A 57,671-nucleotide genomic window follows, 5' to 3' on the forward strand; every position below is an offset into this window, starting at 1 on the left:
ACACGGAGGAAACAGTGCACACGATCGGCAAGCTGCTCGCCGGGACCGTTCTGGCCGGCGTCGTGGCCACGGGGGTTGCTATCGCACCGGCCGCCTCGGCATCCGCCGCCACCACCACCACCGCCACCGCCTCGGCCGCCCAGGCCCAGGCCGGCTCCAGCTGGGACCGCTTCGAACGCGGCGACGGCCGGTTCGACTACCGGTGGGGCAAGAGCGGCGGCCGCTACTGGCTCGACTTCAAGATCTGGGACCGCGACCACGACGACCGCGACTACAGCTTCTTCGACGTCTACTACAAGGACCGCGGCAAGTGGTTCTTCCACAAGCGCTACAGCACCAAGAGCTTCCTGTCCAAGCACATCGTCTTCGGCAAGCACGTCGACGACTTCCGCGTCCGCGGCGGCTACGGCCACAACGGCGACTTCGGCTGGAGCGGCTGGCACCACCGCTAACCGTCGATCCGAAAGCCCGGACCGGAATGGTCCGAGCCTAAGGAGGCCGAAGAAAGTCAAACGGCCAACCAGGCGAAGCCGTAAAGAAAAGAAGAGCTTGTCACCCGAGCGAAGCGAGGGGGGAGCGCGAGGGGCAAAGCCCTTCGCAAGATCCGGAGCGAAGCGACGCACGGACGCGAAGCGGCCAGGGGGAGCGCGAGGGGGCGAAGCCCTCTCGTATCGGGGGGCTCGGGGGGTCGTCCCCCCGTGTAAACGACGAAGGAGACCGTGGGGCAGATGGCCAAAGGCCATCAACCACAGGTCTCCTACTCTCCGTGTGGGGCTACCAGGACTTGAACCTGGGACCTCTTCCTTATCAGGGAAGCGCTCTAACCGTCTGAGCTATAGCCCCTCGTCAGCCAGCTAGTTTGTGGCGACGGGGTAAAGCTTACCGTGTTCCGCGGTGTGGTCGCACCGCGGAATCACGACTACGACTATTCGGCTTCGGAGAAGGTCACTTCGACGCCGCCCACGAGGTCGGCGCTCAGGTTGTAGATCACGGCCCCGAGAGTGGACAGCGCCGTGATCAGCACCACGTTCACCGCGCCGAGCAGGGCGGTGTAGCCCAGGATGCGCACCGGCTCGAACCAGCTGGCGATGTCGAACGAGGCCGCGGCCCCGCCCTCGCCCTGGGTGAGCTGGTTGACCGCCTGGACGAACGCGTCGAACACGCCCATGGCCGACAGCACCCCGTAGAGCACCGCCACGGCCACGAACAGCACGACGAAGCAGACCAGGGAGACCACGAAGCTGAACTTCATGGCCGACCACGGCTCGACCCGGCGCAGCACCAGATGGGCCTTGCGGGGCGCCCGTCCGGAGGAGTCCTTCGGGGCGGAGGTGGAGATGACGGGCCGTTCGGCCGTCACGGGCTCCACCGGCGAGGGGCGGGACGCGGTCACGATCGGCTCGGGGGCCGAGACCGGCGTGGGCAGGCGGGGCGCCTTGTAGGCGGCCGTCGGCTCGTCGCCGGCCGGGTGCTTCTGGTCGCCGTTGGGCGACTGGGGCCGCGACCACGGCTTGTTGTCGTTGCCCGTGGGGCGGATGCGGACGGTGGAGTCGTCGGTCTTGGGCTCGTCTTTGGGAAGGTCACGGCCGGTCTGGGGCGCCTTGGGCGTCTCCCGCTTGGGAGCCTGGGCAGGCCCCTGCGCCGGAGCCGGGCCCGCGACCTTGGGGGTCTCGGCCGTGTCGTTGTTCTTCTCGTCGTCGATCCGGGCGGATACCCCGTCGCGCATCGACGACGAGGCAGCCGAGGTAGACGCGGGTTTCTTGGCCGCCCCGGTGTTCTTCGTCTTTCCCGAGTTGGTCATTGCTCGTCTCCTGCCCCGTTCTCAGTCTCCACCGCTTCGGCAGTCTCCAACGCTTCGGCGTTCCGGGCTAGGGCCACCACGCTGTCGCCTTCCGCGAGATTCATCAGTCTGACCCCCATCGTCTGGCGGCCGGACTGCTTGATCTCGGCGGCGCTGGTCCTGATCACTCCGCCGGCTGAGGTGATCGCGAAGACTTCGTCTTCGGGTCCCACCATGACCGCTCCGACCAGCTTGCCACGGGCACTGACTATTTTCGCCGTCAGTACGCCCTTTCCACCCCGGCCTTGCAGCGGATAGTGCTCAACCGGTGTGCGCTTCGCATACCCGCCCTCGGTGGCGATAAGCACATCGTCACCATGGCTCATGACATTCATGGCGAGAAGTTCATCTCCGTCGACGAACCGCATACCGATCACGCCGCTGGTGGCCCGGCCCATGGGGCGCAGGGCCTCGTCGGAGGCGGTGAAGCGGATGGCCTGGGCGTTCCGGGAGACCAGCAGGAGGTCGTCCTCCTCGGAGACCAGCCGGGCCGCGATGACCTCGTCGTCGTCCCGGAGGTTGATGGCGATCAGGCCGCCGGACCTCGGGGAGTCGTACTCGGAGAGCCTGGTCTTCTTCACCAGGCCGCTGCGGGTGGCCAGGACGAGGTAGGGCGAGACCTCGTAGTCGCGGAGGTCGAGGACCTCCATGACCCGCTCGTCGGGCTGCATCGCCAGCAGGTTGGCGAGGTGCTGGCCGCGGGCGTCGCGGCCCGAGTCGGGCAGCTCGTAGGCCTTGACCCGGTAGACGCGGCCCTTGTTGGTGAAGAACAGGAGCCAGTGGTGGGTTGTCGTGACGAAGAAGTGCTCGACGATGTCGTCCTGGCGGAGCTGGGCGCCGCGGACGCCCTTGCCGCCGCGCTTCTGCGCCCGGTAGAGGTCGGTGTTGGTGCGCTTGGCGTAGCCGCCGCGGGTGATCGTGACGACCATCTCGTCTTCGGCGATCAGGTCCTCGATGGACATGTCGCCCTCGTACGCGATGATCTCGGTCTTGCGCTCGTCGCCGTAGCGGCTGACGATCTCGCCGAGTTCCTCGCCGACGATCTGGCGCTGCCGCACCGGGCTGGCCAGGATCTCGTTGTACTCGTTGATCTGGACCATCAGGTTCTCGTACTCGTCCTGGATCTGCTGGCGCTCCAGGGCGGCGAGCTTGCGGAGCTGCATGTCCAGGATGGCCTGGGCCTGCGTCTCGTCGATCTCCAGGAGGTCCATGAGGCCCTGCTGGGCGGCCGAGGCCGACGCCGACTGGCGGATCAGGGCGATCACGTCGTCGAGGCGGTCGAGGGCCTTGAGCAGGCCGCGCAGGATGTGGGCCCGCTCCTCGGCCTTGCGCAGCAGGTAGCGGGTCCGGCGGACCACGACCTCGATCTGGTGGCCGATGTAGAACTTGACGAACTGGTCGAGGCGCAGCGTGCGCGGCACGCCGTCGACCAGGGCGAGCATGTTGGCGCCGAACGTGGTCTGCAGCTGGGTGTGCTTGTAGAGGTTGTTCAGCACGACCTTGGCGACCGCGTCGCGCTTGAGCACGACCACGAGGCGCTGGCCGACCCGCGACGACGACTCGTCGCGCACGTCGGCGATGCCGTTGATCTTGCCTTCCTTGACCAGCTCGGCGATCGACAGCGCCAGGTTGTCGGGGTTGACCTGGTAGGGCAGCTCGGTGATCACCAGGCACTGGCGGCCCTTGTTGTCCTCCTCGACCTCGACGACCGCGCGCATCGTGATCGAGCCGCGGCCCGTCCGGTAGGCGTCGTCGATGCCCCGCTTGCCGACGATGAGCGCGCCGGTCGGGAAGTCGGGGCCCTTGACCCGGGCGATCAGCCCTTCGAGGAGCTCTTCGTCAGTGGCCTCGTAGTTCTCCAGCGCCCACCTGACGGCCTCGCCGATCTCCCGCAGGTTGTGGGGCGGGATGTTGGTGGCCATGCCGACCGCGATGCCGGCGGCGCCGTTGACCAGCAGGTTCGGGAACCGCGACGGCAGGACGACGGGCTCCTGCGACCGCCCGTCGTAGTTGGGCTGGAAGTCGACGGTCTCCTTGTCGATGTCGCGCAGCAGCTCCATCGCGATGGGCGCGAGCTTGCACTCGGTGTAGCGCATCGCGGCGGGCATGTCGTTGCCGGGCGACCCGAAGTTGCCCTGGCCGTCGACCAGCGGGTAGCGCAGCGACCACGGCTGGGCCAGGCGGACCAGGGTGTCGTAGATCGAGCTGTCGCCGTGGGGGTGGTAGGAACCCATGACGTCACCGACGACACGGGAGCACTTGAAGTAGCCGCGGTCGGGGCGGTAGCCGCCGTCGAACATGGCGTAGAGCACCCGGCGGTGCACCGGCTTGAGACCGTCGCGCACGTCGGGGAGGGCACGCGAGACGATGACCGACATCGCGTAGTCCATGTAACTGCGCTGCATCTCGGACTGGATGTCCACCGGTTCGATGCGGTCAGCCGGCGGCGGGCCCGGAGGCAGGTTAACTTCCGTCACGTCAATCCTTCACAGGGTGGGGTTCGGCTGCCGCGGTCTAGACGTCGAGGAAGCGCACGTCGCGCGCGTTCCTGATGATGAACTCCCGCCGGGGGGCGACGTCCTCGCCCATGAGGACGCTGAACATCTCGTCGGCCTGGGCGGCGTCGTCGAGGGTGACCTGGAGCAGGATGCGCGTCTCCGGGTTCATCGTGGTCTCCCACAGCTGGTTGGCGTTCATCTCGCCGAGACCCTTGAACCGCTGGATGCCGTCGTGGGCGCGCGGGTCGCGCTTGCCGCGGGCGATGCCCTCTTCGATGATCGCGTCGCGCTCGCGGTCGGAGTAGGCGTAGGACGCGTCCTCGCCCTTCCGGTCCCACTTGATCTTGTAGAGCGGCGGCTGCGAGAGGTAGACGTGACCTGCCTCGATCAGCGGGCGCATGAACCGGAACAGCAGGGTCAGCAGCAGCGTGGTGATGTGCTGACCGTCGACGTCAGCGTCGGCCATCAGGATCAGCTTGTGGTAGCGGAGCTTCGAGATGTCGAACTCGTCGTGTACGCCGGTGCCGAGCGCCGTGATGAGCGACTGGACCTCGGTGTTCTTCAGCACGCGGTCGATGCGCGCCTTCTCGACGTTCAGGATCTTGCCGCGGATGGGCAGGATCGCCTGGAACCGCGAGTCGCGGCCGCCCTTGGCCGAGCCGCCGGCCGAGTTGCCCTCGACGATGAACAGCTCACACTTCTCGGGCTCGCTCCACTGGCAGTCGGCCAGCTTGCCCGGCAGCCCCGAGCCGCTTTCGAGCAGCGACTTGCGGCGGGTCAGGTCACGGGCCTGACGTGCGGCGATGCGGGCGCGGGAGGCCTGGAGCGACTTGCTGATGATCTCCTTGGCCTCGCCCGGGTTGCGCTCGAACCAGTCGCGCAGGTGGTCGTTGCAGGTCTTCTGGACGAACGACTTGGCCTCGGTGTTGCCCAGCTTGGTCTTGGTCTGGCCCTCGAACTGCGGTTCGGCCAGCTTGACCGAGATGATCGCGGTCAGGCCCTCGCGGACGTCGTCGCCGGTGAGGTTGTCGTCCTTGCCCTCCTTGAGGAACTTCTGCTCCCGGGCGTAGCGGTTGACGATGCTCGTCAGCGCGGCGCGGAAGCCCTCCTCGTGAGTGCCGCCCTCGGCGGTGTTGATCGTGTTGGCGAAGGTGTAGACGGACTCGGAGTAGGAGGCGTTCCACTGCATGGCGATCTCGACCGAGATGCCCTCGCCGTGCTCCTCGAAGTCGATGACCGAGTTGTGCACCGACTCCTTCTTGGAGTTCAGGTGGGTGACGAAGTCGGACAGGCCGCCCTCGTAGTGGTAGGTGATCTCGGTCGGCTCGTCTTCGCTGCCGTGGTCGGGGCGTTCGTCCCTGATGACGATCGTGAGGCCCTTGTTGAGGAAGGCCATCTCCTGGAAGCGACGCGAGAGCGTCTCGAAGTTCCAGGTGGTCGTCTCGAAGATGTCGCCGTCGGCCCAGAAGGTGATCGAGGTGCCGGTCTCCTCGGTGGGCTCGCCCTGGATCAGGTCGGTGACGGGCTTGGAGCCGACGTACGACTGACGCCACTCGAAGCCGTCGCGCTTGATCACGGCCTCCAGCCTGGACGACAGCGCGTTGACGACCGAGAGGCCCACGCCGTGGAGACCGCCGGAGACGGCGTAGGACTTGCCGTCGAACTTGCCGCCGGCGTGGAGGACGGTGAGCACGACCTCAAGAGTCGGCTTCTTCTCTGTGGGGTGCTCGGCGACCGGGATGCCCCGGCCGTTGTCCACGACCCGCACGCCGTTGTCGGCGAGCAGGGTGACCTCGATGGTGTCGCAGTATCCGGCCAGGGCCTCGTCGACGGAGTTGTCCACAACCTCGTACACAAGGTGGTGGAGACCACGCTCTCCGGTCGAGCCGATGTACATACCCGGGCGCTTGCGAACCGCCTCAAGACCTTCGAGAACGGTGATTGAGCCTGCGTCGTAGGACAAGTGCGAAATCCTCCTGCCGCGGACACGCGGCAGGAAACATAGGATGGCTGCCTGCCGTGCCCGTCACCGTCGTGAGTGCCCCGATGCGTTCACCCTGGGGAATCGGCTCGCCACGGCCGGGGTGACACGCAAACGGACGTGTCCTTAAGTCCACTTTGATTCTACCGGCTCTCGGAGCCTCAGGTGGCATTGACGGGGGCTGTGATGCCCTCTAATACGATGATCTTGGTTTTGGTGTGACACCCCAGACCCCGGGGTTCAATGCGCCAGACGCGATTTCGGGCCGGTGCAAGACTTTTCCACAACAGACTTGCGGATCTTGTGGAACCTCGCGTCAGCCGAAAGTGTCACCCGGTCCTCGACTCCCCTTCACCCGGATGTGGCCCGCCTGTCGCGGCGGCGCGAGGTTCGGCCCGCGGACCTTCACCGCGGTCACCGTTCCGTCCCCGAGTTCCTCGTTCAGCCTTCTGACCAGGGTCGGAGCGAGCAAGCGCACCTGCGTCGCCCAGGCCGTCGAGTCGGCCGAGACGATGACCTCGCCGTCCTCGAACGCCTCCGGACGGGTGTGCAGGCCGAGCTCGGCCCCGACGATCTCCCGCCAGCGCCCGAAAACCCCGCCGATCGCGACCGGCTCCTCCCACCCCCGGGAGGCCAGCAGGTCCTGGATCGCCGCCCCGAAGAGCATCGGATCGCCGGAGTCGCGCTTGGGGCCGCCCTTCTTCTTCCGGGGTTCGGTACGGGGAAGCTGACCGCGCCGCTGGGCGTCGGCTTTGGCCTGGGCCAGTTTTTCCCGGGCGAGGGCGGCGCCTTTGGCGTTGGACGCCTGCTGCTCCGGGGAGGGCCTGTCAACAGCCTGTGGATAACCGGGCACCTGTGCGTCACCGCGGCTGTGTGGATTCCCCAGGTGTTGTGGATTCACCGGTGCCTGTGGATGGTCGGGCAACCGTCGATCTCCGCGCCCGTGTGGATCAGGGGATTGCCGGCGCCCCCGCTGGCCGCCCCGTTCCTGTGGATGGCCCGGCGACTGCGGGTCCGCATCCTGTGGATATCCACGCCCTTGTGGATTGTCGCGTCCCTGTGGATGGTCACCCGACACGGGTCACGCTCCCCTCGGTGACGTCGAAGCGGGCGCCGCTCAGTTCCCTCGGCACGTCCTCCGCCACCGCCGCCGTGATCAGAACCTGCTCCGCCGGGGCGACGATCTCGGCCAGCCGCCGGCGACGCTGGGCGTCGAGTTCGGCGAACACGTCGTCGAGGATCAGCACCGGATCGCCCCCTTCCGCACGCAGCAGGTCGTAGGCGGCCAGCCGCAGCGCCAGCGCGAACGACCACGACTCCCCGTGGCTGGCGTAGCCGCGCGCCGGCAGCTCCCCGAGCCGCAGCAGCAGATCGTCGCGGTGCGGCCCCACGAGGGTGACCCCCCGTTCGATCTCCTGCGCGCGCGCCTCGGCCAGTGCCTGTCCCAACCGTACGGCGAGTTCCGCGCGGTCCGTCCCCAGGTCGGCGTCGTCTGTGGAAAACCACCGGTAGTCGATCTGCGCGGGCACGGAGCCGGGCGCCAGCTCCGCGTACGCCTTGGCCACCAGCGGCCGCAGGTTTTCCACAAGGTCCAGCCGGGCCGCGAGCAACTCGGCGCCGTGGCGGACCAGGTGGGCGTCCCAGACCTCGAGTGTGGACAACACGTCCCCGGCCCCGGCCGAGGCGAACGCCGCGTCGTCCATCTGCCGCCGGGGGCTTCGGCGGCGGGTCTGGGAGGCCGTCCGGAGCAGGGCGTTGCGCTGTTTGAGCGCGCGGTCGTAGTCGGCCCGGACGCCGGCGAACCGGGGGTGGCGGGCCACGAGGAGGTCGTCCATGAACTTGCGGCGTTCGGACGGGTCGCCCTTCGACAGGGCCAGGTCCTCGGGGGCGAACAGCACGGTCCGCAACACGCCGAGGGCGTCTCTGGCCCGGGACACCGGCGCGCGGTTGACGCGGGCACGGTTGGCCTTGCCCGGGTTTATCTCCAGTTCGACCAGCGCCCGTCTCTGGTCGCGCTCGATCACGGCGCGGATGACGGCCCGGGGGGCGCCGTGGCGTACCAGAGGCGCGTCGGTCGCCACCCGGTGGGAGGCGTGGGAGGCGACGTAACCGATCGCCTCGACCAGGTTGGTCTTGCCCTGCCCGTTGGGCCCGACGAAGGCGGTCACCCCGGGTTCGAGCGCCAGCTCGGCGGTGGGGTAGGACCGGAAGTCCGTCAGCGACAGGTGGGCGGTGAACATGCCGGTAACGGTAACGGGCTCCCGCCGTGGAGCGGGAGCCCGGCCGAGATCAGGAGCCGTTGGCCTCGGGCATGGTGCTGTCGGCCGCGCCCGGGGCGTCGGCGCCCTTCTCGTAGGAGCCCTCGGCGGCCGTGACGGCGTGGCCGCCGAACTGGTTGCGCAGCGCCGCGACCATCTTCATCGCCGGGGAGTCTTCCTGGCGGGAGGCGAAGCGGGCGTAGAGCGCGGCCGTGATGACCGGCAGCGGCACGGCGTGGTCGACCGCCGCCTGGACGGTCCAGCGGCCTTCTCCGGAGTCCTGGGCGTAGCCCTTGAGGTCTTCCAGGCCGGGGTCTTCGTCGAGCGCCCGGGTGAGCAGGTCGAGCAGCCAGGACCGGATGACCGTGCCGTGACGCCAGCTCTTGAACGCTCCGGGGACGTCGGTGACGATGTCGGTGGCCTCGAGCAGCTCCCAGCCCTCGGCGAAGGCCTGCATCATGCCGTATTCGATGCCGTTGTGGACCATCTTCGCGAAGTGGCCGGCGCCGATCGACCCGGCGTGGACGAAGCCGTCCTCGCCCTCGGGCTTGAGCGTGTCGAAGATCGGCTTGAGATGGGCGATGTCTTCGGGGAGCCCCCCGGCCATCAGGGCGTAGCCGTTCTGCAGACCCCACACGCCGCCGGAGACGCCGACGTCGACGAACTTGACGCCCTTCTCGGCGAGCTCCTTGCCGTGCTTCTGGTCGTCGACGTAGTGGGAGTTGCCGCCGTCGATGACGATGTCACCGGCGGAGAGCGCGTCGCCCAGCGACGCGATGGTCGCCCGGGTGGGCTCACCGGCCGGGACCATCACCCAGACGGCGCGCGGCGCCTCCAGACGGTCGACGAGCTCCTTCAGGCTGCCGACGTCGCTGACGTCGGGGTCGCGGTCGTAACCGACGACCTCATGACCACCGCGGCGCAGCCGCTCGGCCATGTTGCCGCCCATCTTGCCCAGGCCGATCATGCCGATCTGCATGAGAGCACCCCCTCAGGGTTCGTCTACGGTCACGCCGACTCGCCTACCCGACCCGAGGGTTGATCATACGGATTCGGTCAGCTTGAGAGCCGAATGGGCATGATCAGGTAGCGGTAGTCGGGTATGCCCCCATCTTCCACAGGTTTTCCACCGGTGAGGATGGCGGGTTTCGTCGAGGTGGTGAACTGCAGGCGAGCAACGTCGGAATCGATCGCGCCGAGGCCTTCGAGCAGGAACTGGTGGTTGAAGGCGATGTTGATCTCACCGCCGTCGAAGTCGACGGGCAGGACTTCCACAGCCTGTGCCTCGTCGCCGCTGCCCGCTTCGAGCACGACCTCGTCGCCCCGGAAGGCCAGCCGGACCGGGGTGTTGCGCTCGGCGACCAGGGCCACACGCTTGACGGCTTCGACGAAGGAGCTGGTGACCAGCTCGGCGCGGGCCGAGAACTCGGTCGGCAGGAGCGAGCGGTATTTCGGGAACTCGGGGTCGAGCAGCCGCGTGGTGGTGCGCCGGCCCCCGCTGCTGAAGCCGATCATGCCCTCGCCGGTGCCGCCCACGGAGCTCAGGGCGATCTCGACCTCGGCGCCGGTGACCAGCGACTTGGCGGTGTCGGCGAGCGTGCGGCCCGGGATCATCGCGATGGCCTGGAAGTCGGGCTGGTCGGGCTGCCACTTGAGCTCGCGGACGGCCAGCCGGTAGCGGTCGGTCGCGGCCAGCGTGACCGTGTCGCCGTCGATCTCCATCCGGACGCCGGTCAGCATCGGCAGGGTGTCGTCCTTGCCGGCGGCGGTGGCCACCTGGGCGACGGCCGAGGCGAAGACGTCGCTGCCGACCCGGCCCGCGGCCGGCGGCATGGCCGGGAGCGAGGGATAGTCCTCCACCGGCATCGTCAGCAGGGTGAACCGGGCGGTGCCACAGGTCACGACCGCCTTGGCGCCTTCCACCACGAAATCCACAGGCTGTGCGGGAAGGGCGCGGGTGATCTCGGCGAGCAGGCGGCCCGAGACCAGCACCACGCCGGACTCGCCGGTCTGCAGGTCGAGGGTCACCTCGGCGGAGACCTCGTAGTCGAACCCCGAGAGCTTGAGCTGCTGGTCGTCGGTGACCTCGAGGCGCATGCCGGCGAGGACGGGCACCGACGGCCGGGCGGGGAGGCTGCGTGCCGTCCACGCGACGGCTTCGGCGAGCACGTCTCGGTCGACCCGGAACATCACGTGGATCAGCCTCCTGTGGTGGGTAGGGACGGCGTCGGGCGGTGATGGCTGGGGGGCGGCGACGCGGTGACGCGAGGTGTGACTGCCCATCTTCGTCGCTTGCCGGGAGGTGTCAACTCCAGGATTTTTTGCTCCGCGCCGAGCCCGAAGGTTGCTCTTGACTTTCCTCTAGGTAGAGATATCAGCCGTCTTAATAGGCGCTGTGGAAATGTGGAAGAACCCCTATAACTGCAGGTCAGGGGCCGATTTTCTGTCCACAGGACCTGTGGACAGCCTGGGGATTACGCACCGCGTGCTGGGGATAACTTTTAGTTACCCACAGGCCGTCCACAGGTTTGCACCCAGTTATCCACCGGTTACCCACAGCTTATCCACAGGTTCTCCACATGAGACACGCCCGACACGGAGTGTGTTTTTTCCACTACCCACAGGTCATCCACAGCGTGTCCACAGGTTATCCACCGCTGGAGGGGGGCTTATCCCCAGGTTTTCCACAGGCTTGTCCACAGCCCGGTGTGGCCTGTTGATCTATGAGTTTCCAGCGAGCGCGGAATTACACCTGTGTTCCGTGATCCACAGAGTTATCCACAGGCTGTGAATCAAGAGGTGCGCGCGCGCTGCTTGATCCGGGTCGTCAGCTCGTTGACCTGGTTGTACATCGAGCGCCGCTCGGCCATCAGGGAGCGGATCTTCCGCTCGCTGTGCATAACAGTGGTGTGGTCACGGCCGCCGAACTGGGCGCCGATCTTCGGCAGCGAGAGGTCGGTGAGCTCCCGGGCCAGGTACATGGCGATCTGACGGGCCACCACGAGGGCCCGCGAGCGCGATCCGCCGCACAGGTCGTCGAGTGAGACGCCGAAGTACTCCGCGGTCGTGGACATGATGAGCGCGATCGTGATCTCGGTGCTGGAGCTGTCCTCGGTGATGAGGTCCTTCAGCACGATCTCGGTCAGCCCGATGTCGACCGACTGCCGGTTGAGCGACGCGAAGGCCGTCACCCTTATTAGTGCGCCTTCGAGTTCACGGATGTTGGTGGCGATCCGGCTGGCGATGTACTCCAGCACGTCGGGCGGCGCGGCCAGGCCCTCCTGGATCGCCTTCTTCCGGAGGATCGCGATGCGGGTCTCGAGCTCGGGCGGCTGCACGTCGGTGATCAACCCCCACTCGAAGCGGTTGCGGAGCCGGTCCTCCAGCGTGACGAGCTGCTTCGGCGCCCGGTCGCTGGAGATCACGATCTGCTTGCTGCTGTTGTGGAGGGTGTTGAAGGTGTGGAAGAACTCCTCCTGCGTCTGCTCCTTGCCTTCAAGGAACTGGATGTCGTCCACGAGGAGGATGTCCACAGCCCGGAAGCGCGCCCGGAACCCGTCGGCCTTGTGGTCGCGGATGCTGTTGATGAAGTCGTTGGTGAACTCCTCGGAGCTCACGTACCGGACCCGCGCACCTTCATAAAGGCTCTGCGCGTAGTGACCGATCGCATGGAGAAGGTGCGTCTTCCCCAGCCCCGAGTCCCCATAGATGAAGAGTGGGTTGTACGCCTTCGCCGGCGCCTCGGCCACCGCGACCGCCGCCGCGTGGGCGAACCGGTTGCTCGCGCCGATGACGAACGTCTCAAAGGTGTACTTGGCGTTCAGCCGCGCGGGCTCACCCGGCTTGCCCCCGGACGGACGAGGAGGAGCCTTGTCGTTCTTCTCCTCACCCTGTGGATATTGCGTGTACGGCTGCTCGGCAGGCGGCGGCGCACCTGGGACTCCCTGTGGGCGACCCTGTGGAAAATCGGCCTGCTGCTCTGTGGACTCCTGACGAAACCCCTGGCCGAAGCCCTGCGGAGATTGCACAGGCTGTTGAAAGCCATGATCCCCAGCCTGGGGAAAACTTCCGGAACCGGTGTTCTGGGGATAACCGCCGGGTGTCCCGCCCTGGGGAAAACCACCCGACGGGCTGCTCTGGGGAAACCCGGGCGTCCCGGTCTGGGGAAAAGCCGGACCGCCACTCTGGGGAAAACCACCCGGGCGGCCGTAGTTCTGCTGCTTCGGCTCCGCCTGCGTCGCCGTCGGGTCGACCATCACGGCGATCCGGACCGGCCGGCCGAACTCCTGCGACAGCGCCTGCATGATGAGCGGCCGCAGCCGCACCTCGATGACCTCTTTGGCGAAGTCGTTGGGGGCGGCCAGCAGGATCGTGTCGTTGATCAGCCCTGACGGCTGCGTCATCTGCAGAAACGCCCGCTGCTGACCCGAAACTCCCTGATCGAGGAGTGTGGTGAGCGCTCTCGCCCACAACTGGTTGAGGTCGACGCCGTCCACCGTTCGACACTCCTCCCTGACGCGGTCCCCATTGATCGCTCGCCGCGTGTCGTTATCCACACCCGCCCTGCCCGGTCTGGTCCCGGTGGCGCCGGCCCCCGCTGCGAGTTTCCACAGAAGATCCACAGGAGATCCACAGGTGCTCTGGGTGTGGAGGGAAGGCCTGGACGCCTGACAGTAGCGGTGTGCGCGACCTGCGTTCAAGACGTTGTCCACAGCCTACTGGCACCCGTTGCCCACAGGATGTGGATGACCAAGGGCCGTGTGGATAACTCCACAGCCTGTGGAAAACTAGGGGTGCCGGTTTGACCATTCGGGCGTGTACCCCGTAACGTGACCCGGTCGGCTTTCTCGGGACGGCTCTTTCGCATGCCCTGTGCCCGGTGGGCCGTAAACTTTGGTCTAATCGCCCTAACGACAGGGCACATCTAGCCTGGAGCCCATCGTGAGCAAGCGTACTTTCCAGCCGAACAACCGCCGCCGCGCGAAGACCCACGGTTTCCGGCTCCGCATGCGCACCCGCGCCGGCCGCGCCATCCTGGCCGCCCGCCGCCGCAAGGGCCGTCACGACCTCACCGTCTGACCGGCACTTCGTAGCAGCCCCGCCCGCCGTCACCTCTGACGGCGGGCTACTTGTTAAGGAAGTAACCGGTGCTCCCGCCCGCTTCCCGCATGCGCAAAGGCGAGGAGTTCGCCGAGGCGATCCGGCGCGGGCGACGCGCCGGAAGGCCCTCCCTGGTCGTCCACTTCACCACTGTGGAGGCCGACGAGACCCCGATCGTGGGGTTCGTCGTCAGTAAGGCCGTGGGTGACGCGGTGACCAGGAACAGGGTCAAACGGAGACTCAGACACCTGATGCGGGCACGTCTGCACCTCCTTCCGAGAGGTAGCCTGCTGGTGGTACGCGCCAACCCACCGGCCGCGTCCGCGCGCAGCGAGCACCTGGCCGCCGATCTCGATGTCGCGCTCCAGCGACTGATCCGGCGGCCGCGGGATGGACGGTCATGACAACCGAGCAGCCCCAGCCGGTCACGCCGGTCTCGACGGCTGCCCGCGTATTGATCGTCCCGATCAGGTTCTACCGGGCGTTCGTCAGTCCCCTCCTGGGGCCTCGATGCCGCTTCTATCCCTCTTGCAGCGCGTACGGTCTCGAGGCGATCGCCGTGCACGGGGCGCTGCGCGGGGTGTGGTTGACCATCCGTCGCATCGGCCGATGCCATCCCTTCCACCCCGGCGGGTTCGATCCCGTGCCCCCTCGACCCCACGACAAGCAAGGGAGCTAGCTCGGTGGAGCTGTCCTGGCTGAACTGGCTGTATACGGCCATCGCCTGGGTGATCACCCATATCCACAACTTCTACAGCCTCGTCCTCAGCCCCGACAACGGGCTGAACTGGGCGCTGACCATCATCACGCTGACCGTGCTGATGCGAATCCTGATCTTCCCGCTCTTCCTGAAGCAGATGCGCTCCTCGAAGAAGATGCAGGAACTCGCGCCCAAGGTTCAGGATCTGCGCAAGCGTTACAAGAACGACAAGCAGCGCATGAACCAAGAGGTCATGCGCGTCTACCAGGAAGCGGGCGCGAACCCGCTGGGCGGCTGTCTGCCGGTCATCGCGCAGTTCCCGATCTTCATCTCGATGTTCACGGTGCTGAACGCGATGGCCCACGGCCAGCCCCGCTTCGGCATGACTCAGGAACTCGTCGACAGCGCCCGCGCCGCCCACATCTTCGGCGCCCCGCTCCCGGCCACGTTCTTCACCAGCGGCGCCGACATCGAGAAGTACGGCGCCGACCCGGTCGTCGCCAAGATCGTCCTGGTCATCTTCGTGGCGATCTCGTCGCTGACGACGTTCCTGACCGTCCGGCAGAGCGTGACCCGCTCGATGGCGCAGATGCCGGACAACCCCATGGCGCAGCAGCAGAAGATCCTGATGTACATCTCGCCGCTGTTCGCCGTGTTCTCCCTGAACTTCCCGCTGGGCCTGATCCTCTACTGGGTCACCACCAACGTGTGGACCCTCGGCCAGCAGCACTGGTTCTACAGCCGCAACCCGATGCCGCAGTTCGACGCCAAGGGCAACCTGATCCCCGTCGAGGTCAAGCCGGGATTCTTCGCGCGCTTCCGCAAGACCCCGCCCGCGCCCGAGAAGCCGGCGGAGCCAGAGCCTAAGATCGTCCGTCAGCAGCCGACGCGGCAACCACGTAGCAAGCGGACCGGCAGCAAGAAGTCGTGAGAGGGAGTTCCCACGTGACCGAAGCCGAGGAGACCGCCAAGGCGGCTCCGAGCGTCGCCGCCCTGGAGCAGGAGGGCGAGATCGCCGCCGACTATGTCGAGGGGCTGCTCGACATAGCCGACCTCGACGGCGACATCGACATGGACGTCGAGGGCGACCGCGCACTCGTCTCCGTGATCGGCCTCAAGGGCGGCGACCTGGTCGGCCCAGGAGGTGAGGTCCTGGAGGCACTCCAGGAACTGACCCGCCTGGCCGTCCACCGGCAGACCGGCGAACGTTCGCGGCTCATGCTCGACGTCTCCGGATACCGCGAGCGCCGCCGCGCGGAACTCACCAAGATCGGCATGGCCGCCGTCGACGAGGTCAAGGCGTCGGGCGAGCCGAAGGCCCTCAAGCCGATGACGCCGTTCGAGCGTAAGGTCATCCACGACGCCGTCGCCGCCGCCGGCCTGCGCAGCGAGTCAGAGGGGGAGGAGCCCCGGCGTTTCGTCGTGGTCCTGCCCGCCTGACACTCCAGCCTGTGGAAACCGCCGCCCGTCCCGGGTCGGCGGTTTTCTTTGTCTGTACGGCTTACGCCTGGGCTTTTGGCCAGCCGCGCACTGTTGTCCACAGGACACACACCGGAGTATCCACAGGTTTATCCACAGGCTTCATGGTCGTCGTCCACCGCCCGATACCCTACGAGGGATGACCGAAGAAATGAGCAACCAGCAGCCTCCCGAAGCCGCCAACGCGGTGTTCGCGGGCGAGGCCTTGGCCCAGGCGGAAACCTATGCCTCCCTGCTGGCCGGGCCGGGGGTGGTGCGTGGGCTGCTCGGCCCTCGGGAAGTCCCCCGGATCTGGGATCGCCACCTGTTGAACTGCGCCGTGATCGCCGAAGCGGTGCCGCCCGACGTGAAACTCGTCGACATCGGCTCGGGCGCGGGCCTGCCGGGCATCGTCCTGGCGATCGTCCGCCCCGACGTGACGGTGACCCTCCTCGAACCGTTGCTCAGACGCACCGTTTTCCTCGAAGAGTGCGTGGAGACCCTCAAGTTGCAGAACGTCGAGGTGCTCCGCGGCCGCGCCGAGGAACTGAAGGGCAAACGCACCTTCGACGTCGCCACCGCCAGGGCCGTCGCCCCTCTCGATCGCCTGCTCACCTGGTCGCTCCCTCTGCTCCGCGAGGGCGGAGAACTGCTGGCGATGAAGGGTGAACGAGCTGCCGAAGAATTGGCGGGCGCCGACGCCCGATTGTCCGCTCACGGGGCAAAGACGGCCGAGCTTGTCACGGTCGGGCGCGGTAAAGTCGATCCGCCTGCAACTCTGGTCCGCGTCATCGCCGGCGCCGGTTCACGAGCTGCACAGCGCCGACGTAAGAGGTGATCGACGTCGGGCCGGGAACGATCGAACGACCTGTTGAATCAACCCGGGACGACCCGAAAGACTCGCGGCGACGCGACGAGCGCGGCCTGATGGGGGTGGGGCCGCACTCCCGCTCCGAACCACCGGCCACGGCCGGTCGAAAGGACGACCAAGGTGTCCCAGCCCCCACTAAGCCCCGGTGATTCCCCGCTGGTTCGAGAGGCACTGAGTTCTGTGGTTTCACGTGAAACAGCCGCGCCCGGCAAGCCGGCCGCCGACGGCCCCGTCGGATACTCCGCTCGCCGCGACGGCGACTGGCCACGCCCGCCCAAGACCCGAGTGATCTGCATTTGCAACCAGAAGGGCGGAGTGGGCAAGACGACCAGCGCCGTCAACCTGGCCGCGGCCCTCTCGATGCACGGTCTGCGGGTCCTCGTGGTCGACCTCGACCCGCAGGGCAACGCCTCGACGGCTTTGGCCACCGAACACCGAGCCGGGACACCTTCCATTTATCAGGTCCTCGTGGAAGACCTCCCGATGGAGTCGATCGTGACCCAGGTCCCGGACATGCCGGGCCTGTTCTGCGCTCCCGCCACTCTCGACCTGGCCGGCGCGGAGATCGAACTGGTGCCGATGGTGGGCCGCGAGACCCGGTTGAGGCGCGCGTTCGCGGCGTACGAATCGGCGCAGATGGACTACATCCTGATCGACTGCCCGCCCTCGCTCGGCCTGCTGACGGTCAACGCCCTGGCCGCGGCACAGGAAGTCTTGATCCCCATCCAGTGCGAGTACTACGCCCTGGAAGGCCTGACCCAGCTCTTGCAGAACGTCGAACTGGTCCGCGTCCACCTGAACCAGACCCTCAACGTGTCGACCATCCTGCTGACGATGTACGACGGCCGCACCCGCCTGGCTTCCCAAGTGGCCGAGGAGGTCCGCTCCCACTTCGGCGCCACCGTGGTCGACGCGGTGATCCCCCGGAGCGTCCGGGTGTCCGAGGCGCCCAGTTATGGACAGTCGGTCATGACCTACGACCCGGGTTCGAGCGGTGCGATGGCCTACATGGACGCGGCACGAGAGATCGCCTACCGCGGTGCCGCTGTCGCGGAAGCGTGAACCTGTAGCCTCTTACAATCGTGCGCGGCGTTTGAGAGACGACGCGGCGTTTCGGTACGACGGGCTGACGGAGATCAGCCATGCGGCGTTTCGGTGCGGGTGAGGAGCAAGGGTGAGTCAGCAGCGTCGGGGGCTCGGCAAGGGTCTGGGAGCCCTCATCCCCACCGGCCCCATCGTCGACCCGTCGGTCGTCGGCGTGCCGGCCCCCAGCCCACCGGGTGACCGGGACCTGATCCCGGTAGCCGGGGCCTACTTCCACGAGATCGCCCTCACCCAGATCATCCCGAACCGCCGCCAGCCCCGAACCGTCTTCGACGACGACCGCATCCGCGAGCTGGCCGACTCGATCCTGGAAGTCGGCCTCCTCCAGCCGATCGTCGTCCGCGCCGCCGGCGTCGACGAAGACGGCAAAGACCAGTTCGAATTGATCATGGGCGAACGCCGCCTGCGCGCCAGCCGCCTGGCCGCGCTGGAGCGCATCCCCGCGATCGTCCGCAGCACCGGCGACGACGAGATGCTGCGAGAGGCCCTGATCGAGAACCTCCAGCGAGAGCAGCTCAACTCCCTGGAAGAAGGCGCCGCCTACCGCCAGCTCCTCGACGACTTCGGCGCCACCCACGAGCAACTGGCCAAGAAGATCGGCCGCTCCCGCTCCCACATCACCAACACCCTGCGCCTGCTCAATCTGCCGCCGAACGTCCAGCGCCGCCTGGCGGCCGGCTCGATCACCCCCGGCCACGCGAGGGCCTTGTTGTCCCTGGACAACCCGGAGGCGCAGGAGCGCCTGGCGACCCGGATCGTCCAGGAGGGCATGACGGTCCGGACGGTCGAGGAGATCGTCTCAATGGGGGAGGCGACCGCCGGGCCCGCCCCGCGGAAGCCGAGAACGAAGCAGCCGGTGGCACCGGCGCTGCGGACGCTGGCGGATCGGCTGTCGGATCACTTCGAGACCAAGGTGAAGGTCGATTTAGGGCGTCGGAAGGGGCGGATCGTGGTGGAGTTCTCCACGATCGACGACCTTGAGCGCATCATCGGAACGATGGCACCGGACGCGGCAAACCAGATGCGAGAGCAGGAGAACGACTAGGTTTCACGTGAAACAGGCTCCCTTGGGCGTGGGTCCGGGGGAGCCTTTGCGTTTGCGGGGATGTCTTGGGGATGGGGGTCGCCAGGCGGTTGCTGGCCTCCAGCTCGAAAGGCGAGTTTCGGTTTCACGTGAAACAGCCTTGGTGCTTCGGGCGTCGGGCGGCTCTGGCGGCTCTATATATGCCACGGCGGTCTAAGGCTTCGTGTGGGGCATGTTGCCAGTAGCGATTAGGCGAGGAGCGGAGTGCCGGTGGACATGGCCTTCTCGCCTCTGGATCGGCCTTCCTCGGGCTCGTCGACATCAGGCTCGCACGGTCAGCAGAGCGTGATCCGCGCCCCTGCTCAACCTGGCACATATGGCTGGATGACCAACCGCGAAGGCTTGCCCATCGGAACAGAGCGGGAAGAGCCGTGCTTTCCGGACCTGCCCCCGCAGCTCTCTGCGCCCTGGACCTTCTTCGATGTGGCACTACAAACCGAGATGGACCGAGACGACGCAGCCACATGAAACGCGGCTCCTCCGTCGTGCTTGCTCGCCTGGGCTAGGTAGGGCGCAATGGCATCCGGCGTTGATGCTCGCACACGCACGGGCTGATCGTTCGGCTTGATCCGCAGGATCAGACCGTGCCCGGCGGATAGGAGTGTTCTCTGTCCCGCTGTGACTGATCTGTTCATGGGCCACGACCAGAGTGGTCGCCCTCTGCTGGCGCTACTGAAGCCATGACGGATGCCTATGCGATTGGGGCGGAGAGCAAGAGAGCTAAACGAGCATCCGTCTGCTACCGCGAAGGCCGCCACCGGCGGCTGGGGCGTGCGCCAAGCCGGCGATCGGATCGCTACCCTCGCCTGCACCCCTTTCGCTAACAAGCCGCCGGATGTTGGAGGGCCAAGTGTGGATCCTGCAGATACGCAGAAGCCCAGCGGATCACTGCTGATGTGTTCAACTATCTGGACTCCATCCGGGAGCCTGCGCCCCTGTAAGACACCTGCGCAATGAGAAGCATGTGATGGTCGGCCAGCACAAGGATGCCTTGCTCTGGTTGGCGCAAGGTTCGTCTCTCGGAGATGAACCGGTGGTGCGTTCTGGCCGCAACACCGATTCATGGGGAAGGATCGACAGTGACTACGGCGGACGCTCGACCTATAAGTCGAGCGAGCATGCTCTACATGCTGGGGTGCTTCTTGATTGGTCCACCGCATTTCACATGAGAGTCAGTAGCCGGCAGGACATGGTGGCGACGATGGGCCGCGCGCTGTGCCACGGCGGCCGGAGCACCCCTATTCACCGAAGACCGACGTCAGTTCGACGACTGGTTTAAGAAGGCGGTTGCGGGACTCAGGTCACGCCGCTGCATTCGAGTCCCGAAACTGCGCGTCGTGATTGCTCTGGCCGATCAGGGGAGACTGGAGCCCGCTCGCGGCGGGAAATGAACCCGGGACCACGACGTGCGAGCAGCGGGTACGCACCGGGAACGCCAGGATCCTGCTGCGGGTCAACTCCACCACGCCGTTGGTAAGGTCTACACCGTCGACCAACGATGGGGACCTTCAGCCATCGCTCAGAGGGCGTCGGAAGCTAATGAAGTGCCGTGTGTGTCTTATGGTTCGCCTCGCGCTTCGCCTCCTCGATAACGCCTTCATGTGCACTCCCTCTGGCCTATGGAGGAAGGCAGTCGATCTGCCCCAGGGCAGATCGATCCCGCTGCCTCAGTAGCTAGTGGCCTCTAGCGCTGCTGCAGTTGCTTTCTGGCAGACCCCACAGCGGCCTGCTCCACATTCCTCCGCGCCTTCTGTTTCTCCGGGAGACTCCGCCTAGCCGGAGCCTCCCGCCGCCGAGGGGCCTGATCAGTGGTCGTCGGCACCCGGCCGTGGGGGATCGCGCCGTCACGAGTGGTCCTGGGGAGAATGTGCCCGGCGCCGAACCCCACCCCGTCGCCGCCACCGTCCTATACAACACCCGAGCCCTCAACTGGATATGCGTGCTGCTCGCCCTCGGCAACCGCTGCTGCGTCCGCCCCCAGGCTCCCGGTTTCACGTGAAACATCGTGAGGAGAATTATTCAGTTGGCGGTGTGCAGAAGAGCACCGGCTCCGCGACGCCCCTGGACAACCGTGTTGCCGACTCGTCTTTAAGTAATCTCCGCCTTGCGGAGAGGCGGCGCGGAGAGGCGGCGCGGAGAGGCGGCGCGGAGAGGCGGCGCGGAGAGGCGGCGCGGAGAGGCGGCGCGGAGAGGCGGCGCGGAGAGGCGGCGCGGAGAGGCGGCGCGGAGAGGCGGCGCGGAGAGGCGGCGCGGAGAGGCGGCGCGGAGAGCGTGGCGCGGAGAGCGTGGCGCGGAGAGCGTGGCGCGGAGAGCGTGGCGCGGAGAGCGTGGCGCGGAGAGCGTGGCGCGGAGAGCGTGGCGCGGAGAGCGTGGCGCGGAGAGCGTGGCGCGGAGAGCGTGGCGAACATCCGGATGGGGCCGGCCGCTCTCCAGCTGGCCCCATCGCGATGTTTCACGTGAAACTAAGCGCCTCGTGCGTAGCCGCGATCAGCGCATCGACATCATCCTCGGTCGTGTCGAAGGCGGTCACCCACCGCACGACTCCCCCGGCCCGATCCCAATGCCCGAACGTGAACCTCTCCATCAGGTACACGATCGCCTTCTCCGGCAGCACCGGAAACACCGCGTTGGACTGAACGTCGTACCGGAACTTCACCACCGAAGCCACCCCGTCAGCCAGCCGGTGTGCCATCGCATTGGCGTGCGAGGCGTTCCGCAGCCACAGGTCACCGCGCAGCAGGGCGGTGATCTGAGGAGAGACGTACCGCATCTTCGACGCGAGCTGCATGCCCTGCTTACGAAGGAAGAGCGCCCCACGCGCCAGCTCCGGCCGCAACACGATCATCGCCTCGGCCCCTAGCGCGCCGTTCTTCGTCGCACCGTAGCTCAGGACGTCCACGCCGACCGCCGTCGTGATGTCAGCCAGGCCGCAGCCGAGTTCGGCGGCCGCGTTGGCCAGCCTGGCTCCGTCCATGTGGAGGAACAGCCCGTTCTCGTGAACGACCTCCGCCAGCGCCGCAATCTCTTCTGGCGTGTAGACCGTCCCGCACTCGGTCACCTGGGAGATGGACACCACCCGAGGCTGCGACAGATGCTCGTTGCCCACCGCGCCGAGCTGGGCGAGCACGTCGCGCGGGCGGAGCTTCCCGTCATCGGTCGCGACGGTGAGCAGCTTCGTCCCGAGAACTCTCTCGGCCGCGCCGGCCTCGTTGCCGTTGATGTGCGCGCTGGCCGGGCAGATCACCCCGTCGTAGGGCCGCAGCATCAACCCCAGCCCCACCACGTTGGCACCCGTCCCGTTGAACATGGCGTAACCCTGCGCCTGCTCGCCGAAGACCTCCCGGACGGCGTCCTCCATGTCGGCCGTCCAGGGATCGCTGCCGTAGGGAAGCGTGTCGCCCTCGTTGGCCGCCACGACCGCCGCCATCACCTCGGGATGAACCCCTGCGTGATTGTCACTACCAAAGCTTTTCGCATGAACCACCTGCCAAGCCTAGGTCAGCGCTCACTCACCCCGATCCCCAGGTCAGACCTGACCGCGACCACAAGTGCAAAACGAAGTAACACCCTTGGATCTGCCGAAGCAATCAAGCCAACCGGTTGAGAGGTTCACGAGATGGCGATCACATTGCTCGGCCAGAGGACGCGGCAGGGGAGCACAGCATGGAGTTGGCGTGAGAACCAAGCGTGGGGAGATGTGAGCGGTGCTTGGTATGGCAGGCAGGCGTGGAAGCCCATCAAAGGCCCGACATGGAACCCCGGCACGGAGCCTGGCACGGAGGCCCGGCGTGGAGGCCCGGCGTGGAGGCCCGGCGTGGAGGCCCGGCATGCAGCCCCCGGCATGCAGCCCCCGCCATGCAGCCCCCGCCATGCAGCCCCCGCCATGCAGCCCCCGCCATGCAGCCCCCGCCATGCAGCCCCCGCCATGCAGCCCCCGCCATGCAGCCCGCTACGAAAACCTGAGATGAGACCCGGTTCCTCCACCCCCGTGGTTACCCCCTGGGTGGAAGAACCGGTATCGCACACCCCGGGTGGCGGTGAGGCGCTGAATTCGCTGCTCGAATGGCAAGATCGTGATCGGCTTCCCAGCATTCCGATGCCGGCCTGGATCATTAGCGCTACCCAACGTCGGCGGCGCCCTCGGTTCTGGGCTGGGCGAGCACACAGTGCGGGGGCACACCCCCTACCGGCTGCCATCCCGAGCCCGGCTTGCTGGCTGGACAAGATAACGCGTAGTTCCCACCGCAGGGCGGGCACCGCAGACCAGCGTCGCCGGATGGCCCGCATCCGGCGACCGCGCTCGCTGCGGTGGCGGGATGCGGGTGGCCGTCAGGGTTTGAGAACGACCTTCTCGCAGTTGTCCTGCTTGTTCTTGAAGATCTCGAAGCCGCGTTCCGCCTCCTCGAGCGGCAGCGTGTGCGTGATGATCCGGGTCGGATCCAGCTCTCCGCTCTCGATGCGCCGCAGCAGCGGCTTCATGTAGCGCTGAACGTGGCACTGCCCGGTACGCAGGGTCAGCGACCGGTTCATCCACGCGCCGACCGGGAACTTGTCCACCAGGCCTCCGTAGACGCCGATCACCGACACCACTCCGCCGCTGCGGCACGACATGATCGCTTGGCGCAGCACGTGCGGGCGGTCGGTCTCCAACCGTACGGCCTGCTTGATCTGGTCGTAGGCGGCGATGTGGGCGCTGCCGTGGGTGGCCTCCAGGCCGACGGCGTCGATGCACTTGTCCGGTCCCCGGCCGCCGGTCAGTTCGAGCAGCCGGGACCGTACGTCGACCTCCTCGAAGTTCACCGGCGTGTGGCCCGCCCGTTCGGCCATCTCCAGCCGGTAGGGCTCCTTGTCGATGGCGATGACCTTGGCGGCGCCGAGTACCCGGGCGCTGTCCATGGCGAACTGGCCGACCGGGCCGGCCCCCCACACGGCCACCACGTCGCTGGGCTGGATGTCGCACATCTCGGCGCCCATGTAGCCGGTGGGCAGGATGTCGGACAGGAACAGCACCTGCTCGTCGGCCACGTCCGACTCAATCTTCAACGGGCCGACGTCGGCGAACGGCACCCGTGCGTACTGGGCCTGACCGCCCGCGAAGCCGCCGGTCAGGTGCGAGTAGCCGAAGATCCCGGCCACCGGGTGGCCGAACATCTTCTCCGCGATCCCGGCGTTGGGATTGGTGTTCTCGCAGCAGGAGTACAGCTCGGCGGCGCAGGCGCCGCACGCGCCGCAGGCGATCGGGAACGGCACGACGACCCGGTCCCCGACGCGCAGCCGCCCCGGATCGACGCCCGGGCCGACCTCGACCACCTCACCCATGAACTCGTGCCCCATGACGTCGCCGTCCTGCATCGTGGGCACGTACCCGTCGACCAGGTGCAGGTCCGAGCCGCAGATCGCGGTGGAGGTGATCCGTACGATGGCATCCCGCTTGTTCAGGATCGTCGGGTCCGGCACGTCACGGACCTCGACCTTGTTGCGGCCCGCCCAGGTGTTCGCCCTCATCGGTCGGCTCCCTTCGTGAGCTCGGATTCCGACAGCGGTTGCGCTGGACGCTGCGGGAACTCCTTGCGGGACTGCTTGCCCCACGGGGCGCCGTCGGACCGGACCACCTCGCCGGTCTCCATGATCTGCTTGAGTCGGCGCAGGTCGTCGTCGAGCTGCTGGTGCGGTTCCTCGCCGAAGTACTTGGCGACCGCTTTGCCGATCGTGCCGCCCGGAATGTCGTACACCAGAACGATGTGCACCTCGGTGCTCACCCCGTCCGGGGCCGGCACGAACCGGACCGTGCCGGCGTTCGGCACGTCGGCGTCGCCGGTCGACCGCCACGCGATCTTTTCGCCGGGCGTCTCGCCGACGATTTCCGCGTCCCACTCGATGTCCTTGCCGAACGGGGCGTTGGCGACCCAATGGCTCGTGCGGTCACCGGTGGTGCGGACCTCCTCGAGGTGTGCCATGAACGTCGGGAGGTTCTCCAGATCACGCCAGAACGCGTAGACCTCCGGTACGGGCTTGCGAATGGTCGTGGTGGCCGTCAGTTCCATGGATTCTCCCCTGCGGACGCCTCGCACGACCAACAGGGAGCGCGCCATGATCCCGACGACGACGCCGATGACAACGACGAGCCGCCGCCGGATGCGCTACCCACGATGGGCGCTGGCCGGCCGAGCGAGATCAGATTTACCGCGTCATCGACGATCCAGGGCGCGGCTGGTTCATACTGGGCCTACCCCTCGAAATGCCACCCAACCCACTCAACCCCGAGCCCAGAAATCACCCGCGACGAGCCGCGATCTCCAGCAACCCGCGGCAGAGCGCCCCCAAATCCTTCCCGGCGGCCTCAGCGGCCATAGGCAGCAGCGAGGTCTCGGTCATCCCGGGAGCCACGTTCACCTCAAGGAACCACGGCTTCCCGTCACCATCCACGATCAGGTCCGTCCGAGACACATCCCGCAACCCCAACGCCGAGTGCGCCGCCACCGCCATGGCCTCACAAGCCGCCCGCGCCTCATCCCCCAGGCGCGCCGGCGCGAAGAACTCCGTCCGTCCGGCCGTGTACCGGGCCGCGTAGTCGTAAGCCCCACCGTCAGGCACGATCTCGACCGGAGGCAGCGCCACCGGCCCCTCCCCCAGGTCCACCACCGATACGGCCACCTCCACGCCCTCGATGTACGCCTCGATCAGCGCCGTGTCCCCATAAGCGAAACACCCCACCATCGCCGCAGGCAGTTCCTCGGCCGACCGCACGATCGACGCCCCCAGCGCCGACCCTCCACGCGAAGGCTTCACGAAGAGCGGCAACCCAAGAGAGTCGACGATCCGCGACAGCACCGCGGAAGCCCCCAGGTCGTGAAAGGTCTCCTTGGGGAGCGACACAGAGTCCGGCGTGTTCAATCCCCACGACCGCACCACGGCCTTCGCGGTCGGCTTGTCGAAGGCCACCCGGCAGGCGTCCGGTGCCGCCCCGACGTAAGGCACCCCGAGGAGCTCCAGGACGGTCCGGATGGCGCCGTCCTCCCCGGCGCCGCCGTGCAGGGTCACGAACACGGCGGTCGGCCGGTCGGCGAGCACGGAGGGGACCAGGGAGGAGTCGGTGTCTCGCGTCTCCACGTCGACACCCTGGGCACGCAGGACTTCGGCCACCCGTCGTCCGGACCGGATGGAGACCTCCCGCTCGTAGGACAGTCCTCCTGCCAGTACGAGCACGTGCCCGAGATCGCTCATAGCCCGGCCTTTCTCCGATTCCTGTACGGCTAGCCCGAACAGGCTAGCCGTACAGAGGATCAGGCGAGGTCTGGACCGGGTGTGTCCACCCCGGAGTGACCGCCCCGGGAGCGGGTGCCGAACATCTCGACCGTGCGGAGCTCTTCCTCGATGACGCCGGCGAGCCGCCGGACGCCTTCGCGGATGCGGTCGGGCTGCGGGTAGCAGTACGACAACCGCATGTGCCTTGACCCCGAGCCGTCAGCGTAGAAGCCCGTGCCGGGGACGAAGGCGACGCGTTTGTCCACAGCCTGGGGAAGCATGGCCTTCGAGTTGAGGCCCTCGGGGAGGGTCATCCACACGAAGAAGCCGCCGGCCGGCTTCGTCCAGGTGCAGCCCTCGGGCATCAGCGTCTCCAGGGCGCCGAGGAGGGCGTCGCGGCGTTCGCGGTAGAGCTCGCGGAAGGTCTTGATCTGCTCGCGCCACGGCTGGGTCGCCAGGTATTGGCCGACGGCCAGCTGGGTGAACGTCGAGTGGGACAACACGGCCGACTCCATGGCCAGCACGAGCTTCTGGCGGATCGCGTGGGGCGCCAGGGCCCAGCCGACCCGGAAGCCCGGGGCCAGGGTCTTGGAGAACGACCCCAGGTAGACCACCCCGTCGGGGTCGTCGGCGCGCAGGGCGCGGAGCGGCTCGCCGTCGAAGCCGAGCATGCCGTAGGGGTTGTCCTCCACGACCAGGATTCCGGCCTTCTGGCAGATCTCCAGGACCTGGCGGCGGCGGACCAGGTTCAGGGTCACGCCGGCCGGGTTCTGGAAGGTCGGGATCGTGTAGAGGAACTTGATGCGCTGGCCGGAGGCCTGGAGCGCGTAGATCGTCTGGGCCAGGGACTCGGGAATGAGGCCCTGGTCGTCCATGGCGATGTGGACGACCTTGGCCTGGTAGGCCGAGAAGGTGCCCAGGGCGCCGACGTAGGACGGACCTTCGGCGAGGACGATGTCGCCGGGGTCGACGAAGATGCGGGTGATCAGATCGAGCGCCTGCTGCGAGCCCACCGTGACGACGACGTCGTCGGCGCCCGCGTCGATGCCCTCCATGCGCATGACCTCGCAGATCTGCTCGCGCAGTGCGGGGTCACCCTGGCCCGAGCCGTACTGGAGCGCTTCGGGACCGCGGCGGTTGACGAGGTCGGCGACCAGTTCGCCGACCACGTCGAGGGGGAGCGCCGTGACGTAGGGCATGCCGCCGGCCAGCGAGACCACTTCGGGACGCGAGGCGACGGCGAACAGAGCTCGGATCTCGGAGGCGACCATCCCGGTAGCTCGTGCGGCGTACCGATCGACGTAGGCATCGATGCGTGACCCGTGGGTCGCGGGTGTCCGACCGTGATCCGTCTCATTCGTCACGGTCCACCTCCGTTTCATAGGCGTTAATTCAGAGGGTAAGGCAGTCGGGTGAACGGACCGCAATCGGTATCAGCATGAGAGAAGCGCCGCGTGCTGCGCGCCGAATTCCTGTTCGGACCGGGAGCACCGGCTACTATTCCAGCAAAACTGCCGGGACCAATGCCGGGAATAGGGGCGTCACGTGTCGCGTCGGCTGGCCAGCATCACGCTCGACAATCTTGATGACCTGCCGCGCAGGTGTCGTAATTGCGTGTTCTGGGAGCTTGACCCCATGGGGGGCGAGCGGGCCGCCCAGGCCGGTGATCCCGGCTTGGAGAAGGAGGCCTGGGTCTCCGCCACGCTGCTGGAGTGGGGCTCCTGCGGCAAGATCGCTTATGTCGACGGGGTGGCCGCGGGGTTCGTCCTGTACGCGCCGCCGCTCTACGTGCCGAGATCGGTGGCTTTTCCGACGTCGCCGGTGAGTTCCGACGCCGTTCTGCTGATGACGGCCCACATCATTCCGGAGTTCTCCGGCGGCGGGCTCGGGCGCATGCTCGTGCAGGGCGTGGCGAAAGATCTCACCCGCCGGGGTGTACGTGCCATCGAGGCCTTCGGCGACCTGAAATGGGAGCAGGCGGGGGCGTGTGTGATGCCGGCCGACTATCTGCTGTCGGTGGGCTTCAAGACCGTCCGGCCGCACCTGCGGTTCCCGCGCCTGCGGCTGGAACTGAAGACTGCCGTCTCGTGGCGTGAGGACGTCGAGGTGGCCCTTGAACGGCTTCTCGGCTCCATGAGCCCCGAACGGGCTCTGCGGCCCGTCTGAAACGATCTGAGGGCCGTACAGCCCAAACAGAAAGCCCTCCCCGGAGGGAGGGCTTCCGAAACTAGATCACGCCGTCGAGTTCGCGGAGCAGCATGGCCTTCGGCTTGGCGCCGATGATCTGCTTGACGACCTCGCCGCCCTTGTAGACGTTCATCGTCGGGATCTGCAGGATGCCGTAGTCACGCGCGATGTCGGGGTTCTCGTCGATGTTGAGCTTCACGACGGTCAGCTTGTCGGCGTGCTCGTTCGCGATCTCCTGGAGGATCGGCGCGACCTGGCGGCACGGCCCGCACCACTCGGCCCAGAAGTCGACGATGACCGGCTTGTCGCTCTGCAGGACCTCGGACGCGAAGTCCTTGGTGGTGACGTTCTTGACGGTGCCCACGATGGCTCTCCTTGTGTTGGTTTGAAACTATTCCTGGTCGGTGAGCCAGCGTTCCGCGTCGAGCGACGCGGCGCAGCCCGTGCCCGCCGCGGTGATGGCCTGGCGGTAGGTGTGGTCGACGACGTCGCCACAGGCGAACACGCCGGGGATGTTGGTCTTGGTGGTGGGCGACTCGACCTTGATGTAGCCCTCGTCGTCGAGGTCGATCTGGCCCGCCACGATCGTGCTGCGCGGGTCGTGGCCGATCGCCAGGAACAGGCCGGTCGCGTCGACGGTCGACTCCTCGCCCGTCTTGACGTTGCGGACCCGCACGCCGGAGACCTTGGCGTCGCCCAGCACGTCGACGACCTCGCTGTCCCAGAGGAAGCGGATCTTCTCGTTGTTGAACGCCCGCTCCTGCATGATCTTGCTGGCGCGCAGCTCGCCGCGGCGGTGCACGACGGTGACCGACCGGGCGAACCGGGTCAGGAAGGTGGCCTCCTCCATGGCGGTGTCGCCGCCGCCGACGACCACGATGTCCTGGTCGCGGAAGAAGAAGCCGTCACACGTGGCACACCACGAGACGCCCTTGCCGGACAGCCGCTTCTCGTTGACCAGGCCGAGCTCGCGGTAGCCGGAGCCGGTGGCCAGGATGACGGCCTTGGCGTAGTAGGTGTCGGTGTAGGTCTTGACGACTTTGGGGTTGGCGTTCAGGTCGACCTCGACGACGTCGTCGGCGACCAGTTCGGCGCCGAACCGCTCGGCCTGCTTGCGCAGGTTGTCCATGAGGTCGGGGCCCATGATGCCGTCGGGGAACCCGGGGAAGTTCTCCACGTCGGTGGTGTTCATGAGGGCGCCGCCGGCGGTCACCGAGCCCTCGAAGACGAGTGGACGTAGATCGGCGCGGGCGGAATAGACGGCCGCCGTGTAGCCGGCCGGGCCCGACCCGATGATGATCACGTTACGGACGTCGCTCAACGCTCTGCCTCTCATTTCCTGTCTGCACGGGCGTCAACAGATCCTAGGCGTCGGCGATTCCCGCCACACATGACAAGGCCCCGCGGTATTCCACGGGGCCCTGGTCGGTCGGGACTCAGTTCCAGGTCGCGAGACCCTCGGGACGCAGGCTGTGGCAGTTGGGGCCGACCACGACCACGCGGACCGCGTTGATCGTCTTGTCCTCCCAGAAGGCCATGATGGTGGCGTCCTGGCCGTTGTAGAAGGCCCGGTCGACGGCTATCGGCTGGCGGTCGAGCTCGTTGGCCTTGCGGGCCACGCACTTGTCGGTCTGCTCGTCGCTGTTGCTGCCGGTGCCGGGCTCGGGACCGAAGTAGCCGAGCAGCGGCCCGTTGAGCTCGCGCGAGGTGTAGTTGTGCCCGCTGGCCCGGACGGCCCACGCGGACTCCGCCGTCTTCAGCGGCGACTTCTCGGGCGAGACGGCGGGTCCGGCCACGGGCGACACGGCCCCGCCGTCACCCGATCCGGACGCCACGAGCTGCGTGGCCAGGCCGACCCCGCCGAAGACCACGGCGGCAGCGGCGGCGGCCGCGACCGGCATCGCCCACGCGCGGCTGCGGGTTCTGGTCTTCTTCCTGGACGCGGCCAGCGGCACCACGGGCGCGATCTCGACCACAGGCGCGGGCTCGGCGGGCTGCTCCCAGGGCGAGTCCTTCATGATCTCGTCCCAGTCGGGCGTCTCGACAAGGCGGAGGCCGCCCCGCTCCGCCTCGGCCTCAAGGGCCCGGTCGATGCGCATCGCGACGCCCAGCGGCATCGCGGTCACCGGGACGGCGGAGAGGAGTTCGCGAACGGCGGCCAGACCGGCGAGGCTCTCCCCGCAGGCGTCGCAGATCGCGAGATGCGACCGGACCTCCAGGGCCGTCGCGTCGTCGAGGAGGCCCTCGGCGAGCTCAGCCAGGATCTCCAGGTCGTAGTGCGTGTCACCCGTCACGAAGTTGTGCTCCCTTCGGGGATGAGACGCGAGTGAGGTCGGATCGGTTCCGCAGATGCGAAAGAATCGGGGCAAGTTTGGCGCGCCCCCGCGCACATCGACTCTTCACCGTTCCGGCCGGAACGTCCAGTACCGCGGCGGCGTCCTCGACCGAGTAGCCCATCATGTCGACGAGCACCAGAGCGGCCCTCTGATCGGCCGGCAGCAGCTTCAGCGCGGCCGTGACCTCGAGAGACACCTCGCGCTCGGCGGTCTGGTCGGGCAGCGGCATGTCGCGCTCGGCGGCCTCGATGAGCTCGTCGTCGGCGACCGGGCGGACCGATTTCCGGCGCATACGGTCAAGACAGGCGTTCACCACGATGCGGTGCAGCCACGTGGTGACGGCGGCGTCGCCCCGGAAGCTCTCGGCCTTGCGGTAGGCGGACACGAAGGCGTCCTGGACCGCGTCGGCGGCTTCGTCGGGGTCGCCGAGCGTCCGGAGCGCGACGGCCCACATGCGGTCGCGGTGGCGCTTGACGATCTCGCTGAACGCCGTGGTGTCGCCCTCGATGTGACGGGTCAGCAAATCGGCATCACTCAGCGCCGGCCGACCGGAGAGGTCGGTCGGTGGGGGAATGTCTGGCGGCGAGGTCACTGGTCTGCCGATCCCGAGGGGTTCACGTGCACGATGGTGCCACCATACTTCCCTCTGGGAACGGCAAAGTGCGTAAACCAGATCAAACCAGCCTGGTCATTCTTTGACGCCCATCAGCTTCACGTCGCGGATCATGGTCCGGAAGCCATTGTTGTGCGGGGGCAGTTCGGTGAACCAGACGAGCAGGTAGCGGGTGGGCGACGAGCCGTTCAGGTCGAAGGTGACCTTGCCGCTGACGTTCTCGCGGGTGAGGAAGGTCTTCAGGCCGTCGGGCTCGGGAGAGGCGCCGGTACGCAGCTCGACCGTCCCGCCGGAGGCGCCGAAGTCGATCACCGCCTGGGTCAGCCGGGTCTCCTTGCCCAGGTCGAGCAGCAGGCCGACGCCCTCTTTGAGGCGGCCGAAGTCGGGGCCGCCGTAGGTCTCGGAGTGCCAGTCGGTGGTGGCCGAGCCGTCGATGGCCAGGGCGGCCAGCTCGTTGCGCTCCTCGCCGTCGCCGAGCGGGTCGAAGCCGGTCGCCCCGGCGATCTTGACCTCGACGGGCTTGCCGGCGGCTTGGCCCTCTTCACCGGCCGTTGCGCTCGGGGCGGCGGTGGGGACGGCGGGCTCGGTGCCCAGGCTCTTGCCGAGCGTCCAGGCGCCGACGCCGACCACGACCATGGCCAGCAGCACCACGACGGTCAGCACGAACCGCGACAACGCGGGGGAGCGGCGCGGCGCCGGGCGGTGGATCATCGGCGGCATCGGCGGCCGGCCGATGGTGTCGACCGGCTCGGAGCGCAGCTCTACGGCCGGGGGCAGGGTCGAGACGGAGGCGGGGGCCGGGCGGGGCACCTCGGCCAGGGCCTCGGCGACCTCCATCGGGGAGTCCATCGGCTCGACCGACTTCCGCAGCCCGAGGATGCGCGAGGTGATCGTGTCGAGGTAGTTCGGCACGCCCGCGGTGACCTGGCGCGGAGTGCAGTAGTGGGCGTCGTCGACCGGGGCCTCGGGCAGGCCGCAGTCGTCGTCGGGCGAGGGCCAGTGGCCGGTGAGGGCGGCGTACAGGAGACGGCCGAGGCCCTCGGCGTCGGCCTGGGCGCGTTCCTCCTCGGTCAGCCCCTCGGCGGCGTCGAGGATCGCGGCGTCGACGCCGACCCCGAGGACCTTCACGGTGTTCCCGGAGGTCCACATCAGCCGGTTGGGGGTGAGGTTCAGGTGGGCGAGGCCGTGTTCGTGGGCGTGGGCGATGGCCTCGGCGGCCTCGGCGACCAGGGCCGCGCCGCGCTCGGCCTCAAGCGGGCCGGCCGACAGCAGGTCGAGCAGCGACTCGCCGGAGACCCACTCGCTGACGACGTAGGCGACGCCGTCTTCGTCGGCGGCGTCGAAGACCTGGGTGAGCCGGGGGTCGGTGAGCCGGGAGGCGGCCCGTGCGGCGATCACGACCTCGTGCTGACGTTCGAAATCAGGCGAGAACGTGTGTACGGCCACCGGCCGCGCCAGCACCTCGTCGATGGCCTTCCAGAAGGTGGCCCCGGACGACTCGTTCACCCGGTCTTCCAGCCGGAATCGATCAGCGAGACGGGTTCCGGGTTCGACAGTGGACATACTCACGCCGCCGCTCCCAAGAACGGCAGCCGACTCCGGGTGGATCCGCCCACACCTGCTCGCTTCCGCTCGACCTGCCTCTGTGGCGCACCATGCTAGTGCCGCGCCGGTCTTGCCCGCCTTCCCCTTCGGAGTCGCATCAACCGGACCTTAAGCCCCGTTGGCACGGAAACCGTTAGCGTCCTACCCGTCTCGTCACCATTCCAATGATGGACCGCACTTCCTGGACGCCCAGCCGGTGCGCGAGAGCGAGGTAGACGCCGAGCGCGAGACCACCGCCGACGACGAGCACGACCAGCGAGCTGAGCACGCTCACCTCGGTGATCCGCACGCTCCCCCACAACACCGCCAGCGCCACGAGGGCGGCCGGGATCGCCGCGAGGTACATGCGCATCAGCCCCGAGGCGACAGCCCGCCCGCCGAGTCCGCCGACCCGCCGCGACGCCAGCACCCACGTGAGGACGCACGCCAGAACGTACGTCACTGTGAACGAACCCGCCAAACCCATGACAACCAGCTCGGGCGGGACAGTGAAGTACAAAGTAAGACCGATCGCCGCATTGACCAGGACGTTCGCCCCCGCGATCACCGCCGGGGTGCGGGTGTCGCCGAAACTGTAGAAAACCCGCAGCAGCAACTGGAAGACCGAGAACGGCACCAGCGCCAGACCGAACACCTGGAGCACGTTGCCGATGTAGATCGCCTGCTCGACCGAGACCGCCCCCCGGCCGAAGATCAGCACCGTCACCGAGGGGCCGAGCACCATCAGCAGCAGCCCGGCGGGCACGATCAGGGCGCTGACGGTCCGCACCCCGCCCGCGAACTCCTGACGGGCCGAGACGAAGTCCTTGTCGTGCACGAACCGGCTCAGCCGGGGGAGCAGGGCGGTGATCACGGAGACCGCGATGATCCCGTACGGCAGCTGGAAGAGCTGGAAGGCGTAGGAGTAGGGCGTGAGGCCCCGGCCGTGCACGCCCTCCTCCGCGGCGGCGGCGCCGGCCCCGACGGCCAGGTTGGTGGTGATCACGAAGCCGACCTGGTTGATCACCGTGAAGGCCAGCGCGCCCGCGCCGAGCCGGGCCATCTCCCCCAGGCCCGCGTTGCGCAGGTCGAACCTCGGCCGGAACCGCACCCCGGCCCGCAGCAGCGCGACGACCAGCACGAACGCCTGGGCCACGATGCCGGCCGTGGTGCCGAGCCCGAGCAGCACCAGATCGACATGGGTGACCTGGCCGATCTCCGACGGGCCGCCGCTCAGCAGGTAGGCCGCCGCGACGCCGATGACCACGACGTTGTTGAGCACCGGGGCCCACATCGGGGCGGCGAACCGGTCGCGGGCGTTCAGGATGGCCCCGGCCACGGCGCCCACGCCGAAGAAGGCGATCTGGGGGAGGATGAACTGCGCCATCGTCACGGCCGCGGTGACGCCCTCGGGGGGCAGCTTGTCGGCGTACAGGAGCACGAGGGGCCGGGCCAGCACGACGGCGACGATCGCGACGGCGGTGAGGCCGAGGGCGGCGATGGTCAGCAGCCGCTGTTCGTAGGCGGCTCCCCCGTCGGCGTCGGTCTTCTGCCGACGCACGATCGCCGGCACCACCACGCTGCTCAGCACGCCGGTGATCAGCAGGTCGAGCAGCACGAAGGGGATCGTGTAGGCCACGTTGTAGGCGTCGCCGAGGATCGCCGTGCCGATGGCCGAGGCCAGGATGGCGGTCCGGAGGAAACCGGTCACACGGGAGACCAGCGTGCCCGCCGCCATGATCGCGCTCGCGCGCAGCATCCGGCTCATCGATCAGCTCCTTGATCCACCCGGCCTACAGCGAGACGAGGCTACGCCCCCTGGGGCTCCTCCTGCTCCACGGGCATCTGCACGGGCGCCGGGAAGACGGGGTCCTTGCGCTGATGGCGGCGCAGCAGCCGCATGACGACGGCGGCCAGCATGATGGTCACCGCCACGCCGACGATCACCAGGGCGATGCCGGTGTAGCCGGTGGCGGAGATGACGATCTCGGTCGGCTTGCCGTATTTGCGGCCGTCGGCGGTCAGCAGCTGCACGTCGAAGGCGGCCTTGCCGTGGTCGGCGGGCACCACGACGGGGATCTCGTAGGTGCCGGCCTTCCCGGCCTGGACCTCGGCCTGCTCCTCGACGAACACTCCGCCCCGGGCGTCGACCTGGAGCTGGTCGGGATCGCGCGACCTGACCTCGAGGTTGAACTTCACGTTCTCGCGGAGGGTGTTGCGCACCGTCACCAGGATGCGGCCGTTGGTGCCGGCCACCGCGAACGGGTCGTCGGCGCCGACGATGAAGACGCGGTCCATCTGCTTGGTGATCGACGAGTTGAGCTGCCTGGCGAACGCGGGCGCCTTCTTGCCGCCCCGCCACGACGCCGAGGTCAGCCGCAGCACCGCCCGGTCGTAGGTGCGCTGCCCGCTCGTCGGCAGCGCCATCGCGACCTCGGCGGTCCGGGCCAGCCGGCGGACCCCGCTCATGTACGACTTGGGCAACTCCGCCTGCCGCGCCTGCGGCGGGTAGACCAGGTCGCCCACGGAGGCGTTCTTGGCCGGCCTGATCGAGGCCAGCGGCACGTCGCGCACCCACGGCAGCGGCTTGAGCAGCGCGGCCATGAACGTCGGGTCGGGGTTCCACAGGTGGTTCGACGGCATCGCGATCAGCGGCGCGGCCCGGTTGGCCGTGAGCCCGTTCATGGCGGTCTCGGCGATGTAGCGCTGCCGGGCCGCCACGGTCGCCCCGGCCGCCCGGCCGTCGGTGCCGAGCAGCCCGCTGAGCACCGGATCGGCCGTCTGCACGATCACCGGCCCGCTCACCGTGTCGACCACCCCGGCCGATCCGGCCAGCGCCGCGGTCGCCTGGGGCGGCACCGCGGCCTGGGCCAGCAGCACCGTGTCGACGCCGTTGACGGCCAGCGCGTCGAGGGTGTCGCGGTCGATCACCCCGCCGACCGGCCAGATCGTGGACGTGGTCGCCGACCCCACCTTGAGGAGCTGGTTGGTGGCGAACGAGCCGACCAGGAGCGCCGTGGGGGTGGTCGTGTCGAGCCCGTTGTGGACGATCGCGCCGAGGTCGGCGTCGGCGTAGGGCATCGCCATGACGGGGTTGTCGGCCAGTGCCGACCGCAGGGAGGTCACCCATTCGGCGCCCTGGGCCACGGCCTCCTTGGCGGCGCCGTCGAGGTAGTAGGGCCGCGACACCCGCTGGGCGTCGTCGAGCACCGAGCCGTCGACGAACCAGGTGGTGGTCTCGTCGGTCGCGGTGGCCAGCGCGAGCAGGTTGTTGAGGCGGCCGTCGCCGAACAGGTCGTCGTCGATGAACGTCTGGTCGTCGGCGCGCTTCGGCTGCGCGGTCAGCGGGAGGGCCAGCGCGAGCCGGGTCGGCTTCACGGCGGTGCCCTTGGGGACGTACGTGAGGAAGGTGCGCTCGACGCCGACGACCTGCCCGGTGGCGCCGTCGACGGCCTCCACCTCCAGCGGGTAGACGCCGGGCTGGGAGATGCTGAGCTCGGCCGGTGACAGGGAGAGCGTGAACGGCAGCTTGCCCGACCCGTCGACCTGGGTCGCCTGCACCTTCGTCCGCCACGAGTTCGTGAAGACCGTCTGGCCGGTGACGTAGGCGGCGATGTCGGCGCGGGAGGTGAAGGGGCGGCCGGCGGCGTATCTGATCTGGACGCGGACGAAGCTCTGCGGGGTGCCGGTGACGGCGCCGGCGATGGTGATCGTCTGGTCGGGCCGGGTGGGGGACTCGGGGCTGAACTCACTCAGCGTGACCGGGTCGGCCGCACGCGCGGTGGCCGCCGCCGCTGTAGGGGCCGCCGGGATCGCCAGGCCCGCACCGGCGAGCAGAAAGGCGAACAAGACGGGACCGAGGCGACGCACGCCCTGAATGCTATAGGCCCCGGCCATATGGCCGTTGTCAGCTTGCCAGGCCGTGACCGGCGAGCTCCACGGGCTTTCCCGAGGCCAGGGGGAAGAGATGCACAGCGCGTAGTCGCAGCGCTGTCATGCGTTCACCCGTCGCGGTGTGCACGAACACGTCGGGGTCGGTGGCGTCGACCAGCCGCCGGTCGATCAGCAGGGTGAGCTTCTCGGGCAGCAGCAGCGGGCACACCAGCCCGGCCGCGTAGTCGGTGACCGCGTTGACCGTGTAGGAGGAGGCGGGCCTGACCCGTTCGGCGCCTAACGCGGCGGCGATCACGCTGGGCCGTGGTCTGCGGGCCACTGAGCTGATGACGGCGACGGGTTCGCGGCAGCCGCGGGTGGTCACCTCGAACACGGTGACGGTCACGCAGGTCTCGGGCGGGACTCCCAGCACCTCGGGCAGCTCGTCGGCGGAAGTCAGGACGCGCGGAAGCCGTACGATTTCATGGTGGATTTGACGGGCGAGGAGCCAGCGATGGATCGCGAGGGCGTCCTGCATGTGGTCTGCTCCTTTTCGCGGCCCCCGACAGATCTGCACTGAACGTAGCCTGCTGATCGCCATAGGTGTATTAGCCCAGTGGCACCTGTTCCGTAACCGAAGGACCTACCCAGCTTGTCCCCTACAAACCCGATAGAGAACGCTCTGGCCGACCTGCTCCGCCGGATCGAACCCGTCGCCCACGAACTGGGCGACCTGTTCGCCAAACACGGCCACGAGCTGGCCCTCGTGGGCGGGCCGGTGCGCGACGTGCTGCTCGGCCGGTCGGGGGCCGACCTCGACTTCACCACCGACGCACGACCTGAACGCGTTCTGGAGATCGTGCGCGACTGGGGCGACGCCATCTGGACGATCGGCATCGACTTCGGCACGGTCGGCGTACGCAAGGGCGACTGGCAGCTCGAGATCACGACCTACCGCAGCGAGTCGTACGACCCCAAGTCGCGCAAGCCCGAGGTCGTCTACGGCGACACGCTCGAAGCCGACCTGGCCCGGCGTGACTTCGCGGTCAACGCGATGGCCGTCCGGCTGCCGAGCCGGGAGTTCGTCGACCCCCACGGGGGCCTGGGCGACCTGGCCCGCAAGGTGCTGCGCACGCCCGGCACGCCGGAGCAGTCGTTCGACGACGACCCGCTGCGCATGCTGCGCGCGGCCCGGTTCGCCTCGCAGCTCGGGTTCACCGTCGACCCCGACGCGCTCCGGGCGATGACCGAGATGGCCGACCGCATCGAGATCGTCTCGGCCGAGCGCATCCAGGCCGAGCTCGACAAGCTGATCTGCGGCGCCCACCCGCGCGAGGGCCTGAGCATCCTGGTCGAGACGGGCCTGGCCGACCACGTCCTGCCCGAGCTGCCCAAGCTGCGCCTGGAGATCGACGAGCACCACCGTCACAAGGACGTCTACGAGCACACGCTGATCGTGCTCGACCAGGCCATCGCCCAGGAGGTCGGCGGCCCCGACCGGGTGCTGCGCTGGGCCGCGCTGCTCCACGACATCGGCAAGCCCAAGACCCGCCGGAACGAGCCCGGCAACCGGGTCTCCTTCCACCACCACGAGGTCGTCGGCGCCCAGATGGCCAAGCGCCGCCTGACCGCCCTGCGGTTCCCCAAGGAGGTGACCTCCGACGTCGCCCGCCTGGTCGAGCTGCACCTGCGCTTCCACGGCTACGGCACCGGCGAGTGGACCGACAGCGCGGTGCGCCGCTACGTCCGCGACGCCGACCACCTGCTCGACCGGCTCCACAAGCTGACCAGGGCCGACTGCACCACCCGCAACAAGCGCAAGGCCGCCGCCCTGGCCCGCACCTACGACCATCTCGAAGAGCGCATCGCCAAGCTGGCCGAAGAGGAGGAGCTGGCCAAGATCCGGCCCGAGCTCGACGGCAACGAGATCCAGGAGATCCTGGGCATCCCGCCGGGGCCGATGATCGGCAGGGCCTACAAGTTCCTGCTCGACCTGCGGATGGACGAGGGCGTGCTGGGCAAGGACGTCGCCCGCGCCCGTCTCCTGGAGTGGGCGGCCGCGCAGTGAACCTGGCCGGGCTCGACGCCAAGCACGTCTGGCACCCCTACGCGACCGTGCCGCCCGCCGTGCCCACCCACGTGGTGGAGAGCGCCGAAGGGGTGCGCCTCAGGCTCGCCGACGGCCGCGAGGTCATCGACGGCATGTCGTCGTGGTGGGCGGCCATCCACGGCTACCGGGTGCCCGAGATCGACGCCGCGATCACCGGCCAGCTCGGCCGGATGGCCCACGTGATGTTCGGCGGGCTCACCCACGAGCCGGCGATCCTGCTGGCCGAGCGGCTGGCCGCGATGACCGGCTACGAGAAGGTCTTCCTGGCCGACTCGGGCAGCGTCGCGGTCGAGGTCGCGATCAAGATGGCCGTCCAGGCGACCGGGAAGCGGCGCCTGCTGACGGTCCGGGGCGGCTACCACGGCGACACGTTCGGCTGCATGTCGGTCTGCGACCCGGTCAACGGGATGCACCACGTCTTCTCCGGCGCGGTGGCCGAGCAGGTCTTCGCGCCGGTGCCGCCGCTGGGCTACGACGCCCCGGTCGACCCGGCCTACCTCGACGAGGTCGACCGGCTGGCGGGTGATCCGGCGGTCGGCGCGATGATCCTGGAGCCGGTCGTCCAGGGGGCCGGCGGGATGCGGTTCTACAACCCGGCCTACCTGCGGGCGTTCCGGGAGATCTGCGACCGCCACGGCCTGCTGCTGATCGCCGACGAGATCGCCACCGGCTTCGGCCGCTCGGGCACCCTCTTCGGCTGCGACCACGCCGGGATCAGGGCCGACATCGTCACCGTGGGCAAGGCCCTGACCGGCGGCTACCTCACCATGGCCGCCACCCTCACCACACCCGAGATCGCCGAGCGCATCGGGCTGCTGATGCACGGGCCGACGTACATGGGCAACCCGCTGGCCGCCGCCGCGGCCGGCGCCTCGCTCGACCTGCTGGCCGCCCGCCCGTGGCGCGCGGAGGTCGCCCTGATCGAGGAGACCCTGCGCAAGGGCCTGGCTGCGGCCCAGGCCTCGGTGGCCGACGTACGCGTCCTCGGCGCCATCGGCGTCATCGAGTGTCACCGGCCGGTCGATATGAAGAAGGCGCAGGACGCCGCGCTCGACCACGGCGTCTGGCTGCGCCCCTTCGGAAAGCTCGTCTACGCGATGCCGCCCTACGCCTGCACCGAGGCGGAGGTGGCGACCATCGCCGCGGCGATGGTCGCGGCCGTCACGACTTGAGGGTGAGCGGCTCCGCCTGCCGGACGACCGGAAGCACGGCCAGCCGGTAGGCGCCCGCCGCCACCAGGTAGAGCACGGTGATCAGGGTCAGCACGAAGAACGACCGGCCGTCGGGCGGCAGCAGCAGGGCCGAGATCGAGACGCCGGCCACCATCATGCCGTTGAACAGCAGGTCGTAGATCGAGAAGACCCGCCCCCGGTAGGCGTCGGCGATGCCGCGCTGGACGACGACGTCGGTGCAGATCTTGCCGCTCTGGCCCAGCACGCCGGTGACGAACCCGGTGATCAGGAAGCCCCACTGCTGGAACGGCGCGCACAGCAGGAACTCCAGCACCCCGCACACGGCCAGGCTGATCGGGATCCACGTCTCGATCCGAAAGCGCTGGGTCGCCCAGGGCGTCAGGAACGCCGCCGCGAAGTAGCCCAGTCCCGACGTGGCCACCACGCCGCTGAGGGCCATGAGCCCCAGCTCGGCGTCGGTGGTGAAGTAGTAGCGGTAGAGCATCAGCACCATGCCGAGCGACATGCCGTAGAGGACCCGGTGGGCGGCCATGCTCCCGAGGGCCGCCGCGGGGCCGCGCCGATGCGCGATGTAACGCACGCCGTCGACCAGCCCGCTGAGGACGTGACGCACGGCGTCGCGGGCCTGTGGCCGGTCGGGGTCGAACGACGGGCCGAGCAGCTGCCGGCTCATCTGACGGGCGATCAGCGCGCTGGAGGCGAAGATCACGCCGGAGATGAGCAGGATCCCGGCCGTGCCGAAGTGTTCGGGCCCGAAGAGCCACCGGAGCCCGAAGCCGACGCCCGCCCCCACGAACGTCACGACCGTCCCGGAGGTCGGCGTGACCGCGTTCGCGATCATGAGCGTGTCTTTGGGCACGACGTGGGGCAGGGAGGCCCCCAGCGCCGCGAGGAAGAACCGGTTGACGCCCAGCACGCCGAACGCCGTGGCGTAGAAGATCCAGTCGGGGGCCTGCACCGCGACGACGATCGCGGACAGGAACAGGAGGACGGCTCTGACCAGCGGGCCGATGACCAGGATCTGCCGCCGCGACCATCGGTCGATGAACACCCCGGCGAAGGGCCCGATGATCGAGTAGGGCAGCAGAAGCACCGCGAACGCGGCCGCGACGTCGGCGACCGACGTCTGCTTCTCGGGACTGAAGAAGGCGTATCCGGCGACCGCGAGCTGGAAGATCCCGTCGGAGAACTGCGAGACCAGGCGGGTGCCGAAAAGCCGTCGGAAGTCCCTGCCTCGCAGCACGACACGAAGATCTGAGACGTAGGACACGCCCGTCAGCCTACGCGTGGCCCGAGCCTGGGACATCAGGGTCATCCCGGATAGGGCAGAACCGGAACGGAAGAGACCGTAGTCTCATTGCGTGACGAACGATGAACACGTCGTGCTTGTTGACCCGGCGGGCAACGCGGTGGGCACCGCCCCCAAGTCCTCGGTCCACGGCACGCACACCCCCCTGCACATGGCCTTCTCCAGCTACGTCTTCGACGCGTCGGGCAACGTGCTGCTCACCCGCCGCGCCGACCACAAGATCACCTGGCCCGGGGTGCTGACCAACAGCTGCTGTGGTCACCCGCTGCCCGGTGAGGGTCTTCCGTCGGCCGTGATTCGCCGGCTGTCCCATGAGCTTTCGCTGACCGTTTCCTCGGTCGACCTGCTGCTGCCCCGCTTCTCCTACCGCGCGGTCATGCCCGACGGCACGGTCGAGCACGAACTGTGCCCGGTCTACCGCGCTCTGGTGGGCGAGGAGCCGACGGCCAACCCCGACGAGGTCGGCAGCGTCCTGTGGATGCCGTGGAAGGAGTTCTCCGACCGAGTGCTGGCGGGCGAGCTGGAGATCTCCCCGTGGGCCACCGAGCAGCTCCCCCAGCTCGTCGCCCTAGGTCCCGACCCCCTCACGTGGCCGGTGGCCGACCCGGGGGAGCTTCCCGCGGCCGTACGCGACCTGTAGAAAGCCGAAGGGCCCCGGGAAGTCCCGGGGCCCTTCGACTGTGGTCTAGCGCTCGACCTCGCCGCGGATGAACTTCTCCACCGCGTCGCGGGCGTCGTCGTCGGAGTACTGCTCCGGCGGCGACTTCATGAAGTAGGAGGACGCAGACAGGATCGGCCCGCCGATGCCCCGGTCGAGGGCGATCTTGGCGGCCCTGACCGCGTCGATGATGACGCCGGCGGAGTTGGGCGAGTCCCACACCTCGAGCTTGTATTCGAGGTTGAGCGGGGTGTCGCCGAACGAGCGGCCTTCAAGGCGCACGTAGGCCCACTTGCGGTCGTCGAGCCACGGCACGTGGTCGGACGGGCCGATGTGCACGTCGGCCTTGGCCATCTCGTGCGGGATCTGCGAGGTGACCGACTGGGTCTTGGAGATCTTCTTCGACTGGAGGCGCTTGCGCTCCAGCATGTTCATGAAGTCCATGTTCCCGCCGAAGTTGAGCTGGTAGGTGCGCAGCAGCTCGACCCCGCGGTCTTCGAACAGCTTGGCCATCACGCGGTGGGTGATGGTGGCGCCGACCTGCGACTTGATGTCGTCGCCGACGATCGGCACGCCGGCCTCGGTGAACTTCGCGGCCCACTCGGGGTCGGAGGCGATGAAGACCGGCAGCGCGTTGACGAACGCCACCTTGGCGTCGATGGCGCACTGGGCGTAGAACCGGTCGGCCTCTTCCGAGCCCACCGGCAGGTAGGAGACGAGCACGTCGACGCGGGCGTCCTTGAGCACCTGGACCACGTCGACCGGATGGTCGTCGGACTCCTGGATGATCTCGCGGTAGTACTCACCGAGACCGTCGAAGGTGTGCCCACGCTGGACGGTCACGCCAAGCGGCGGCACGTCGCAGATCTGGATGGTGTTGTTCTCGGACGCGACGATCGCCTCCGAGAGGTCACGGCCGACCTTCTTCGCGTCAACGTCGAACGCGGCCACGAACTCGACATCACCGACGTGGTAGTCGCCGAACTGGACGTGCATGAGGCCCGGCACACGGATGGCCGGGTCGGCGTCCTTGTAGTAGTGGACGCCCTGCACCAGTGAGGCGGCGCAGTTCCCCACACCTACGATGGCTACGCGCACCGAACCCATCGCACTCGCTCCTTTGGATCGTTATTCACCGGAATCGGGACGATCGCCCCGTTCTGATTGGTTTTTATCGGCGGCTTGCGCCCGTTCAGTGTTGATCAACTCGTTGAGCCAGCGGACCTCACGTTCCACCGACTCCAGGCCGTGCCGCTGCAGCTCAAGGGTGTAGCTGTCGAGCCGCTCACGGGTCCGGGCCAGGGCCGTGCGGACGTTTTCCATTCGTTCCTCCAGGCGGCTGCGCCGCCCTTCGAGGATCCGCAGGCGCACTTCGGCCTCCGTGTGACGGAAGAACGCGAAGTGGATGCCGAAGCTCTCGTCCTCCCAGGAAGAGGGACCCGCCTGGGTCAGCAACTCCTGGAGCCGTTCCTTGCCCTCGGCGGTGAGCTTGTAGACGATCTTCGATCGGCGGCCGAGGACCACGTCGTCCGGCGGCTCCTCCTCGACGATCAGGCCGTCGGTGAGCAAACCCTTCAAACACGGGTAGAGCGAGCCGTAGGAGAACGCGCGGAACATCCCGAGCAGGGTGTTGAGGCGCTTGCGCAGCTCGTAACCGTGCAGCGGGTTCTCGTGGAGTGAGCCGAGGACGGCGAGCTCCAGGACCCCGCTTCTGGACCCGGTCACTGGAACCACCTCCCGCGCGCTCCGGAGTATTCATGGCTGATGTATCGAGCTGATACATCAGCAGGATACGTCGGCTCGCTATAGCGTGCAACGCGAGGTGCCGTCTACCCGGCGGAGCGGTCAACGGTTGGGCACGATTTGGCAAAGGGACGTAATCTTGCGCACATGTGGTCACAGCGGACGGGAGTGGCAGGAGGGTCGATGCGGCCCGGAACCATGCCCACACGCTGGGTAAAAGCCCGGTCAGCAAGGGCCCCGATGGCCCATGAATCCGGCGAATACCCCGACGGGGCGCCGGAGACCTGTCAAGGTTGTGACCGGAACCGTCTGGTGGTCTCGTACGTCCTCGGGACAGACGCCGAGTAGACGTCGACGAGCATTCCCACGAACTTTGACGAGGACGCGTGAGTAACAGCAGCTATGGCCCGGGACAGACGGGCGGCCCCGCGGAGGGTGCCGGTCGTGGGCCCCGACCTGGGCGGCGCCGTCGCTCGCCCGAAGAATCGGCTCCTCCTCAGGCGCCGCAGGCACCGCCGCGACAGCCGGTGACCGGCGGCTGGGGCGCGCCACCCGCGCAGCCCCCCGCCCCCCGGCCCGGCCCGCCCGGCCGCCGGCAGGAGGCCGCCTTCGAGGACACCGCCTCCATGGGCGCCGTCCCCCCGCCCGCAGGCCCCCGCCAGCCGGGCCCCGGTCAGCCGGGCACCGGCCAGATGGGTCAGCCCACCCGCATAGGCCGCCCACCAGGCGGGCCAGGTGGACCCGGCGGAAACCTGCCCTTTCCTCAGGGCCCGCGGCCTGCCGCTCCCCCCGGCGCCACGGGCGCCCTCCAGCGCCCCGCCGAGGGTGAGGCGACCCAGATGATGGGCGCGGGTGCCAGTGCCGGTGGCGGTCGCCGCCGCCGGGGCGGTCCGCCCCAGCCCCTGCCCGGAGGCGGGCCCGGCGGCCCCGGTGGTCCGAAGGGGCCCGACGACTTCGACGACGATGACGACGAGCCGCGCCGCCGCACCGGCTGGCGCCGCTTCGTGCCGAGCTGGAAGATCGTCGTGGCCGGTGTCACGGTGGTCGTCGCCGGTGTGTTCGGGATGATCGCGATCGCGTACGCGAACACCCCCGTCCCCGACAAGAACGACGCGCAGGCCGAGGCGCTGGCCCAGGGCTCCACCGTCTACTACTCCGACGGCAAGACCCCGATCGCCCACCTGGGCACCAAGCGCGTCATCGTCGACATCTCCAAGATCTCCCCCTTGCTGCAGGACGCGGTCATCGCGATCGAGAACGACACCTTCCGCGAGGACTCGGGCATCTCCATCCCGGCCATGTTCCGGTCGGTGTGGATGACCGCCACCGGCCAGCAGCTCCAGGGCGCCTCGACGATCACCCAGCAGATGGCCCGCAACTACTACGACGGGCTGAGCCAGGACGTCTCGGTCAAGCGAAAGGTCATGGAGATCTTCGTCGCAGTGAAGATCAACAAGACCATGGAGAAGGACGAGATCCTCGAGCAGTACCTGAACACCATCAACTTCGGCCGGGCCTACGGCATCGAGGCCGCCGCGCAGGCCTACTTCGGCAAGAAGGTGACCGCCGCCAAGCTCGACGTGAACCAGGCGGCCTACCTGGCGGCCCGCGTGCAGACCCCGAGCTGGTCGGCCGACGAGCCCGCGCTCCAGTCGCGCTTCAAGGACGTCGTCAATGCCATGGCCAAGCTCGACCCGGCCAAGTACGGCAACCTGCCGCAGACCGCCAAGTTCCCCAAGACCATCAAAGACCCCAACCTCAACGAGATGGGCGGTCTGAAGGGCTACATGGTCTCCGTGGCCATGCACGAGCTCAAGGAGCGCGGCCTCAAGGAAGACGCCATCCAGAGCGGCGGCTACAAGATCGTCACGACCTTCGACAAGCGGCTCATGCAGACGGCCCAGAAGGTCGTCAAGAACGTCATGCGCAGCGTGCCCAACAGCCGCGAGGTGCACGCCAGCCTGGCGGCCGTCGACCCGACCAACGGCCGGGTGATCGCCTTCTACGGCGGCGACGACTACGTCAAGGACAACTGGAACGAGCCCTTCGACTCCGCCAAGCAGGCCGCCTCGGCGTTCAAGCCCTACGTGCTGGCCGCCTGGCTCGACGCCGGCTACAGCCTGAACAGCTGGCTGCCCGGCAACAAGACCGTGCCGGAGGTCATCCCCGGCCAGGCCGTCGGCGGTTTCAAGAACGACCACGGCGGCCCGTCGGCGGTCAACGCGATCACCGCGACCTCGGCCTCGGTCAACACCGCGTACGTCTCGATGGCCTACAAGCTCGACCAGGACGCCGGGAAGATCGGCGAACTCGACCCCGTGAAGCAGATCGTGCTCGACGCCGGGTTCTCCGAAGACCGCATGACCAAGGACATCGACGAGCACCACTACCAGTTCTCGATCGGCTCGGCCCCCGTCACCGCGGTGGAGCAGGCCGCCGGCTACTCGATCTTCGCCAACGCCGGCAAGCACGTGAACTACCACGTGATCAAGGGCGTCTACCAGGGCAAGGAACTCGTCCACCCGGAGCGCAAGCCGGTCAAGCAGGTCATCTCGCCCGAGGCGTCCGCCGACGCGGTCGTCGCGCTGGAGGAGGTCCTCAAGTCGGGCACGGCCGGGGGCCAGGGCATCGGCCGCCCGGCCGGCGGCAAGACCGGTACGAACAACGAGGAGAAGGAGGCCTGGTTCGTCGGGTTCACCCCGCAGGTCTCCACCGCCGTCGGCATGTACCGCGAGGAGTGCCGCACCAAGTCCGGCAAGGTCGTCCCGCCGGTGAACGCCCGCTGCCCCTACTGGAAGGGCAAGTCGCCGGAGAACAGCGACCCCAAGTTCACGATGACCAACCCGTACAGCACCCCCTTCGAGGTGTCGCTCGGCTTCGCCGGTGCCAGCTTCCCCACCCGCATCTGGCGGGAGTTCATGCTGGAGGCCCACAAGAACAAGCCGGTCGCGCAGTTCCCGCCGAAGGCCGGGGTCGGGGCCCCCCAGGACATCGTGCCCAGCCCGACCCCGACGCCCAAGCCCGAGGACGAGGTCGTCGAGGAGCCGACCCTTCCGTGGGAGGACGACGGCGGCCCCGGCGAGAGCGAGTGCTTCCCCGGTGCGCCGGAGTGCGAGGTCGACATCCCCGACGCGGGCGGCGAGGTTCCCGTCGATCCGTTCAGCTCGCCGGTGACGCCGACGCAGCCGCAGGCGCCCCCGGCGCAGTCTCGCCAATCCGCCCGATAGACAAGTGACGGGGTGTCGCAGGTACAGTGCGACACCCCGACACCTGATCGAATGGCCTCATGATGACCCGGACGACAGAAGCCCCCGGGCCGCGCGCGGCGGTCGTGAACGGACTCATTCCGTATGTGCCTCTGGGGCTGCTGGCCTCGTTGGGCGCGATCCTGGCCTATTACTGGAAGTCCGCCTGCCGGTTCGGCGGGGCGTGGAACTCCGGGATCGATCAGTACACGAACTTCTGCTACACCGACATCTATCCGCTCTGGTTCGCCCGCGGCCTGAATGAAGGAAAGATCCCTTACATTCAGGGAGACGTCGAATATCCCGTCGGAATCGGCGGGATCATGGAGCTGGTGCGCCGCCTGTCGTTCGGCGACGCGGTCCGCTTCTACGACCTCACCGTGATCATCATGGGCGCCTGCCTGGTGGTCGGCGTCCTGTGCATGGCCGCGCTGGCCGGGCCCACCCGCAAGTGGGACGCCCTCTGGTACGCCCTGGCGCCGGCGGTCATCCTGTCGGCGTACATCAACTGGGACCTGGCCGCCGGAGCGCTCGCGCTCGGCGGGCTGCTCGCCTGGGCCCGCGACCGCCACTACCTCGCCGGGGCGCTGCTGGCCCTGGCGGTGGCGACCAAGTTCTACCCGCTGATGTTCCTCGGGGCGTTGTTCCTGCTGACCGTGCGCACCGCCAAGTGGGCGCCGTTCCTGAAGATGCTGGGCGCGGCGGTCGGCGTTTGGCTGCTCGCCAACGGGCCGATCATGCTGGCCAGCTTCGACGGCTGGAAGCGCTTCTACACCTTCAGCAGCGAGCGCGGCGTCGACTGGGGCGGCCTGTGGTTCTTCTTCCAGAAGTACCAATGGGGCGTGCTGGCCGACGGCGAGCACCTGAACCTGATGGCGATGATCGCGGTGGGCGTGCTCCTGCTCGGCATCGCGATCCTCACCCTCGCGGCCCCCACCCGGCCCCGGCTGATGCAGATCTGCTTCCTGGCGCTGGCCGCGTTCATGGTGACCAACAAGGTCTGGTCGCCCCAGTACGTGTTGTGGCTGATGCCCTTCGCGGTGCTCGCCCGGCCGAAGTGGCCCTCGCTCGCGGTGTGGCAGGTCACCGAGGTCTGGTACTTCTTCGCCATCTGGCTCTACTTCGTCGGCATGGACCCCAACCACTCCGCGCAGGGCATCGGCGACGGGCCCTACTTCCTGGCCGTCTGGGCGCGGGCGCTGGCGGTCATCGCGCTGATGGTGCTGGTCGTGCTCGACATCCTGATGCCCGACCGCGACGTGGTCAGGGTCGCCGGGATCGACGACCAGGCGGGCGGGGTGTTCGACGGGGCGCCTGACCGGTTCGTGCTCTTCCGCCGGGCCACCACGACCGAAGCGAGCTGAGATGCGATACGCCGCCCCGGTGTGGCTGCTGACCCGTGCCCTGCTCTTCCTGGCCGCGATGCAGATCATTCCGGTGGGCTTCCCGATGTCGTTCGAGAACGACATCCGGCTCTACTCCGACTGGTCCGACGTCCTGCTCACCGGGCAGTTCCCGGACAACGACGAGAAGTGGCAGTACCCCCCGTTCGCGGCCATCCCGATGCTGGCGCCGCACCTGCTGCCGTTCTTCGACTACCTGGTGTCGTTCTTCCTCATCGCGATCCTGTGCGACCTGGGGATCCTGCTGCTGATCTGGCGGTTCTGCCGGCGTACCGGCGGCGGCGAGGGAGCGGTCTGGGCGTGGGTGGTCGGGCCGGTCCTGCTGGGGCCGCTGCTGATCGCCCGCTACGACCTGATGGTGGCGATCTTCGCGGTGGCGGCGCTGACGGCGTCCACCGACCCGGCGGTCCGGGGCGCGCTGATCGGCATCGGGTTCTCGATCAAGGTGTGGCCGATCGCGCTGCTGGCCGGGTTGCGCCGGTGGCGTGAACTGCTCACCGGGAGCGCCTCCGCGGCAGCCGCCACTGTGATCGCCTGCGGTGCGACCGCGCTGGTCATGCCCAACGCGCTCGACTTCCTCACCGCCCAGCAGGAACGCGGCCTCCAGGTCGAGTCGATGGCGGCGACGCCGTTCGTGCTGCTGCGCGCCCTGGGCCTGTGGGACGGCTTCTCCACCTACCAGCACGGCGCGATGGAGCTCGCCGGCACCGGCGTCGACACCGCCATCAGGATCGCCGTGCTGGCCACCCCGGTCGCGGCCGTGCTGCTCGTCGTGTGGTGGTTGCGGGCCCACCCGACCGAGGCCACGTTCTACGACGCGGCGCTGACGACCGTGCTGCTGCTCGTGGTGACCAGCCGAGTGCTCTCACCCCAGTACATGATCTGGCTCATCGGCCTGGCCGCCGTGGTGTTCTCGGTGCCGAAGTCGAGCCAGAAGCCGGTCGCGTGGTTACTGCTGGCGGCCACGCTGCTGACCGGGATCACCTATCCGTGGGTCGAGGAACACTACTCGTGGAAGGGCGAACTGCCCGGCACCCTCGTGTTGAGCGCCCGCAACCTGCTGCTGCTGATGGCCGCGGTGTTGTCGTTCAGGAGATTGTGGACGAGCACACGGCGCCCCCCGGCCGAAGACGACGCGGGGGACCGGGAACTGCACACCGTACCCACTTCTTGAGCGCGGGAATCCGCAGACTTTATCCACAGGCTGTGGATTAAAGGTTCTTCCTGAGGAAGGCGATGTCGTCGGCCTGGCCCTCGCCCGGCGTCTCCACCACGATCGGGGCGCCCGCCTGACGGCAGATCTCCAGGATGAGCTCCGGATCGATCTGCCCGTGGCCCAGGTTGGCGTGGCGGTCGGCGCCCGAGTCGAACGCGTCACGCGAGTCGTTGCAGTGCACCACGTCGATGCGGCCGGTGATCGCCATGACCCGGTCGACGATGCCCTCCAGGTTCTCCCCGGCGGCATGGGCGTGACAGGTGTCGAGGCAGAACCCGATCTTCTCGGGCTCGCGGGCCTTCGCGGTCACCGCGTCCCACAGCCGGGCGATCGTGTCGAGGTGGCGGGTCATGGCGTTGTCGCCCCCGGCCGTGTTCTCGATCAGGACGGGGATCGGGCAGTCCATCCGCTCGAACACCTTGGCCCAGTTGTCGAACCCCTTCTGCGGGTCCTCCCCCTTGTTCAGGTGGCCGCCGTGCACGATCAGCCCGGTCGCGCCGAGCTCGGCGGCGGCCTTGAGCTGGCCCTCCAGCAGCTTGCGGCTGGGGATGCGGATGCGGTTGTTCGTCGTGGCGACGTTGACCAGATAGGGCGCGTGGACGAGGACCTGCACGTCGGACTCGCGGATCGCGTCGGCGCTCGCCGGCATGACCGGGCCCTTGAACCCCTGCGGATCACCGAGGAAGAACTGCACCACCTCGGCCTCACGGGCGGCGGCGTGGGCCAGCGGGTCGTCCTGGTCGACATGAGCTCCGATTCGCACCATGAGACGAGCCTAAGCGAGCCGCGATCGGCCGGAGGCCGATCGCGGCTCGCGCCTGGAATCTGCCCAGAAACAGGCGCTTTTCGATTGCGTTTCGAAGGTGATCGTCCGGGCAGTCGCGATGGCGGTTGACGCGCCCTGCGTCTCGCGCGTCACGACAAAAGGAGACGACATGCGCTACCGGGTCGGGAGTTTCATCCTGCTGATCTACATCCTGGTCGGCATTTACGTGGCGTGGGTCTACGACTACCTCACGCCCGGCATTCTTCGTGACATCGCCGAGGCACTTCTTTCGATCTTCCTGTGGTTCCTGGTCCTGCTCGGCGTCGACCTGCATATCGGTAAATGACGTTCATGAAAAAGGCCGCAGACGTGCTGCGGCCTTTTTCTTTTGTACGTGGACGTCTAGATGAATCCGCCGTGGGCGATGCCCAGCCCGGCGCCGACGAACGACCCCACGATGCCCATGATGTTGAACACCCGCTGGGGCGTGGTCACCGAGATGAACTGGGAGAACAGCCCAGTGAAGAAGCCGACCGCGCCCAGCCACGACGCGGGCACGTGGAGGACCACGATGAACCCGAAGATGAAGGCGAGGACGCCGATCGTGAACACCGAAAGACACAGGGTGTTCTGCAGCCGATGGTGTCGGCCGTCGGTGTTCAGCGTGAGTTTTCGCGGCTGGCCCGCGATGGGATCCAAGATGTGTGGCATAAGCGCCACCCCCTTCTCCTGCCTTCCACCGTTGATTCCCGGACCGGACCGGACACAACCGCGGCCCTGGTAGCCTTGACAGGCTGCGTCTGCTAAGGACGCGCGTCCTCCTGTCACGGCAAGGCGTCGTGGCCGCAGAGTCCAGAGGAGGTTGGATTCCGCATGCGTCGATACGAGATGATGGTCATCCTCGACCCGTCCCTCGATGAGCGCACCGTGCAGCCCTCACTCGACCAGTTCCTCGCCGTCGTCCGCAACGACGGTGGCACCGTGGAGAAGGTCGAAGTCTGGGGCCGTCGCCGGCTGTCCTACGACATCGACAAGAAGTCCGAGGGCATCTACGCCGTCGTCGACCTCTCTGCCGAGCCGGCCACGGTCAAGGAGCTGGACCGTCAGCTCAACCTGAACGAGGGCATTCTTCGTACGAAGGTGCTGCGTCCCGAACTTCACTGACGTTTTGTCGGAGCCTGGCTTTACGCTGGGCGACTAATACGTCGGCGGGATACGAAAGGCTACGACCGATGGCAGCAGGCGACACCACAATCACCATCGTCGGCAACCTTGTCGACGACCCCGAGCTCCGCTTCACGCCCACGGGGCAGGCGGTGGCCCGGTTCCGCATCGCGTCCACTCCGCGGTTCCTCGACAAGCAGACCAACGAGTGGAAAGACGGCGAGGGCCTGTTCCTCACCTGCAACGTCTGGCGTCAGGCGGCGGAGAACGTCGCCGAGAGCCTCCAGCGCGGCATGCGGGTGATCGTGCAGGGCCGGCTGCGCCAGCGGTCGTACGAAACCAAGGAAGGCGAGAAGCGCACCGTCTACGAGGTCGAGGTCGACGAGGTCGGCCCCTCGCTGCGCAACGCCACCGCCAAGGTCAACAAGACCGCCCGCCAGGGCGGAGGGGGCGGCGGCGGCTTCGGCGGCCCCGCCAACGACCCGTGGGCCAGCGCGTCCCCGGCCCCGTCGGGAGGCGGCGGCTACCAGGGCGGCGGCAACAGCGGTGGCGGCGGCTACGGCGGCGGCCCCCAGGGCGGCGGCTTCGGCGGCGACTTCAGCGACGAACCGCCTTTCTAAATCCATATACAAACACCGAGCGACCATTCCCGCCTCGCGCGGGGCTCTGAAAGGAGCACCACGATGGCCAAGCCGGCACTGCGCAAGCCCAAGAAGAAGGTTTGCCTGTTCTGCCACGACAAGATTTCCTACGTCGACTACAAGGACACGGGCCTGCTGCGGAAGTTCATTTCCGACCGCGGCAAGATCCGCGCCCGCCGGGTGACGGGCAACTGCACCCAGCACCAGCGCGACGTCGCCACCGCGATCAAGAACGCTCGCGAGATGGCGCTGCTGCCCTACACCTCCACCGCGCGCTAAGAAAGGAGCCTTGGGAAAATGAAGCTCATTCTGACCACTGAGGTCTCCGGCCTCGGCGCCCCTGGCGACATCGTCGAGGTCAAGAACGGCTACGGCCGCAACTACCTCATCCCGCGCCAGTACGCGATCCTGTGGACGCGCGGCGCCGAGACCCAGATCGCCTCGATCAAGAAGGCGCGCGACGCCCGCGAGATCCGCGACCTGGGCACCGCCAAGGAGGTCGCCGGCCAGCTCGGCGCCCTGAAGGTCAAGCTGAAGACCAAGGCCGGCGCTTCGGGCCGCCTCTTCGGCTCGATCACCACGGGCGACATCGCCGACGCCGTCAAGGCGGCCGGCGGCCCGACCCTCGACCGCCGTCGCATCGTCATCGACAACGCGATCAAGACCACCGGCACCCACCGGGTCAGCGTCAAGCTGCACCCCGAGGTCGCCGCCGCGGTCGACATCGAGGTCCTGGCCGGCTAGTCCGGCCACACGCGAAGCCCTTTCCGGCCAGGCCGGAGGGGGCTTCGTCGTGTCCGAGCCGCCGACGGGGGTCAGAGGGCGCGTGATCTTGGCACCCTTGGCCCTGTCACCAGCCACTTCGAGCCGTATGCCCGGGTGCCCAGCGTGATCAACCGGGCCGCCATCCAGACGCCGATGGCCAGCCACAACCCGGCCAGGCTGCTCGCCATCAGTGCGAAGGGCAGGAAGGCGATCGTGGTCGCCACCGCCGCCCACGCCAGGTAACGCTGGTCCCCGGCGCCGATCAGCACCCCGTCCAGGACGAACACCACCCCCGCCGGCGGTTGCTGGACGGCCGCGATCCAGATGATCGAGGCGAGCGCGGCGGTGACGGAGGGGTCGGCGTCGAACAGGGCGGGCACGAGCGGCCCGGCGGCCAGCAGCGCGAGGCCGAGCACAACGCCCGAGCCGATGCCCCACAACGTCATCCGCCAGGTCGCCCGCCGGGCCGCCGTCAGTGCGCCCGCGCCGAGCTGACGGCCGATGATGGCCTGACCGGCGATCGCGATGGCGTCCAGCGCGTAGGCGAGCAGGGTCCAGATCTGAAACATGATCCCGTGGGCGGCCACCTGGGCGGTGCCCATGCGGGCCGCCATCACGGTTGCCACGACGAGCACGACGCGCAGGCACAACGTGCGGATGAGGATGGCGATCCCGGCCAGGCCCGAGGCCTTGATGCCGGAGACGTCGGGCCGGAGCGACGCGCCCTCCCTGCGGGCACCCCGCACCACCATGACCAGGTAGGTCACCGCCATGAGCGTCTGCGCGGCGGCCGTGCCGGAGGCGGAACCGGCCAGCCCCCAGTCGAGTCCCAGGACGAACCACGCGTTCAGCGCCGCGTTGAGCGCGAATCCCCCGACGGAGACGACCAGGGGAGTCAGGGTGTCCTGGAGGCCGCGCAGCACCCCCGTACCGGCGAGGACCAGCAGCATCCCCGGAGCGCCGAGCAGGCTGACGCGCAGATAGGTCACCGCGTCGTCGACGATGCCCGGTTCGGCCCCCACGAGGCCGACCAGCCAGGGCGCCAGCGGCCAGCAGACCACGACGACGGCCAGCCCGAGTGCCGCCGCCAGCCACAGGCCGTCCATCCCGCCCTGGACGGCCTCCCGCCGCGCCCCCGCCCCGATCCGCCGCGCGACGGCGGCGGTGGTTCCATAGGCGAGGAACACGCACAGGTTGACCATCGTCGCCAGAATCGTGCCCGCGACACTGAGGGCGCCGAGCGCCTCGGTGCCGAGCCGCCCGACGATGGCGTAGTCGGCGAGCAGGAAGAGGGGTTCGGCGACGAGCGCCGCGAACGCGGGGACGGCGAGCCGGAGGATCTCGCGATCGTCGGGGGACATGGAAGTCATTCTGCCGGGACCAAAAAAACTTCTATCCACAGGGGGTGGATAACATCTCCGCAGCTCACAGGGTTATCCACAGACGTGTGGAAAGGTTATACACAGGCTAATCCCCAAGCTGCCCACACCCTGGAGGCCTTCGTCCACAGGTTGTCCACAGAGTTATCCACAGGCCTGCGTTGCTGATGGCGTGAGGTGGCGGGAAACTGTCGGAGGCGTCATCTACAACTGGGGGTGGGTGCGAGCGAGGGGGAGGGCCAAGTGAGCGTCGTCGACTTCTCCGGAGGGCCTTCCGAACCGTCCTTCGAACGCACCCCGCCGCACAACATCGAGGCCGAGCAGTCCGTCCTCGGCGGCATGATCCTCTCAAAAGACGCCATCGCCGACGTCGTCGAAGTCCTCCGCGCCGACGACTTCTACCGCCCGGCCCACCAGATCATCTACGAGATCATCACCGACCTCTACGGCCGCGGCGAACCCGCCGACGCCGTCACGGTCTTCAACGACCTGCAGCGACGCGGCGAGGTCGGCCGCGTAGGAGGCGGCGCCTACCTCCACACCCTGACCGCCGTCGTCCCCACCGCCGCCAACGCGGGCTACTACGCGAAGATCGTGCGCGAACAGGCGGTGCTCCGCCGCCTGATCGAGGCCGGCACCCGCATCGTCTCCTACGGCTACGGCGGCCAGAACGAAGAGGTCGACGACCTGGTCGACCGCGCCCAGGCCGAGATCTACAAGGTCACCGAGCGCCGCACGTCCGAAGACTATCTGCCGCTCTCCGAGATCATGCCGGGCGCCCTCGACGAGATCGAGGCCATCGGCAGCCGGGGCGGCCAGATGGTCGGCGTCCCCACGGGCTTCCAGGACCTCGACGCCCTGACCAACGGCCTCCACCCGGGCCAGATGATCGTCGTCGCCGCCCGTCCGGCCATCGGCAAGGCCCTGGCCCTCGACACACCCCTCCCCACTCCGACCGGCTGGACCACCATGGGCGAGGTCGCCGTGGGAGACCAGTTGATCGGCGCCGATGGCAAGCCGACCACGGTGGTGGCCGCGACCGAGATCCTCGAAGACCGGCCGTGCTACGAGGTCGAGTTCAGCGACGGCACGGTCATCGTCGCCGATGCGCACCACCAGTGGCTGACCAGAACCCGCCGCGACCGGCGCAACGGCCTGCCGGGGTCCGTGGTGACGACCGAGCAGATCGCCGAGACCCTCCGCCACCCGGCGGCCGACCGGCGGCTCAACCACGCGGTGCCGGTCGCCTCGGGAGCGGTTCTTCCCGAGGCTGAGCTGCCGGTGCCGCCCTACACGCTGGGGATCTGGCTGGGCGACGGCAGCAGCGCCTCGGCGCAGTACACCAGCGCCGACCCCGAGATCGCCCGGCACATCGAGGCCGAGGGCCTGCGTGTGGTCCAGGCCGGAGATTCGTTGCGCTACCGCATCCAGTGCCAGGCGTGCCGTGACCATCACGGCACCCTGCAGGCGGTGCTGCGCAGCATCGGCGTGCTCAACGACAAGCACATCCCGGCCGTCTACCTGCGGGCGTCCGAGGACCAGCGCCGGGCGTTGCTGGCCGGGCTGCTCGACACCGACGGTTATGTCAACAAGACCGGGACCGTCCAGCTCGCGCTGACCAACCGCCGGTTGGCCGAAGGTTCCTGGGAACTGGTGCTCAGCCTCGGCTACAAGGCGACCTGGACCGAGAAGCCGGTGCCGGGCCGCAGCGTGGAGTCGTCGACCAGCTACATCATCACCTTCACGCCCGCCGACCGCGTGTTCCGGCTCGACCGCAAGGCCGTCCGTCAGACCCTTCGCGACCACCCGTCGACGCGGTTGCGATACATCACCGATGTCCGGCCGGTGACCAGTGTGCCTGTGAGGTGTGTGGAGGTCGACAACGACGACCATCTCTACCTCGCCGGTCGCACCTGGATCCCCACCCACAACTCGACCCTGGGCCTCGACTTCGCCAGGTCCGCGGCGATCAAGCACAACATGACCACCGCGATCTTCTCTCTGGAAATGTCGCGCAACGAGATCACCATGCGTCTGCTGTCGGCCGAAGCCAGGGTCGCCCTCCACGCCATGCGCTCCGGCATGATGAACGACGACGACTGGACCCGCATGGCCCGCCGCATGGGCGAGGTCGCGCAGGCGCCGCTGTTCATCGACGACTCCCCCAACATGTCGATGATGGAGATCCGGGCCAAGTGCCGGCGGCTCAAGCAGCGCAACGACCTCAAGTTCGTGATCGTCGACTACCTCCAGCTGATGAGCTCCCCGAAGAAGACCGAGAGCCGTCAGCAGGAAGTGTCGGAGCTGTCACGTGCGCTGAAGCTGCTGGCGAAGGAGCTAGAGGTCCCGGTCATCGCGATCTCCCAGCTCAACCGTGGTCCCGAGCAGCGAACCGACAAGCGGCCTCAGGTCAGCGACCTTCGCGAGTCGGGCTGTCTCACCGCGGCGAGCCGGATCCTGCGAGCCGACAACGGTCAGGAGGTCAGTCTCGGAGAGCTGATCGAGTCGGGGGCCCAGGACATCCCCGTATGGTCACTCGACGACCGGCTCAAGCTCGTGCCGCGCACCATGACCCACGTCTTCAGTAGCGGCGTCAAGCCGGTGTTCCGCGTTCGGATGACGTCGGGCCGGGAGATCGAGGCAACCGCCAATCATCCCTTCCTCACCTACGACGGCTGGCACGCCCTGGAGACGCTGTCTCCCGGAACGAGAGTCTCGGTGCTCCGGCATGTGCCGCCCCCGCTGGAACTCAAGGCGCTCGACACGGACGAAGTGGTCCTGCTCGCACACATGATCGGTGACGGTTCGTTCGTGAAAGGGCAGCCGATCCGCTATGCGTCCAAAGACGAGGCCAACCTGGCTGCGGTGACCGAGGCGGCGGCCCGCCGTTTCGGCATCACCGCCGTTCGCGACGAGTATGAGGCGGCTCGGTGCACGAGCCTCCGTCTTCCGGCGCCCTTCCACCTGACCCATGGCAGGCGGAATCCCATCGCGGCATGGCTCGACCAGCTCAATCTGTTCGGTCTGCGCAGCCATGAGAAGTTCGTCCCTGATCCGTTGTTCGCCGCGCCGAAGGAGCAGCTCGCCCTGTTCCTCAGACACCTGTGGGCCACCGACGGATGTGTCTGGTGGGACCGGAGGGCCGGGCAGGCGCGGATCTACTACGCCTCCACCAGCCGCAGGCTGATCGACGACGTGGCTCGGCTGTTGCTGCGTTTCAACGTGATGACCAGGATCAAGAGTCACCAGAAGCAGGGGCACCGGCCCGGCTACCAGCTTGTGATCTACGGCGCGGAGAACCAGCTCCGGTTCCTCGAGGACATCGGCGTTCATGGTGAACGCCAGGC

General features: G+C 68.1%; 49 protein-coding genes and 1 tRNA gene (1 of these 50 running past the window's edge). 22 read left to right on the plus strand and 28 right to left on the minus strand.

Annotated elements, in window-relative coordinates; translation table 11 throughout:
• The coding region (locus tag GT755_RS16785) for a hypothetical protein (RefSeq protein WP_235966823.1) at window positions 1-452 on the plus strand (452 nt) is incomplete at its 5' end.
• 317 nt (window positions 453-769) lie between these two features.
• On the opposite strand, the gene GT755_RS16790 is transcribed toward GT755_RS16785, so the two are convergent.
• From GT755_RS16790 to dnaA, 9 genes are all read right to left on the minus strand, one after another.
• Window positions 770-843 (minus strand) — tRNA-Ile (locus tag GT755_RS16790).
• 82 nt (window positions 844-925) lie between these two features.
• Window positions 926-1,537, minus strand: coding sequence for a DUF3566 domain-containing protein (locus GT755_RS39625; RefSeq protein WP_407929415.1), 612 nt, complete (start codon window positions 1,535-1,537; stop codon window positions 926-928).
• 260 nt (window positions 1,538-1,797) lie between these two features.
• On the minus strand, window positions 1,798-4,317 hold the full coding sequence (gyrA, locus tag GT755_RS16800) for a DNA gyrase subunit A (protein WP_161480671.1): 2,520 nt from the start codon (window positions 4,315-4,317) through the stop codon (window positions 1,798-1,800).
• Window positions 4,318-4,354: 37 nt separating this feature from the next.
• A complete protein-coding gene (gene gyrB, locus GT755_RS16805; protein ID WP_161480672.1) occupies window positions 4,355-6,301 on the minus strand; it encodes a DNA topoisomerase (ATP-hydrolyzing) subunit B in 1,947 nt (648 codons plus the stop codon).
• Window positions 6,302-6,635: 334 nt separating this feature from the next.
• A complete protein-coding gene (locus tag GT755_RS16810) occupies window positions 6,636-7,172 on the minus strand; it encodes a DUF721 domain-containing protein (protein ID WP_161480673.1) in 537 nt (178 codons plus the stop codon).
• A 214-nt stretch (window positions 7,173-7,386) separates the two neighbouring features.
• Complete coding sequence (recF, locus tag GT755_RS16815; protein WP_161480674.1) at window positions 7,387-8,559, minus strand: DNA replication/repair protein RecF; 1,173 nt, start codon at window positions 8,557-8,559, stop codon at window positions 7,387-7,389.
• Between the two features lie 49 nt (window positions 8,560-8,608).
• A complete protein-coding gene (gene gnd / locus GT755_RS16820) occupies window positions 8,609-9,556 on the minus strand; it encodes a phosphogluconate dehydrogenase (NAD(+)-dependent, decarboxylating) (RefSeq protein WP_161480675.1) in 948 nt (315 codons plus the stop codon).
• 77 nt (window positions 9,557-9,633) lie between these two features.
• Complete coding sequence (dnaN, locus tag GT755_RS16825) at window positions 9,634-10,770, minus strand: DNA polymerase III subunit beta (protein WP_030452598.1); 1,137 nt, start codon at window positions 10,768-10,770, stop codon at window positions 9,634-9,636.
• Between the two features lie 599 nt (window positions 10,771-11,369).
• Window positions 11,370-12,980: a chromosomal replication initiator protein DnaA gene (gene dnaA / locus GT755_RS16830; protein WP_235966866.1), complete on the minus strand. Its 1,611-nt coding sequence runs from the start codon at window positions 12,978-12,980 to the stop codon at window positions 11,370-11,372.
• Between the two features lie 538 nt (window positions 12,981-13,518).
• On the opposite strand from dnaA, the gene rpmH reads away from it, so the two are divergent.
• The 8 genes from rpmH to GT755_RS16870 all read left to right on the plus strand — a co-directional run bounded on the left by rpmH (window position 13,519) and on the right by GT755_RS16870 (window position 18,855).
• The gene (gene rpmH / locus GT755_RS16835; protein ID WP_155339926.1) at window positions 13,519-13,656 is read left to right on the plus strand and encodes a 50S ribosomal protein L34; all 138 of its coding nucleotides are present in this window, start codon (window positions 13,519-13,521) and stop codon (window positions 13,654-13,656) included.
• 68 nt (window positions 13,657-13,724) lie between these two features.
• Window positions 13,725-14,081, plus strand: coding sequence for a ribonuclease P protein component (rnpA, locus tag GT755_RS16840; RefSeq protein ID WP_161480676.1), 357 nt, complete (start codon window positions 13,725-13,727; stop codon window positions 14,079-14,081).
• Window positions 14,078-14,356, plus strand: a complete 279-nt coding sequence (gene yidD, locus GT755_RS16845; protein ID WP_161480677.1) for a membrane protein insertion efficiency factor YidD — start codon at window positions 14,078-14,080, stop codon at window positions 14,354-14,356. Before rnpA ends, yidD begins: the two co-directional genes overlap by 4 nt.
• A 4-nt stretch (window positions 14,357-14,360) precedes the next feature.
• Entirely contained in the window at window positions 14,361-15,308 is a 948-nt protein-coding gene (gene yidC / locus GT755_RS16850) for a membrane protein insertase YidC (RefSeq protein ID WP_161480678.1), read from the plus strand.
• Window positions 15,309-15,322: 14 nt separating this feature from the next.
• Entirely contained in the window at window positions 15,323-15,817 is a 495-nt protein-coding gene (locus GT755_RS16855) for a Jag family protein (protein ID WP_161480679.1), read from the plus strand.
• Between the two features lie 178 nt (window positions 15,818-15,995).
• Window positions 15,996-16,673 (plus strand): 16S rRNA (guanine(527)-N(7))-methyltransferase RsmG, encoded by a 678-nt coding sequence (gene rsmG, locus GT755_RS16860; RefSeq protein WP_161480680.1) that lies wholly within the window; start codon window positions 15,996-15,998, stop codon window positions 16,671-16,673.
• A gap of 213 nt (window positions 16,674-16,886) precedes the next feature.
• On the plus strand, window positions 16,887-17,768 hold the full coding sequence (locus GT755_RS16865) for a ParA family protein (RefSeq protein WP_062340917.1): 882 nt from the start codon (window positions 16,887-16,889) through the stop codon (window positions 17,766-17,768).
• A 112-nt stretch (window positions 17,769-17,880) separates the two neighbouring features.
• Entirely contained in the window at window positions 17,881-18,855 is a 975-nt protein-coding gene (locus GT755_RS16870; RefSeq protein ID WP_161480681.1) for a ParB/RepB/Spo0J family partition protein, read from the plus strand.
• A gap of 2,491 nt (window positions 18,856-21,346) precedes the next feature.
• Here GT755_RS16870 and GT755_RS16875 read toward each other — a convergent pair.
• The 5 genes from GT755_RS16875 to GT755_RS16895 form a co-directional block, all read right to left on the minus strand.
• Entirely contained in the window at window positions 21,347-22,378 is a 1,032-nt protein-coding gene (locus tag GT755_RS16875; protein ID WP_328794383.1) for a threonine aldolase family protein, read from the minus strand.
• A gap of 845 nt (window positions 22,379-23,223) precedes the next feature.
• Window positions 23,224-24,399 carry a zinc-dependent alcohol dehydrogenase gene (locus GT755_RS16880; protein WP_161480682.1) on the minus strand — a complete coding sequence of 392 codons (1,176 nt, stop codon included), beginning with the start codon at window positions 24,397-24,399 and terminating at the stop codon, window positions 23,224-23,226.
• Window positions 24,396-24,938, minus strand: coding sequence for an SRPBCC family protein (locus GT755_RS16885; RefSeq protein ID WP_161480683.1), 543 nt, complete (start codon window positions 24,936-24,938; stop codon window positions 24,396-24,398). Before GT755_RS16885 ends, GT755_RS16880 begins: the two co-directional genes overlap by 4 nt.
• Before the next feature lie 229 nt (window positions 24,939-25,167).
• Window positions 25,168-26,118 (minus strand): D-alanine--D-alanine ligase family protein, encoded by a 951-nt coding sequence (locus GT755_RS16890; RefSeq protein ID WP_161480684.1) that lies wholly within the window; start codon window positions 26,116-26,118, stop codon window positions 25,168-25,170.
• Between the two features lie 59 nt (window positions 26,119-26,177).
• Window positions 26,178-27,521, minus strand: coding sequence for an aminotransferase-like domain-containing protein (locus GT755_RS16895; RefSeq protein WP_161480685.1), 1,344 nt, complete (start codon window positions 27,519-27,521; stop codon window positions 26,178-26,180).
• A 163-nt stretch (window positions 27,522-27,684) separates the two neighbouring features.
• On the opposite strand from GT755_RS16895, the gene GT755_RS16900 reads away from it, so the two are divergent.
• Window positions 27,685-28,305 carry a GCN5 family acetyltransferase gene (locus GT755_RS16900; protein ID WP_030452613.1) on the plus strand — a complete coding sequence of 207 codons (621 nt, stop codon included), beginning with the start codon at window positions 27,685-27,687 and terminating at the stop codon, window positions 28,303-28,305.
• Between the two features lie 61 nt (window positions 28,306-28,366).
• Here the strand turns inward: GT755_RS16900 and trxA are convergent, their stop codons facing one another.
• From trxA to GT755_RS16940, 8 genes are all read right to left on the minus strand, one after another.
• The gene (gene trxA / locus GT755_RS16905) at window positions 28,367-28,690 is read right to left on the minus strand and encodes a thioredoxin (RefSeq protein ID WP_030452614.1); all 324 of its coding nucleotides are present in this window, start codon (window positions 28,688-28,690) and stop codon (window positions 28,367-28,369) included.
• 27 nt (window positions 28,691-28,717) lie between these two features.
• Window positions 28,718-29,647 carry a thioredoxin-disulfide reductase gene (trxB, locus tag GT755_RS16910; protein WP_161480686.1) on the minus strand — a complete coding sequence of 310 codons (930 nt, stop codon included), beginning with the start codon at window positions 29,645-29,647 and terminating at the stop codon, window positions 28,718-28,720.
• 115 nt (window positions 29,648-29,762) lie between these two features.
• Complete coding sequence (locus tag GT755_RS16915; protein ID WP_161480687.1) at window positions 29,763-30,620, minus strand: cupin domain-containing protein; 858 nt, start codon at window positions 30,618-30,620, stop codon at window positions 29,763-29,765.
• Window positions 30,610-31,254, minus strand: a complete 645-nt coding sequence (gene sigM, locus GT755_RS16920) for an RNA polymerase sigma factor SigM (protein ID WP_161480688.1) — start codon at window positions 31,252-31,254, stop codon at window positions 30,610-30,612. Before sigM ends, GT755_RS16915 begins: the two co-directional genes overlap by 11 nt.
• Window positions 31,255-31,350: 96 nt before the next feature.
• Window positions 31,351-32,838 carry a protein kinase family protein gene (locus GT755_RS16925; RefSeq protein ID WP_202610167.1) on the minus strand — a complete coding sequence of 496 codons (1,488 nt, stop codon included), beginning with the start codon at window positions 32,836-32,838 and terminating at the stop codon, window positions 31,351-31,353.
• Between the two features lie 175 nt (window positions 32,839-33,013).
• Window positions 33,014-34,627: a murein biosynthesis integral membrane protein MurJ gene (murJ, locus tag GT755_RS16930; RefSeq protein ID WP_161480690.1), complete on the minus strand. Its 1,614-nt coding sequence runs from the start codon at window positions 34,625-34,627 to the stop codon at window positions 33,014-33,016.
• Window positions 34,628-34,668: 41 nt separating this feature from the next.
• Window positions 34,669-36,729 carry a DUF6049 family protein gene (locus GT755_RS16935; protein ID WP_161480691.1) on the minus strand — a complete coding sequence of 687 codons (2,061 nt, stop codon included), beginning with the start codon at window positions 36,727-36,729 and terminating at the stop codon, window positions 34,669-34,671.
• Between the two features lie 37 nt (window positions 36,730-36,766).
• Window positions 36,767-37,270: a YbaK/EbsC family protein gene (locus GT755_RS16940; protein WP_030452621.1), complete on the minus strand. Its 504-nt coding sequence runs from the start codon at window positions 37,268-37,270 to the stop codon at window positions 36,767-36,769.
• A 114-nt stretch (window positions 37,271-37,384) separates the two neighbouring features.
• Here GT755_RS16940 and GT755_RS16945 point away from each other — a divergent pair, with 114 nt between their 5' ends.
• Window positions 37,385-38,800, plus strand: coding sequence for a CCA tRNA nucleotidyltransferase (locus GT755_RS16945; protein ID WP_030452622.1), 1,416 nt, complete (start codon window positions 37,385-37,387; stop codon window positions 38,798-38,800).
• Window positions 38,782-40,014: an adenosylmethionine--8-amino-7-oxononanoate transaminase gene (locus GT755_RS16950; RefSeq protein WP_328794384.1), complete on the plus strand. Its 1,233-nt coding sequence runs from the start codon at window positions 38,782-38,784 to the stop codon at window positions 40,012-40,014. Before GT755_RS16945 ends, GT755_RS16950 begins: the two co-directional genes overlap by 19 nt.
• Here GT755_RS16950 and GT755_RS16955 read toward each other — a convergent pair.
• A complete protein-coding gene (locus GT755_RS16955) occupies window positions 40,004-41,305 on the minus strand; it encodes an MFS transporter (protein ID WP_161480692.1) in 1,302 nt (433 codons plus the stop codon). The genes GT755_RS16950 and GT755_RS16955 overlap by 11 nt on opposite strands.
• Before the next feature lie 91 nt (window positions 41,306-41,396).
• On the opposite strand from GT755_RS16955, the gene idi reads away from it, so the two are divergent.
• On the plus strand, window positions 41,397-41,984 hold the full coding sequence (idi, locus tag GT755_RS16960; RefSeq protein ID WP_030452625.1) for an isopentenyl-diphosphate Delta-isomerase: 588 nt from the start codon (window positions 41,397-41,399) through the stop codon (window positions 41,982-41,984).
• Window positions 41,985-42,029: 45 nt separating this feature from the next.
• On the opposite strand, the gene GT755_RS16965 is transcribed toward idi, so the two are convergent.
• Both GT755_RS16965 and GT755_RS16970 read right to left on the minus strand, forming a co-directional pair.
• Window positions 42,030-43,109, minus strand: coding sequence for an inositol-3-phosphate synthase (locus GT755_RS16965; protein WP_161480693.1), 1,080 nt, complete (start codon window positions 43,107-43,109; stop codon window positions 42,030-42,032).
• 21 nt (window positions 43,110-43,130) lie between these two features.
• Window positions 43,131-43,727, minus strand: a complete 597-nt coding sequence (locus tag GT755_RS16970) for a PadR family transcriptional regulator (RefSeq protein WP_030452627.1) — start codon at window positions 43,725-43,727, stop codon at window positions 43,131-43,133.
• A gap of 545 nt (window positions 43,728-44,272) precedes the next feature.
• On the opposite strand from GT755_RS16970, the gene GT755_RS16975 reads away from it, so the two are divergent.
• The 3 genes from GT755_RS16975 to GT755_RS16985 all read left to right on the plus strand — a co-directional run bounded on the left by GT755_RS16975 (window position 44,273) and on the right by GT755_RS16985 (window position 49,567).
• A complete protein-coding gene (locus tag GT755_RS16975) occupies window positions 44,273-46,972 on the plus strand; it encodes a transglycosylase domain-containing protein (protein ID WP_161480694.1) in 2,700 nt (899 codons plus the stop codon).
• 125 nt (window positions 46,973-47,097) lie between these two features.
• On the plus strand, window positions 47,098-48,354 hold the full coding sequence (locus GT755_RS16980; RefSeq protein WP_328794385.1) for a glycosyltransferase family 87 protein: 1,257 nt from the start codon (window positions 47,098-47,100) through the stop codon (window positions 48,352-48,354).
• Window position 48,355: 1 nt separating this feature from the next.
• Window positions 48,356-49,567 (plus strand): glycosyltransferase family 87 protein, encoded by a 1,212-nt coding sequence (locus tag GT755_RS16985; protein ID WP_161480695.1) that lies wholly within the window; start codon window positions 48,356-48,358, stop codon window positions 49,565-49,567.
• Window positions 49,568-49,604: 37 nt separating this feature from the next.
• Here GT755_RS16985 and GT755_RS16990 read toward each other — a convergent pair whose 3' ends face one another.
• On the minus strand, window positions 49,605-50,375 hold the full coding sequence (locus tag GT755_RS16990; RefSeq protein WP_202610169.1) for a deoxyribonuclease IV: 771 nt from the start codon (window positions 50,373-50,375) through the stop codon (window positions 49,605-49,607).
• 97 nt (window positions 50,376-50,472) lie between these two features.
• Between GT755_RS16990 and GT755_RS38600 the strand changes: the two genes are divergently transcribed.
• Window positions 50,473-50,721, plus strand: a complete 249-nt coding sequence (locus GT755_RS38600) for a hypothetical protein (protein ID WP_062340939.1) — start codon at window positions 50,473-50,475, stop codon at window positions 50,719-50,721.
• Window positions 50,722-50,777: 56 nt separating this feature from the next.
• Here the strand turns inward: GT755_RS38600 and GT755_RS16995 are convergent, their stop codons facing one another.
• The gene (locus GT755_RS16995; protein ID WP_235966827.1) at window positions 50,778-51,074 is read right to left on the minus strand and encodes a hypothetical protein; all 297 of its coding nucleotides are present in this window, start codon (window positions 51,072-51,074) and stop codon (window positions 50,778-50,780) included.
• Between the two features lie 174 nt (window positions 51,075-51,248).
• Here GT755_RS16995 and rpsF point away from each other — a divergent pair, with 174 nt between their 5' ends.
• The 4 genes from rpsF (at window position 51,249) to rplI (ending at window position 52,924) form a co-directional block, all read left to right on the plus strand.
• Window positions 51,249-51,539: a 30S ribosomal protein S6 gene (rpsF, locus tag GT755_RS17000; RefSeq protein ID WP_030452633.1), complete on the plus strand. Its 291-nt coding sequence runs from the start codon at window positions 51,249-51,251 to the stop codon at window positions 51,537-51,539.
• A 68-nt stretch (window positions 51,540-51,607) separates the two neighbouring features.
• Window positions 51,608-52,159, plus strand: a complete 552-nt coding sequence (locus GT755_RS17005; protein WP_161480696.1) for a single-stranded DNA-binding protein — start codon at window positions 51,608-51,610, stop codon at window positions 52,157-52,159.
• 63 nt (window positions 52,160-52,222) lie between these two features.
• Window positions 52,223-52,459, plus strand: a complete 237-nt coding sequence (rpsR, locus tag GT755_RS17010; protein WP_030452635.1) for a 30S ribosomal protein S18 — start codon at window positions 52,223-52,225, stop codon at window positions 52,457-52,459.
• Between the two features lie 18 nt (window positions 52,460-52,477).
• Window positions 52,478-52,924 (plus strand): 50S ribosomal protein L9, encoded by a 447-nt coding sequence (gene rplI / locus GT755_RS17015; RefSeq protein ID WP_161480697.1) that lies wholly within the window; start codon window positions 52,478-52,480, stop codon window positions 52,922-52,924.
• Between the two features lie 71 nt (window positions 52,925-52,995).
• On the opposite strand, the gene GT755_RS17020 is transcribed toward rplI, so the two are convergent.
• Entirely contained in the window at window positions 52,996-54,306 is a 1,311-nt protein-coding gene (locus GT755_RS17020) for an MATE family efflux transporter (RefSeq protein ID WP_235966829.1), read from the minus strand.
• 357 nt (window positions 54,307-54,663) lie between these two features.
• Here GT755_RS17020 and GT755_RS17025 point away from each other — a divergent pair, with 357 nt between their 5' ends.
• On the plus strand, window positions 54,664-57,671 hold the 5' portion of the coding sequence (locus tag GT755_RS17025; RefSeq protein WP_161481171.1) for a replicative DNA helicase. Its footprint extends 550 nt past the window's final position; the window shows 3,008 of its 3,558 coding nt (coding positions 1-3,008); its start codon is at window positions 54,664-54,666; the stop codon falls past the right edge of the window.

The sequence above is a fragment of the Herbidospora solisilvae genome (assembly GCF_009901565.1).
Lineage (GTDB): Bacteria > Actinomycetota > Actinomycetes > Streptosporangiales > Streptosporangiaceae > Herbidospora > Herbidospora solisilvae.

Coding starts and splice junctions, on each gene's coding strand:
- recF (WP_161480674.1), bottom strand. CDS start 8,559: ATGTTCACCGCCCACCTGTCGCTGACGGACTTCCGGTCCTACCCCACC.
- gnd (WP_161480675.1), bottom strand. CDS start 9,556: ATGCAGATCGGCATGATCGGCCTGGGCAAGATGGGCGGCAACATGGCC.
- dnaA (WP_235966866.1), bottom strand. CDS start 12,980: ATGACGCAGCCGTCAGGGCTGATCAACGACACGATCCTGCTGGCCGCC.
- yidD (WP_161480677.1), top strand. CDS start 14,078: ATGACAACCGAGCAGCCCCAGCCGGTCACGCCGGTCTCGACGGCTGCC.
- rsmG (WP_161480680.1), top strand. CDS start 15,996: ATGACCGAAGAAATGAGCAACCAGCAGCCTCCCGAAGCCGCCAACGCG.
- GT755_RS16880 (WP_161480682.1), bottom strand. CDS start 24,399: ATGAGGGCGAACACCTGGGCGGGCCGCAACAAGGTCGAGGTCCGTGAC.
- GT755_RS16885 (WP_161480683.1), bottom strand. CDS start 24,938: ATGGAACTGACGGCCACCACGACCATTCGCAAGCCCGTACCGGAGGTC.
- GT755_RS16890 (WP_161480684.1), bottom strand. CDS start 26,118: ATGAGCGATCTCGGGCACGTGCTCGTACTGGCAGGAGGACTGTCCTAC.
- GT755_RS16895 (WP_161480685.1), bottom strand. CDS start 27,521: ATGAAACGGAGGTGGACCGTGACGAATGAGACGGATCACGGTCGGACA.
- GT755_RS16925 (WP_202610167.1), bottom strand. CDS start 32,838: ATGTCCACTGTCGAACCCGGAACCCGTCTCGCTGATCGATTCCGGCTG.
- murJ (WP_161480690.1), bottom strand. CDS start 34,627: ATGAGCCGGATGCTGCGCGCGAGCGCGATCATGGCGGCGGGCACGCTG.
- GT755_RS16940 (WP_030452621.1), bottom strand. CDS start 37,270: ATGCAGGACGCCCTCGCGATCCATCGCTGGCTCCTCGCCCGTCAAATC.
- GT755_RS16965 (WP_161480693.1), bottom strand. CDS start 43,109: ATGGGTTCGGTGCGCGTAGCCATCGTAGGTGTGGGGAACTGCGCCGCC.
- GT755_RS16985 (WP_161480695.1), top strand. CDS start 48,356: ATGCGATACGCCGCCCCGGTGTGGCTGCTGACCCGTGCCCTGCTCTTC.
- GT755_RS16990 (WP_202610169.1), bottom strand. CDS start 50,375: ATGGTGCGAATCGGAGCTCATGTCGACCAGGACGACCCGCTGGCCCAC.
- rpsF (WP_030452633.1), top strand. CDS start 51,249: ATGCGTCGATACGAGATGATGGTCATCCTCGACCCGTCCCTCGATGAG.
- GT755_RS17005 (WP_161480696.1), top strand. CDS start 51,608: ATGGCAGCAGGCGACACCACAATCACCATCGTCGGCAACCTTGTCGAC.
- rpsR (WP_030452635.1), top strand. CDS start 52,223: ATGGCCAAGCCGGCACTGCGCAAGCCCAAGAAGAAGGTTTGCCTGTTC.
- rplI (WP_161480697.1), top strand. CDS start 52,478: ATGAAGCTCATTCTGACCACTGAGGTCTCCGGCCTCGGCGCCCCTGGC.
- GT755_RS17020 (WP_235966829.1), bottom strand. CDS start 54,306: ATGTCCCCCGACGATCGCGAGATCCTCCGGCTCGCCGTCCCCGCGTTC.